This is a genomic window from Vibrio azureus (assembly GCF_002849855.1).
In the GTDB taxonomy this organism is placed as follows: Bacteria; Pseudomonadota; Gammaproteobacteria; order Enterobacterales; family Vibrionaceae; genus Vibrio; species Vibrio azureus.
This window is the reverse complement of sequence record NZ_CP018616.1, coordinates 1,498,068-1,555,436: the sequence shown is the minus strand read 5'-3', so window position 1 is coordinate 1,555,436 and position 57,369 is coordinate 1,498,068. Positions and strand designations below refer to the sequence as shown.

The following is a 57,369-nucleotide window of genomic DNA, read 5'->3' as shown; positions in this document are numbered from 1 at the left end:
TATTTTTTCATAAAAAGAGGAAGAGTATTTCCTCTTTTTTTTGTCATTGCACTTGTAAAATTGTCACATCGGCGTGGAAATTCTATCTATCACCAACTACTGACGTCTGAGTCAATGACAAGAGAAGGCAATCATGCTTAAACCGAGCGACAAATGGAACTGGTATTATGATGAGCACAAAGCTTGTCTGATGCTTGATTTGGGAGAGGATATGATCTTCCAAACCAATTTGTGCTGCAAGCTTCTTGTTAATTGTGCTTTTTCAAATAACAATTTTACCGTCGATGATGCTAGTGCCTTTCAAACTTATAATGAAAGAATACGATGCCTCGACATTAATGAGTATAGACAAGCAGAACTGACTCTATATTGCGTAGCATCGAGGCGTTTTCATAAGCCTGTACAGCCTAAGAGCTGGTTCTTTGATGCGAAAAGTGGTCAATATACCCCAGCAGAAGGGGATATGGTGTCCTTATCAAACCAGTATTCTGAGGGGCTATTCATCGTGCTTGAGTCTGGTGATACTTCCAGTCTTTGTGCTTACGTCGGCCAAGAAGATTTTATCCTTGATGGTCGTAAACTACTCCAGTTTGGTCAGCCGATTAAAGTCATGCACGATAGAATGGAATCAGCGAATCACCTGTTTATGAAGTCTCATATTGCTATGGTAGGTTAGCTTTAACCATTCAATCTAACTAATTAACCAGCTTGTTAATTGTTTATTCTCCCTTTTCACTTCTCAACTGATAAAACGAACCACTCTAAGAGTTGATGCTCTCACGCTATCCATCTCTTAATTTTATAACTTCCATCTTCCAAATTTACCACTTGAGGCCATTGGCAGATCCTTAATCACAGGGACATTTACTAGTTTTCCCCCACCTTAAGTTTGGTAAAAGCTTTCCTTACAACCCAATTTGCTGTCTGAATTTAGCCTGATATGAACATTTATGTATGTAATCTGTGCTGAACTAGCTGTCTCAAAAATGAACGAGTACATCTTTATTTCATTTTGATAACCCTCCCAACAGTATCTCTTAAAAGGCTTCAAGCTATTAATATACGGCGTATTTTCCTCTTTTAATGCATTTTTGTAAATAAGTTACGACATCAAATTCAATCTGGTATAGTCCAATTTTGTGGTGAATAGTGATTCATTCTGGCTGTTTTTTAGTGTTTGTAGGCTGGTGATTAACGAGGAAGGAATAGTGAGGATTGTGTCTTACTTGATGAAGAAAATGGCTTACGCTGCTGCTTGTTTGAACTATCGAAGATAAAAGACCTTTAAATACGAGGCATTACTTTTAAAGTCAGGTATAATTAGAACCATTTTCTATTAACGAAAGAACACTATGAATCAATATCTCGCGGTAACTTCAAATGGCATGGAAAACCTGCTTGTTGAAGAGCTGACCAAACTCGGCATTGAAAATGCGAAGCCAGTACAGGCAGGCGTTAAATTTAAAGCGTCCAATGAGCAAATCTATCGTTGTTGCTTATGGAGCAGACTGGCGTCGCGATTTGTCCGTGTTTTATCTGAATTCACCTGTAACGATGATATGGATCTTTATCTTTCAACGTCGGCGATCAACTGGGTCAACCAGTTCCACAGCTCCAAGCGTTTTGTGGTTGATTTTAATGGTACCAACCGCGAGATTCGCAACAGCCAGTATGGTGCAATGAAGGTTAAAGATGGCATCGTAGACTGTTTTGAAAAGAAAGGGTTGCCTCGTCCAAATATCAGCAAAGAAAGGCCAGATCTTCGTATTCATGTGCGTCTTCACAAAGACAAAGCCATTCTTGGTGTGGATATGGTCGGTAGTGGACTTCATCAACGTGGCTATCGTCCAGAGTCTGGTCGTGCGCCGCTGCGTGAAACACTAGCTGCAGCGATTATTATGCGTTGTGGTTGGGATGGCACCCAGCCGATGCTCGATCCTATGTGTGGCTCGGGGACGTTATTGATAGAAGCGGCGATGATGGCTGCGAATATGGCTCCTGGTGTGAAGCGTAAGCAATGGGGTTTTGAATCTTTAGAAGATTTTGAACCAGAGTTGTGGGCTGAGATTAAATCTGAGGCAAGTGTCCAAGCTCGTCGAGGAGTCAAAAATGTTGACGCCAAGTTCTATGGTTTTGATAACGACCCGAGAGTGTTAAAGGTTGCTCAAGACAATGCCCGCAGAGCCGGGGTTGAAAACCTTATTGAATTTGCTCAAGGGGATGCAGCAACCATTACTTGTCCGAAAGGTTTTGAAGCGGGTGTAATTGTATCAAACCCACCTTATGGTGAGCGTTTAGGTACAGAGCCCGGGCTCATCGCACTTTATACTGCTTTTGGTGGCCAGCTCAAAGCAGAGTTTGGTGGTTGTAAGGCGTCCATCTTCTCTAGTTCGGATGAGTTGCTCAGTTGTTTACGTATGCGCGCTGATAAACAGTTCAAACTGAACAATGGTGCGTTACAGTGTCACCAAAAAAACTATACCATTGCTCAGCGTAGTGCTGATGAAGTAAAAGGAGCAGACGCACAACAAGTCCAAATTGCTCCTGATTTCGCGAATCGTTTAAAGAAAAACATCGGCAAAATTGGTAAGTGGGCTCGTAAAGAGAAGCTCGATTGTTACCGTATTTACGATGCAGATTTACCGGAATACAACGTTGCTATCGATGTTTATGGTAACCAAATTGTGATTCAGGAATATGCTGCGCCTAAGAACATTCCTGAAGAGAAAGCAAAGCGTCGTTTGACTGATATCATCCGAGCAACGATTCAGGTAACAGGTGTAGAAGCAAACAAAGTGGTACTTAAGGTTCGTGAAAAGCAAAAAGGCCGCAACCAATATCAAAAATTAGGTCAAGTATCAGAAACTCTTGAAGTGAATGAGTATGGCGTAAAGCTTATCGTTAACCTTCATGATTATTTGGATACGGGTTTATTCCTTGATCATAAGCTGACGCGTCGTCGCTTGGGTGAAATGACTCAGGGTAAAGATTTCTTAAACCTATTTGCATATACAGGTAGTGCTACGGTTCATGCCGCAGTAGGTGGGGCCCGTTCAACTACTACGGTTGACATGTCGAACACTTACCTTAACTGGGCGAAAGACAACATGCAGTTAAATGGTTGCATTGGTCGCCAACATAAATTTGAACAAGCCGATTGTCTACAGTGGTTAGAGGATGCGAAAGGGGAATATGATCTTATTTTTATTGATCCTCCAACATTTTCAAACTCGAAACGTATGGATACTTCTTTTGATGTCCAACGTGATCACATCAAGTTGATGACTGAGCTCAAACGATTGTTACGCCCTGGAGGTACCATTGTATTCTCCAACAACAAGCGTCACTTTAAAATGGATGAAACAGGCCTTGCGACGCTTGGTTTAACAGCGAAAAACATTTCGTCTCAAACACTGCCGTTAGACTTTTCACGCAATAAGCATATTCACAATTGCTGGCTTATTACGCATACAGGATAAATGCGCGCAATTAAAAGGACAGAGTATACGTGCTTACACTATACAGCACAGAAGGGTGCCATCTTTGTGAGATGGCCTTTTCTCTTGTAGATCAACTGGGTCTCAGCGAGAAAACACAGATCATTGATATCGCTTTTGATGATGACTTATTTTCTCGTTACGGTGTCACTATACCGGTTTTAAAATATCAAGATTCAGAATTAAACTGGCCGTTTGATTCTGAGCAACTTACACATTGGTTGGACAATAATGGCATTACTTACCATTCATAACGCACAACTCGCCTTTGGCGATCACCCACTGCTCGATAAAGCAGAATTCGCGTTACAAGAAAACGAGCGCGTCTGTTTAGTGGGGCGCAATGGTGCGGGTAAATCAACACTCATGAAAGTGCTCGCCGGCGAGATCGTTCTGGATGATGGCAAAATTCAAGTCACCCAGGATGTCGTCGTTTCACGACTAGAACAAGATCCGCCACGTAACCAAGAGGGAACGGTGTATGAATACGTTTCTGGTGGTCTGGCTGAGACTGGTGAACAACTGAAGATCTACCATGATCTGTTGGATCTTGTTGCTCATGACCCAAGTGAAAAAAACATCAATCGACTGTCTAAAGTGCAAGAGCAACTTGATCACTTGAATGCATGGCGCTTCGACGATCGAGTTAAGAATGTGCTTGGGGCATTAAAACTGACACCGGAAACCAAACTGACCGATTTATCCGGCGGTTGGCAACGTAAAGCAGCGCTTGCTCGCGCTTTAGTGTGCGACCCTGATGTGTTGTTGCTTGATGAGCCGACCAACCATCTCGATGTCACCACTATTGAATGGCTAGAGACATTCCTGAAGGATTTCAAAGGCTCGATCATCTTTATTTCTCACGACCGTACGTTCATTAAATCAATGGCAACGCGAATCGTTGATCTCGATAGAGGGCAGTTAGCTTCTTTCCCAGGTAATTACGATCAATACCTTGTAGATAAAGAAGAAATGCTTCGTGTCGAAGAAATGCAAAATGCAGAGTTTGACAAGAAACTTGCTCAAGAAGAAGTGTGGATTCGCCAAGGAATAAAAGCTCGCCGTACTCGTAACGAAGGCCGTGTTCGTGCTTTGAAAAAGCTTCGTGAAGAGCGCAGCGATCGCCGAGAAGTTCAAGGTAAAGTTAACCTCAGTGTCGATGATGCTTCTCGTTCAGGAAAAATTGTTTTCGAAGCCGAAAATGTTTCCTTTGCGTTTGAAGGCAAGCCGATTGTTTCTGATTTCAGCTTCAATATCATGCGCGGTGACCGAATCGCACTGATAGGGCCAAATGGATGCGGTAAAAGTACCGTACTCAAATTGCTACTGGGTAAACTCGAAGCCCAGCAAGGCCGTTTACATTGTGGTACTAAACTTGAAGTGGCGTATTTCGACCAATATCGTGAAATGTTGGATCCTGAGAAAACCGTAATTGACAATTTAGCCGATGGTAAACAAGAAGTTATGGTAGGTGGCCGTCAGCGCCATGCATTAAGTTACCTACAGGATTTCTTATTTGCTCCCAAGCGTGCCAGAACCCCGGTTAAGGCACTTTCTGGAGGTGAAAAAAATCGCCTACTGCTTGCTCGTATCCTATTGAAACCTAACAATTTACTTATTCTAGACGAACCAACTAACGATTTAGACATCGAAACATTGGAACTTTTAGAAGAAATGCTTGCCAATTATCAGGGTACGTTACTTCTTGTAAGTCACGACCGCGAGTTTGTTGATAACACTGTGACCACAAGTTGGATCTTCGAAGGTAACGGTATTATTGAAGAGTTTGTTGGCGGTTATCACGATGCCAAGCAGCAGCGTGAGCAAGTTATCTCATCACGAAGTGTAAGCCAGCCCGCGAGCAAAAAAGAAAAAGTGGTTGAGGAAACTCCCAAAACAACATCGACTAAGAATAATTCGAAGAAGTTATCATATAAGCTTCAACGAGAGTTAGAGTCTTTACCAGCTTTATTAGAGACACTAGAGTCGGATATTGAAACACTGCAAGTTCAAGTGAATGATCCAGAATTCTTCACTAAGCCTGCAGACCAAACTCAACAAATATTAGAACAGCTTGCTGCTAAAGAGCAGGAGCTGGAAATTGCGTTCGAGCGATGGGAAGAACTCGAAGCCATGCAACAGGACAGTTAATCATTCTATGAATAGTCGTAATATACTCAAACTAACCACCATCGCCATTTGCGTGGGTTCTGCATTTCATGTCAATGCTGCACTTTATAACGTTATTGAAAAAACATCACCTGAAGGCAGTAAAGATAACGAATATGGTGTTGCCGTCTCTAAATCACCCGCTGGAGCAGAGCCCTGTTGGGGCTCCGATTGTACTCAAAACTCGTCTTTTTTTGGTTTAGAAGTAAAAAGACATGGTGAAGAAGGGTTCAGCTATCGCAGTGAAGTCCCTTTTGATATCGGTAGAGGTTTTGAATACTTATCCGATGGCCACGATGGTTTTGTAGATTACTGCAAGGATTATTTAGGTTATACCGATGGTAACTGTAGCGATTTCTTTGCGGTTCTACAGTACGACGAAGGTTACAAGCATGAGGTAGATGGTGATCATGACAACTCTATTGCTTACCTTTTTAAAGAAGACGGCTCTAACGAACTTGTTCCAAAGATAAACGTATCCGGATATAACACTGTCATTAATCAAATTTCTGCTGATGGTAAGGTAACTGGTAGCCAAAGAGAACAATCAACACGAAATGTTGGTTTTTCTGGTGACGTATTCCTGCCGACTGAAGATAACCAGCGTACTCAAGCCTTTGCTCGTTTAGAACACAATGGTGAAACTTATATTTCGGGTAGTATTGCTCAATCAAACAACGGTTCTAAATATTGGTCCTCTAAAGCTTCATTCTGGAAGGTAGACTCAGATAAAGCTGTTTTAGTTAAAAGCTTTAATTGGGTTGGTGGCGCCGATTTGGAAGACAAAAGTACATCTAACGGCAGTATCCGTGACTTAGTCGCTATCGGTGATGCTGTTTACGGTGTCGGTTATAACTCGAATGATAATGAAGAGCTGGTTGCTACTGTCTTCAAGAATTTACAAAATTCTGACGAGGCGACAGCATCAACGGTACTAGATCAAGAAAACTACCCAAGCAGCATTCTCCACACGGTCAATAAGAACGGCCTTGCAGTCGGAACCGCTAAGTATCGCCCCAAAAATGGCAGCTCTGGTTTTGGCCGTGCTTTCCCGAACCGTTTGTTCTACGTTGATAATATTAATGAAAGCTTAAGCTATCATTATTTCAGTGATAATAATGTTCTATTTGATGGTGCAAACACAAAAGTAGGCGCGATCAATAACTTCAATGAACTCGTTGGCGCGGTCGACTTTGAAAGACATGCCGAAATTGATGGTAAACCAAGGTCACAAAGGGCTTTTATTACCACTTTGCTTCCTGATGAAATTGAAGGTAGCCGTTATAAAGATATCTATCGCGGTCGATCGTGGTTTTTAGATGATTTGGCCAATAATGGTCTGAACTCAGAAAACAACCAGTTCCGTGTTATCGATGCAACAGATATTAACGATCAAGGTATCATTTCTGCAACAGCAATGAAATGTGAAGGTGGTTATCAATCAACAGCTCATAACTCTCTGTGTGCTACGAAAGAGAAGATAGTCGCTGTTCAGCTTGTCCCGATTCAAGGTGCGAATCAAGAGGATATCACTGTTCGAAGCATTGAGGATAAGACTTCTGAGCGAAAAGGCGCGGGCTTAGGTTGGTTGGCTTTGACCATGCTTGCCTTGTTTGGGTTCCGTCGGAAATAATACTCTTTTGTCGAAATCAAGCAGAGTCTCACAGAAATGAGACTCTGCTTTTTTTTGCCTTGTGAAAACATCAAAACTGGACGATTATTTTAATTGGAGTCATCAAAGCTCCATAAAAGGTTCACATTTACAGCTGTACGTTAGTTAATAGATCTGTATGAGGAATTCACTATGAAGAGACAAAAACGTGATCGCCTAGAACGAGCTCAATCACAAGGCTTTAAAGCTGGACTGAATGGAAGATCTCAAGAAGCGTGTCCATACCAACAAGTTGACGCTCGTTCGTATTGGCTCGGCGGTTGGCGTGATGCCAGAGATGAAAAACACTCTGGACTCTATAAATAAAATTAACCCTCCACATACTATTTGGCTTTATATCCGTTTAGGCTCTCCTCGTTGAGAGCCTTTTCATTAAATGAAAAAGACTCCAACAAAGGAGCCTCTTTAAGTTAACGGTTTTAGTGAGCGGCTTAGACTCAAAACTTAAAATTAGAAGCTTGAAGTATCTTGGAATAAGCCAACTTTAAGGTCTTTTGCCACATAAATTTCTTTACCGTCAACACACACGCGTCCATCAGCCAGGCCCATAACGAGTTTACGGTTCACAACGCGTTTCATGTGGATCTCGTAGGTGACTTTTTTGGCTGTTGGCAGAATTTGACCTGTGAATTTCACTTCACCAACACCAAGAGCACGGCCTTTACCTTTGCCTCCAACCCAGCCAAGAAAGAACCCAACCAGTTGCCACATTGCATCCAGTCCTAGGCAGCCAGGCATCACTGGATCACCAGGGAAGTGACAATCAAAGAACCAAAGGTCAGGAGTAATATCCAATTCTGCGAGAATAAGGCCTTTACCGAAATCGCCCTCTGTTTCAGACATTTTGGTTACTCGGTCCATCATTAGCATGTTTGGTGCAGGCAACTGTGGGTAACCCGGACCAAATAACTCTCCTTGGCTTGATGCGAGAAGGTCTTCACGATTATAAGAATCACGTTTGTTTTGCATTATCAATTACTCCAATTTTTGATACCTGCATCTTAAGTGAACACGTGTACGCTAAACAACTCCGATCAGTACTTGACGAACCAGTTCTTGATGCGATCCACTAGTCCTTCTGGATGCTCATGTCTTTCAAAATTTTCAATACGTTCAGCGATTTTGCCGATGATACTGTCTTCTTCGCCACGGAACGGTTGTGACATTAGAAGAGGGATTGCCTCATCTACGGTGGACACCGACCAGATGTGAAATTCATCATTTTTGATGCTCTCTATCACTTCTTTATGCAGTGCAAGATGTTTTAGATTGGATTTCGGCATGATGACACCTTGTTGACCAGTAAAGCCTTGGTGTTTACATACTCGGTAGAAACCCTCAATTTTCTCATTGAGCCCGCCTACTGCTTGAACTCGGCCAAATTGGTCAACAGCACCTGTTACGGCAATTTGTTGATTGACCGGAGATTCAGACAGCGCACTCACCAAGCAACACAGCTCTGCAAGTGAGGCACTGTCGCCATCGACTTCGCTGTAAGACTGTTCAAACACAATCGAAGCGGAATACGGCAAAGGCTCATCCAGATTAAGGGCCGAGCTGACAAACGCTTGCATGATCATCATACCTTTAGCATGAAGGTTGCCTCCAAGTTCTGCCTTACGTTCCACATCAGAAACGTCACCATCGCCAAAATGAATCACACAAGAGATTCGAGCCGGTTCTCCATAGGAAATAGGGTGTCCCGCCATATCAATCACAGTTAGGCCATTGATCTGGCCAACTTGCTCGCCAGTCGTCTCGATAATGACTTGACCGTCGAGGATATCGTCGACCGCACGTTGAGGAAGGTATGATTCACGGTAGTATTTATCCTCAATGGCTTCATCAACAGCAGAAAACGAAATAGTCTCTGTTTCACTGTACTGTGAAGCTAGGTCAAGGAGTTGGTTATGCCACATCAGGTTAAGAGGCAAATAATGTTGATCTTCAGTGTATCGCATGCCTGCTAAAATCAATCTTTCGAAAGCGTCATTGTGCAGTTTTGGCATAGAATATTTCGAACAGATCCAATGAACCAGGCCGATGTAACGTGCTAGGTTTTCTTGAGAAAGGTGAATATCTTCTTCTACTTCAGCATACATGGCCATGCCCGCAGAGAGATCACCGTCTAAGTATTCAATGTCAGCAAGCTGGTTACGGTCACCACTGATCACAAGCTTTACTTGATATTGCTTTGTCTCGATAGGCGATAAAGCCAAACGCTCAGAAGTGATATTCACCGGAGTTAGAGCTGAACCACCAACGCACGATTTAATGTTTGGCCACAAAGCAGGGTTAGCAAGGATTAAATTCGCTGGGATCACCAAGTATCCATTGTGCGCTTGAGCAATCAGGCCGTCTTCTCGCGTAACTTGGCCTTGTTTATCCACACGGTAACGGTCAAACAAAGCTTTTGCATCGAGTGACTCAATACGAATAACAGGAGCAGAGGTTTTTTGTTCTAATGCGCTGCAGAGCAAATCACGGTAAATAGAATTATCTGGGCCATTGACCAGTAAAGTTCGAGTGAGGCCTTTAAGATTAATGAAACGATCAATCGTTGCGGCGAGTCGAGGCTGAAGATCTAGAAAAGTGTGTTCAGGGAGCGTAGACGCTTGATTTAAAATTGCTGCGTATTGTTCAAAGCTAGGGGTGACATCTTGCCAATGTAGTTGGTTCATTCAAATTCATCATCATTCAATATTGCCGCCATTATAGCGAATTGGGCAATAACTCCCTAGTAGCAATTTATCCAATCATAAGATCGAATCACAATAAATTGATGTGTTCGTCTGTAAGTGAGTAAATTCATCAGAGATCCATCCAATTACAAAAGAAAAGTGACTCATTTTAAGCAAGTGAGAGATTTCGAAAGGCGTAAAAAGCAGAAGGAAACTAATAAACTAATAGGGACAGACATAAATAACGAGAAGTAAATAAAAGTAACTAACGAGGACAGGCACAAGATTAGCCTTCAAAGTAGTCTTCAGGAGGCGGTGTTTGAGTGAGAATAAACAGGGACAGGCATATTTGTACAAAAGAGATATCGTTATCGTATTCGATAAGAAAGAGCACTCGTTTTGTTTAATTGATCAACGATTAGACCATTTAGATTGATAGTTTTATGAGTTTTTATTGCTGGTTTTGTCTTAGTGAGTTACGCTGTAACTAGACGTTTAAAAAAGGCCTAACAGATGAAATATCAGCAGCTTGATAATCTAGAATGTGGTTGGAAGTGGAACTACCTCATCAAAAAATGGAAAGAAGGTGAAGCGGTCACCCGATACATTGACACCAGTGAAGTTGATGCGGCAGTCACAGAATTGCGTAGCATCGAGCATGAGCCAACAAAAGTGCTACAATGGATAGATAACCATATGTCTCAAGAGCTTGATAATAAACTTAAACAAGCAATAAGAGCCAAACGCAAACGTCACTTTAATGCTGAACAAGTTCACACAAAGAAAAAGTCTATCGACCTTGATTACAGAGTGTGGGAAAAATTGGCTTCAAGAGCGAATGAATTAGGTTGTACACTTTCTGACGCGATTGAGTATCTTGTTTCAGAAGCATCCAGAAGTGAACAGGCGAGTTTAAAAGTGTCATCCTTAAAAGAAGACCTCAGTAAATTACTATCGAGTTAACTGAATTAGTCCAAGCCAACTAAGTTTTGTTCACTCGATTTTGTTAATCAGGGAGTGTTACTAATGCTTTATGTTATCTTAATTGCCGCAGTTGTTATTTTCTTACTCATTTTTGTTGATCGACCTGTGCTGAAAGCCCGCTTTAAAGATGGTCACCTTACGTCAGTGAAAGGGCACATGCCGCCTTCTTTGAAACACAACTTGCAAGAGATCGGTGAGCGTGAACCCTTTGACGGCATATTAAGAGCTTACAATGCAACTCCCAGCATGCGTTTAGTCTTTTCAAAAGATATTCCTAAAAAAACTCAGCAGCATATCCGCAATGTTTTCCCACACCAATGCTTTCCTCAAAAAGGCAAGAGACGCGCTTAATTTTCGTACGCATTGTGCTTTCCTGCGGGTCAGGTTCGTTTTAATAAATACTGTATTTTAAAATGGCTTGGTAAAAAATTAATGACACTGTAGAAGATACGGTGTCATTAATGAGTAAGTGGGGCTAGCGAGCAACGGACTGCGATAGTGCGAACCTTAACTTCTCTTGTAGCTCACGTCTTTTCTCTTCATGCGTTTGTATTCTCAGTAGTCTTTTCATCCATTCCATAATGTTTCCTCCTTGAAACAATGTTACATATTAGAGATTAAAGACATTATTGATTAACTATATAGTAGCTTGTAGATGACTCCACTATCACTATTGACCTGTATTTTTAGACTAATATCACGTTTTTATGTAAATAAATGTCACATTAAACAAAAAAGTTCCCAAGCTACGGTTAGTATCTTCTTAGGCGAGAATCAATCTATTTTTCACCATACATATCTAAAATAAATGCCTCGCCGATAAATCATTGATGAAATTCATCGAATTAAATAAAATCAAAGTCTTAATAATTTTACAAACGATGTAAATATCAATGAAACAACGTCTCACTCAACTGGCTTTAAAACATCACTCTTCTAGCTGTGCTCCTTTTACAACTCTTGCTGTTGCCACTTTATCCACTCTACTTAGTCACAACGCAATCGGTGAAATGCTCCACGAGGCTATGCCAAGTATTCTTGGGGGGAAAGAAGTCGTTACGGCACCGAGTTCTTTCATGGTGTCATTAGGCATGGGAAACTCAAATGATGCTCATGAGCGACACTTTTGTGGCGGAACATACCTTGGCGGGCGTTATATACTGACCGCAGCGCATTGCTTATTTACTGATGGAGAGCCTGATGAAGCCAGTGATATCGATGTGACCGTCGCCGCAAAAGATCTTCACAGTCCGGCAGCACAAACATTCCCAGTGATTCAATATTATCTGCATAGCGATTATGACGATCGCTCTGCAGTCAATGATATCGCTATTATTGAACTCGAAGAGGATATTCAAGATGAAGTGTCGATTTCCGCCGTTCAACTCGCGTCTGAAGAATCGGTAAAACAGTTGGTTGCCAATACCAGCCAATTGACCGTGTTAGGTTGGGGAAAAGATGAAACAGGCCAAATACCAACTCAACTCAAACAAGTCGAGCTATCATTTATCGACCAAGGGGTGGCATGTCAAAACATAGGGTTTCCTGAATCAATTGAATCTGTGATTTGTGTCGGTGATCCTCTGAGTGGTAAAGACTCGTGCAAAGGCGATAGTGGTGGCCCCATTGGTTATTACGAGGAGGGGCAGTTTATGCAAGTAGGGATCGTCAGCATTGGCTCTTCGTGTGAAGATAATGGAGGAATTGGTCTCTATACCAGAGTCAATGATTTTAATAAATCAGGCTGGATCAAAGCATTAAGTTCCAATGTCCGATACTGGAAAGACATTTATTTGCCTTTTGATGACGACAGTTATGGATTTACTGTTCCTGTACAGAACTTAAGTTCTCATTCATTCAAAATTGATATTAGTAACGCTGTGTTACCGGAGGGGGTTGAAATCGAAGCTCATGACTGTCAATCATCATTAGCGGCCTATCGTGGTGACTGTTTCATCGATATGCTGGTGGATACGACGGTGATTAATCAATTGTCACGTCACACGGTATTTCACATTCCGACGGATCATCCTGACATCCCTAAGCTTGAATTTAACGTTGTCCATCATTTTTCATCCCTTGAACCTTAACGGCGACAAGATTATCGCTGCTAAACACGCATAAATTACTCCCTGAATTTGAACGAAAATTGTTTATGATCTCAAGTTTGAAACAGGGAGAAATCACACACCTCAGATATGCTACAATGCACCTATTGATTTGAGAGGTTTAACCTTTATAGATTTAACTTTATAACAGAAACGTTTAAGGAGTGAATTGTGGCAATCATGATTATGGCGATATCACTTGTATGCATTATCTATTTGTTTACAAGGATAGAAAGCAAACGGTTCAGTAAGCAGGTACCACTGAACCTAAAGCAAGAAACGGATTACAACGCTCCAACCATCAATCACGGACCTGCCATTAATCATAGTCTCCAAGAAGAACAGGAACTGAATGTCCACAAATATCACGATTTTTTAGAGAACTCTCATCAACAGCGATTTCATCAACTTTTACGAGAGCTGTTACCTGAGAGATATGATATCCATTGTCAGGTTTCAATTTTATCACTCATTCAGCCAGTTAAAATAAAAGACTGCTCATGGGCTAGGGCAGTCGATTTTGTTATTACAGATGAGTTTTCTAAAATCATTCTTTTAATTGAGTTAGATGATTCTAAAATGATTATTACTGAAAATCAAACTCTGCTCTCTCCAGAAGTAAGTAATGCATTAAAGAGTAGGTTCACTCTCTTGAAGTTTGAAGTTAAAAATACTTATGATAAAGAACTTGTTCAAAAAATAATTGATAATAGAATCTAAATAAAAGCCTAATATTAAATTTTACCTTGTTAAAGCCCAAGTGGAAAAATATATAAACACTGAAACGTTAACTATATTTTTACTACTTGGGCAAGTATATTACAACGCTATGTAACTGACTGCAGCTTCAGTGTAAGATTTTGTTTGATTATCAAAGTTAATATCTAGTTTAATATACCCCGATAAGTCTCTATCTGGCGTATGAACAGGGCAGGTCGCGAGGTTTGATAAATACACATCTTCAGTAGGCTTCATAAAGTAGTAAACTTGTTGTAGATCACAATTACCAACGGTCATACCTGCAGACTGAAGAGCGGCTCGTTGCTTGTATAGGTGTGGGGCTGAGTCTAATAGGTATTCAGGCCTGATAGTGCGAACTTTACCTTCATAATAGTGAACAAACTCTTTATCCGCTTTATATAATTGATCGGAAGTATCGTAAGATATTTGTAGATTCCAATAGGCCAATTCTGAATTATCTGATGGAAGCTCACCTGGCTTTGAGTAAAAACATTGTATTTGGCTGTGTGGGATTGTAACTTCGTCACCAGCACTACCATATTTCTGCACCATAGTGTGAATACCACAGCGATGAAGTGTAAACCCTTTTTCAGCCATTGCTTCCTGTACTTGATGTTCAGATTCGTATTTAGTATGAACTCCTTCAGGTGAAGTGCTTGAAATAACTTCAGGCGTATTCTCTTGAGCTTGAACAGAGGCTTGATTAGTGGCCATAATAATTAATGCTGCTGTGATTTTTTTCATGATTTATTAATTCTCCTATGTAAGATTCATAAGAAAATTAACCCAGCCCTTTACTATAACAAAAATCTTAATATCTTAATCTGTGATATTTACCCATATATAACCTTCTGAAGAGTAAGTTTGTTATCTTTATTAACTGTAAGATTTTTAATTAAATATATCATTAGGGGTGACGAACGGATCTTAGAGCCAAAGTAACATCGTATCATCGGGTTCATATTTCAGGACTGGTGTTTATGCCCCCATTTTTAATGAAAAAATAGATGAAAACATCACTTTGATTGCATTAATGGCAGGTAAAAGCGAACAGGCAACAAAGCTTTGATTGCATTGTTGCCTTGTGAATCAAGGGAAAGGCTGGTGGATATCATGTTTTCAGCCTAGATAATGTGCATTTTATACTAGAAATAAGTTGGGGTTAAAATTACCTGGCTTAATATCTTGTACATCTGAGTTTTCTGGTCTTGAAAGGGCCAATTTACTTTGTATTTGGTCGTAGTATTGGCTCAATAGCTCAAGCTGCTGATACAAAGTGTGTCGTTCTGCTTGAACCAGCGGTTGTTGATTCCAAAGAATCGCGAGATTACTCTCAGAATCAAGCCCGACCATAGGCTTTTTCTCTTCTTGGCTAAACATGCTCACCTCAAGAAAAATTTGGGCATTTTCTTGAGTAATTTCACTCAGACGACTGAACATCAGCAATCTTCCTGCCGGGTGTTCAGTAATGTGGCATTCCTGTTCGCCAACTTTAATGCTTGTAATCTCGTTGATATCTTTAGGGACTTCGAGGCCAAGTTCTAGACAGAGCATCTCGACGGCTTTTACATATTGTTGATTCATATTGTTTGCTCTTTTTATACTTGTATAAAACAGAGGACATTGAAATCAAAATAAAGTGGTTCATCTATCAATATTGGTGGTAATTTTTTAGACCAAACTAGATAGAATCGAAGGTAAAATTAATGAAATGTTGGGTATAAACATTTACGACCAATCTCGATAGTCTATGCTTTTCAACCGCAATAGACTTCAGGGCAATGATTGAACAATAAGAGGTCAATAAAATGTTAGAAAGATCGATGTCTATGCCGAATATGCATGTGAATGTGCCCAACAATACCGTAGATTCATTAAATAATTCTGGCCATTTAGGTGCAAAGCAAGCTGAAATTATTCCTACAAACGAACTGGCGAATGCGGTTGCTTCTCGTACGGAAAATGCCCCAGAATCAACGTTTAAAGATAAGGCAATTAGCTTGATGGCAGGCACTTTGAACGTCATTAGAGAGATCACAGCATTTATCAGGGCGCTCTTCGAAACCCCTAATATAGGTACAACGTTGAATTCTCTTTCAGAGAGTAACCCTAATATTAGTACAACGTTGAATTCTCTTTCAGAGAGTAACCCTAATATTGGTACAACGTTGAATTCTCTTTCAGAGAGTAACCCTAATATTGGTACAACGTTGAATTCTCTTTCAGAGAGTAACCCAAATATAGGCAAAGTGGTTCAAGGCTTGGCAGGTTTCATTGGTACATCAGCGATTCAATGGCATGAAAAGAATGTAGGAAATCCAGAAAACGAAATGGATGCAGGTGCTCAATCTCGTTTTTATGAAAGCTTAATTCGAAATAAATTGAACGAAATGAACGATGCCGATGTGGCAGTGATGTTAGAACAATTAGAAGGGGATTATGGTCAGCGTTTGCGTAGCGTATTAACGTTTGCTGCTGAAAAAGTGCCAATGGCTAGAGCTGCACAGAAGGATGAGCTCTTAATTTCGAAGTCGAACGCTTTACCTCGGGTAACTGAAAGTTTGATAACCGAATTAAGAGAAAGGCTAGGGCTACCTTCAGAGCAAATAAAAGATATTAAGTTTATCGATAGTGTTACCGAACTAGAGCAACCTGAATTAGCCGCCTTGAAGCAAGTGGGTTTTACTGAAAATATGTTGATTGATCAATGGTGATTTAATTACTGCTGTCAAAACTGTGCCCTTTACTGAAAGGGCACAAATATCGCATCACACCCAGTTATTGATAAATATTATCTTTTAAAAACTCGATTGAGATTATCCAAAGAGTCCAAGAACGAATTAACGGCCTCATTTTTATTAAGCAACTGTTCACGCAAAGCTTGGGTCTTCTTTTTTTCTTCCAAATACAACTCTTTGTACTTCAGAGCATCATAACCACCTTGGATAAGAGCCTTACTCATTGTGTTGGTGCCAGTCTGTTCCTTAAGCTCCGCAAGCATGTATTCATGTTTATGCGTGTCTCTGATCGTAAGTGCCATCCATATTCCTGAATTTGAAGACTAACAGGCTGACAATGATAGCATAATTGGAGGAGGTAAATCCCAGACATTTCCTGTCACTTTATTACTGTGTTTTACCTAGGAGGTTGATGGCACCAAGCTTTCTGAGGTAACGACGAATAGACTTCGAGGGATTTGGCATAGAACTTGAAATGGTTTTAATGATTAGGCTGCCAGCTTGAAGAGAAAAAAGAAGTTTGATTGCCTAAGGAGCTTACGGAAAAAACACCAGATAGGCGAGAGTGAGCTGAACTCTTTTCCCTAAAGTAAAGACCCATTTAGTGACAACGTAACAAGATTAACTAAAATAATGGTAATAATATTCTGATTGACGTTGTCAATTGAGACCAAATTATGGGTATCTTGGGGCAAACGACCAAATTAAAGTGATCAGATTAATGAATCGTGAACCCGTAAAATACAAACTTTCTTTTTGTTCATATAAATACTTGTTTTTATAAATTAAAGGCCATATATAGAGCAGTAACCCTAAAAAATAAAAGGAGTCTTTATGTCTGATTATTTACCTTCTGGTCTTCCACCATTTAAAGATATTCTTCAGTCTTATCATTGCAGTGAAGAGCCGGATAAACGCGAAATGGCTGTAATTTGTGCTCTGGAACTTATTCGCGTTAACACTTTGGGCCAGTCTGCTATCAAGCTTCGAGAGGGCATATCTATGTTGGATGGGTTAGCCGATACGATTCAAGAAGCCTTGAATAAAGATTAATTGCTTTTAGATTACCTATGTAGCGACAGTCCATCTGTCGCTTTTTTACGAAGGAACGTGAAAGCAAAAGGCCATCCGCAATCATCCACTGTCTGAGAGTTTCTAAACCGACAGGCAAGTTATGTTGTTCAAGCAGCTTTTCATGTGCAAACGTAGGTGGGAAGTCAGAATAGAATTCATGAATTATCTGTAATACCAAAGCTCGATAATCTGGTAAGTAGCAACGATTACTAGGTTTTCCTCCTAATTGGTGGACTAATCCTTCGGGGCCAAATTGCTCTAATCGTTTTAGTTGTCGTCGGACTTGGCATGAAGTTAAGTTGAGAAGTTTGGCCGCATCACATTGTCGTAATCGGCGTTCAAGAACGTCTTGTTATTTAGCTAAGAATTCAGGAATTGACCCAGAGATAGCTTTACTTGGTTGTCATGCTGACCGCAACGAAAATCCACAGATTAAAGCCGTATGGGAAAACATAGCAAAAAAATTTAATGGGCTTGGTTTATCAGGCATATCAACGGTTTGCGCCGTTTTTGTGTCTACGGAAGCAAGCCCAGCTGGATCCACGATTCTGTTTATCCCATTTTAAAATGACTCATTTCTTACCAAGTTAAAATGTCCTAAAACTCAGAAGAAAAAGAGTAGGGAAGCTATGTTTTTCTGCCTGAAGTTTTGAATTGCTCGGGGTTGGCCAGTACTGGATTAATCGTTCGCAACTGTTCTTGCAATGCTCGTTGTTGAGCTCGACGTTTTGGCGCATTTTTGCTCCGAGCCCGTTTTTGTTGTTGCTCGAATTCTTCTTGTTTTTGCTGAGCAAACTTCAGTACTTGACCCAGACGTTTGTTGTCGACAACTTGAGCTTGGTGAACTTCCTCGAGCTTGTCGAAGGTTTTGAAACTAAGTTTTCGATGACCATAAACAATCGCAATCTCTCCATTTGGATAATCGAGTACTTTCACACTTTCATGGACTAATCGGCTATTTTCATCCGAAGGTTCAATAAGATAAATGACTTTGTCGTATTGGATAGTCAGTGCTTTAGACAACTTGCGAACTTCTTGCCAGCTAAAGATATCGTGGAGATCCTGGTCCGATTCTCTTACTTTTCGATGTAAATCTTTTGGGTATTTAGCAGGTTTTGCAAAACGACGATTGAAATCATGAATGAAATCAGGGAGCCACGCATTCGCATCTTCAATAGTGTTAATGCCTTGCAATCGCATCTCTTTCACTAAGCGATCCTGTAACGTTTTGTTCGCTCGTTCAACGCGTCCTTTAGCTTGGGAGCTATTGGCGCAGATAAGCTCAATACCGAGTTCATTCAAGATACGCGCATATTGCGTTTGTCCTACCAGTTTGTGCTTTTCTTGGTTAACTCTAAATATGGAATGCTTATCGCTGTAAAATGCGACCGGTTTGCCGTGCTCATTGAGATATTCTCGGGTTGCCAACATATAATCGAAAGCGGATTCAGTCTCACTGAACCTTAAATTCATTAATCGACCCGTGGCGTCATCTATGAAGACCAGTAGGCAACACTTATCGCTGCGTCCTTCGAACCAATCATGGTGTGAACCATCAATCTGAATGAGTTCACCTAGACAATCGCGTCGATAACGAGGTTGATATACTCGAGGTTTGCGCTTGTTATGAGGAACCCATAAACCGTCAGCAATCATCCATTGTCGTAGAGTCTCAAGAGATACCGAGACGCCATGGATTTCCTGAATTTTTTCGTGGGCTAGCGTTGGTCCAAAATCAGAATAGTGCTGATGAATGAGTTCTAATGCCTGCAGCTTGACGCTTTCTTTGACACGATTTGAGGAAGGTTTGCCTCGATTACCATGCGCAAGAGAAGCTGCGCCTTGTTGAATGAAGCGAGTAATGAGCCGCTGGAGTTGCCTATAACTTAAACCCAATAACTTTAAGGCATCACGTCGGCTTAGGTTATGGTGTAAGACATCTTGGATTATCGTCAGTCTTTGTAATTCACGATCATTCATAGTGATTAGCATCCTCAAACCTCCAAGGAAATGTAGGACATTTTCACTTGGTAATATTAGGACATTTTCGCTTTGTTATAACAATTCGGTGCGTATTATGGCGCCTTATGTTAAATCTTGTTGCATATGTTAATAAATTGAAAAGCTGCTCTTATTACAATAATGATAATGGGGCGTGTTGGAATGGGTAAAAGCATATTTTTAAGTAAAGGAGCTTACTGTTTAAGGTTCAAAAATGCAGTAAAACTTTGTTACAAAAGTGTGATTTTAGTCAAACTTTTAGAGAGGAAAAAGCCATCTATCAAAGTGCGAATTGGTAATAAGTCAAACATACATGATCAATTTGGGCCAAAAACGACCCCACTCGGTTTACCTTGTTGCATATCACAGTTTTATGTTATGTTATTGATATGGCTAGCAAACCTGAGAGGTATCACGCAATGAGTAATAACTTGTTTTTTCGTGAATTGGTATGCGGTTTAAGCATCGAAGAGACAGCAGAGCTTTGTTTCAAGAGTGTAAGAACAGTCAAGCTTTGGGATAAGGGAAAACCGATCCCCCCAGAGTGTAAACGCCTAATGAGAATGAAGAGGTCAAAAGAGTTAGGCATCAGTAATGAATGGCAACAGTTCACAATGAGGAACGACCGCCTAGAACTTCCAACAGGCCAATTGGTCACACCGCATCAAATATTATTGGGTGTGGCACTGCTAGAACTTGGAGCCGAGAATGACAGAAGGGTAAGTCACAAGGTGATCAAGTATGCTAGGGCACTAAAAGAGTTGATTTAGACTTGAATAAGGCTCCTATATGGAGCCTTACTTTTATAATGTAATATAATATTTAAAATTGAAATAATTCATTTCAATCATTGTGTTTTTTTAGTAATAATTTTAAAGAATACAATAAATCATTTTTATTCCTTTCGGAAAGAGATGAAAAATTAATATTTTTATGATTATTTAAATACATTCTAAGCATTCTAATTTTCCTTTCATTTATTTTATTTGAAATATCCTCTTGGTTTATGAATATATTATCTTCAAGTGGGTCATAATCAAAAGCACCATTCACAGTTTCATCGATTTCACCTAAAGATTTAAGTGAACGGTTAGAGTGAACGGATGAAAAAGGATTGTATTCATCAGAATTATCTAAATTGTTTTTTATAAGTTCTTCAACTTCCTTAAGATAATCAGGTTTATCATAAGACATAAAAGCATGAGAATGTAAACTATCGCTAAAGTTATTTTTTAAAACTGTTCTATTGTTTTTATTGTGATCGTTGATATCATCGATTGAACTATCTTCGACATTTATATTTAAGTTTTGTTTTCCATCTTGTAAGAAAGATGAGGAATTATACATGTGAAAATTTTCAATTTCACTTTCTCTATATATTTCAGCTTGGAGTTCAGCTAATGGACCAACTTCTTTAAGGCCATTAGAATTAATAGAAAACCACCAATCTGATTTTTTATCATCTGTAATAAATATTACGTTTTTGATACTAGGATCTTTGGATCTTTCAAGTAACTGCTTCCAAAGGATTAAATCTCCATACTTGCTTTGGTATAGCAGACCATTATAGGTAAATGACTCTGTGTTTTTATTATCTGCTTTCTTAAGATCACAGAAGCCCGGTGGGATTTTTAAACTATAACGTGTATTTCCTTCATTATATAAATTATCCAACCAAGTTTGATCCAATGGAGCATTACCGACTCTATCATGAAATAAATCATTTAATTTAGACCTGATTTTATCATGTGATCTAACACAGGCTTGATTAGAGTTTAATTCAGATACAATGGTTTTATATCTAGATATTGATTGCTCTATTTCTGACTTCAATAAGTCTGTATCTTTAGATAGAGATGGAAATCGGCTATGTAGAGCCAAGCTCTCAAAGTCATTCTTGAAGACCTTGATAATCTTATCTAAGTAGGAGTTAATGTTTTTAAAAGTTTCTTTTTGAGACTTTATAACTTCTAATCTACGCCTTTGATATTCTAAACCAACATGAAATGGAATCCATATTTTGTCGTCTATAGCATTAAGAATCTTGAAAAAATCGCTCTGAGTTTGATCAGCATAACTATATATGTTGAGTAATACATTTGTATCGAAGACAAATAATGTATGTTCACTTTTCCATAAGTCTATTAGAACACTGTCTTCAACATTATAAAAACCTTTAAAAGAATTTTTCATATCAGAAATTTAATTTAATAATTGCATTTAATTTAATAATTGCATTTAATTGTATGATTATCAAACAAAATAAATTGTCAAAACAACAAATAAATATTATCAATAGATTTTTTCAATCATAACAATAAAAATTTTTAATATAAGAATGAACCGTTCATGATTTAAAGCATTTTAGAATAAAGAGCAGAAAGAGATAGATATTTGACTTTAAAATACTAGTAGTAAAAACCAGAATCACTGAAGAATGGTGGAATTTACCCCCGTAATACAGGACGGGGGTTGGCTTCGCCTCCTGCGCTCGCTGCTCAGTCTCGCGACTCGCTCAGTCGTTGAAGCCATCAAAAGAACTCTAAAGCAAGTGCCATCTATATCCCTTAAATTTGATTTGTCCTGGACAGACTGTGATAGCAAAACCTCAAGTTCTGGATGAATACCGGTTCGATTTTTGATTGCAGTTGTGGAAAGTTCAGTGGGTTGCTGTTGCTTTTAGCCCCTTTGGTGTTGTGAGTCTCTGCAAGGGTTATTCTATAGGATGCGAGGGAGGTTAGGCGCTTGCTGGTTATGTGTCGCACGCAATTTGAGGATAGGCATTCGCTTGAAGTTCGGCAACGCTTGGTCACTGGATGTTACGTTCTCTGGTGTGCAGTAGCTTTAAAGCCTGTCAGCGTTTTGAGTTCTGGCGTGTCTCGCTTCGCTTATCCCTGTCGGGCCTGTGTGGTGAGTTGGGTGCACAAGTTTAGGTTAGGTGGTTGCTGGTATGCTTGGTAGGGTTCGGCTTTACAATCGGCTACGGCCTTGGCCGTGCCGATTGATGAATGGCCGCTTATCTTTCGCGCTTGTATCGCTCACTGCGTAGGCTAACGAACCCGCCAACCAGTACCACCAAATAACAACCAAGTATGATTTCATAAGCTGTACTTACCCATTCAAGATCATCCATCAATTTATTTCCTCCATTACAACAAATAAGAATTATCAGTCATCGACTGAGTACGCTGTTTTTCGATTTGCGCAAAGTCAGCCTCAACTGCCTCAGTTTGGCCGTCAGGTCGGGAAGGCTCACAAGTAAGTAAGCTTTTCCGGTCGTCCTGTTTTAAGATCATCAAACATTCATGAATCACTTCAAACTTGACTCCAATAGCCTCCAAATACTTTTGGTTGACCGAGTATAGGCCATTGATTGCATAAATATTAATCACAATATCCAACTCATGACTTGTATAACGTTTTCCCTTGATTACCTTGTGCTTTTTAGCACTATGAAACCCTGACAAGTAAGCCGACTCTAAGCCCTCAAAGTAAAGGATCTCTTTCACAGGAACATAAGCAGGGCGGCTTTGCTGATGAGCCGAATGACTATCCCCACGGCCAGATAAATCATGATCGCCTTGATGATCTTCTTTAGAGCTGGAAACCGGAACAGCTTGAACAGCTTGGCTATCATCCGACGTTTGAGGTTCATTTGTTGAAAGCGAACTTTCATTTTCAGTAAGAAGATTAAAAGCGGCATAGCAAAAGTACCCCACACAGGCAATGATGGTTAACAGAGTGAATAAGAACTTGGGAGAGCTAAACAGAGGATTCAAGCCGCCTGATTTGGTGATGGCTCCCGTTCCGGTTGATTTGTAAAGCAGGTGTGCTTCAAGCGGTATTTTCTGAGTGAAGAGGCCAGCATCTTTTTTAGCAGGTATCACTGGCTTAGTGACGTTAACAGGGTGCTGATAGATATAAGGCTTACGCTTGGCAAAGAACATTTTGTCACGGTTCTTATGGAAGAAAGCTTGCTCAGCACAGGCTTTGATTGAGCTGTCTATCTGCTGCCAATCTGGAGAGAGCAATTCGATATCCCAATTGTACTTACGATGACGCATAAAGCCTTCATTGTAAGTGAGCGGATAGATGATCTTTCCTTGGCCGTCATACTCCGCACATCCTAAATCATCCACTTCAGATTCTTTCAATGTGGTCATATCGACGGGAACGTGTCGAGAATGGAAGAACTCGGAATACCAATCTGGCAAATGTGGTAAGAACTCCTCTAAAGGTCGGTGTTTTATCTTGCGGCCATCAAAGCCAATGTTTTTAGAAAAGATATCCTGACACTCATCAACCACAATCAAGGCATTTAAAGGGCACCAACAAAAGAAATGTTGCCATAGGTCAATGCCAACCTCAGAGCGTGAGAAGATGCGTATAAGCTTAGTCGAGGAGGGGAACTGGATATTTAAACGCTCCTCAATGAGGTGCAAAGGCTCCATACCTTCAATATTAGTGACAACCACACGACCCGCTTTTAATGCCGGAAGAATAGAAAACCAAGCCGTGTAAGCACTTTTGTAGGAGCCATTGCCGCCCGTTCTAATTGTAATCGCCATTATCGAGACATCCTTATCACTATTGCAGTAGTGAAACAGTTCACATAGAGAGAGATACCTTCAGGAACCTTGAATAAGTGCGCCCAATACTTGACCTCTAAAGGCAGTTGGTTGAAGAGTTCAGTAAACAAGGTGGCGAAACCAATATCTTCTAGAAGAGTTTTTGCTACAAGAAAGGACGTACGCAGCATGTAAAGCTGAGCGGTCAATTTCATCTTAATCCACAACGCTTCGACCCAAATAAAGAACTGTGCAGCAAAGTAGCCTATGTTCTCAAAGTAGTTAATAATGGTTGCCCAAACGTTAGCTATGTATTCGAAAAATTCCATCATTAGAAAGCCCTCAAAATTTCACGTATGCCAGCAAGACCAAACATAAACAGCACTACAGCCGCGATGATGTGCGCGTTATCTCGCAAAGTCCTAAACACCATATTTTCTGCTTTGACGTAGTAGGTTTGCCAAACAAGGGTAAGGTCATGCGGATTAAAGGCACCATCTTCTAAGTCTTTGTAAAAGGTGAAGTAGTCTTTTATCGCTTGAAGCTCAGAACGTATATCACCCTTTAAGTTTGTGATTTCTTGGTTTAAATCGTTGTAAGTGGAGTCATCGAGAAGATTCACAGGTTGATCACCTTCAGGCAGAAATATTTCACCTTCGCCAAGTTCTTTTATTGCGTCAATCACATCAGAAAAGCCTTGCTCATTGGTTCCTTCAAGGCTGGTAATAGCATCACCGACTTGCTGGCCCAATTCGCCAAGGCCGTCTTTAACACTGGTTAACCCACCTTCGATTTTGCCTGTTTGGTTATTAATCGCATTAGTTGTGCCATTGATAGCGCTGGTTGAGCCGTTAATGGCGTTCCTGATACTCGATGCATTAGCGTTAAGTGCATTGGTGACTTGATTGCCGTTCGCGTTGATGGCGTTGGTCACATCTGTCGTATATTTATCGATGGCTTGTTTATTGGAGTTTTTAAGTTCTTCAAGGGCTGTGAGTGACTCACCATGATTGCGATTCATATCGTTGTTGATGCTGGTTAGCTGTCGGTTCATATCTGCGTTAAGAGCCTTAACCGAGTTATTCACATCTTGGTTATCTTCTACTGGCGGAGGCGTTGAACTACCACCGCCAGAACTGCCATTACCTGAGCCGTTATTGCCAGAGCCAGAATTACCACCGCCAGAGCCGTCATTATTATCGCTATTGCCATCATCAGGATTAGGCGTTTCGTTACCGTCGTCATTGTTGTCTGAGTCGTCAGGGTTAGGCGGTTCATCGCCATCACATTCAGGCCAATCAGGGCTTGTAATGGTGCAGGGTGTTGGGGGCGCTTCATCACAAAAGTTATTGGATGCATTACAGCACTTACCTAAACGATCATTCCAATCGTCCGAAGATGAGTCACATGGCTGGCCGTCATCACCACGGCAAGCTGGCCAATTTGGAGTACCCGGTAAACATGCATCCGGTGGAGGGGCGCAATAGGTTGTCAGGCTACTGGTTGCATCGCTGCAAGAGATTTCCGCCGTGTAGCCGTTACCTTTGGCCGCGCACGAATCTCTGAAGCGTTGCATTTCTTCCAGAACTTCGGGCCGCTCACAGTAAGATTCCGGTAGTTCTTCACATTGGCCCGATTCAGGATTGCGTTTAGTACCAGAGGGGCAAGGTTCTAACTTTGTTGTATACAACTTGCCTACATAATCCTTACCACGGTGATTCAGAAAACGAACGGTGACTTCTCCCATGTTCAAAGTGGCGCTTTTACAAGTTCTCCTACCAACTTGCTTATTACCCAAGTCAACAGAATAGGTACTAGGAATAATAGAACCAACGCGCAAACCACTGCATTCAAAAGCCGCTGGGCCATTATAGCCACCTGATTTGATTCTATAATAGTCTTCAGCCTCAACGCTGAAAATACACAACATAGACAAAGAAAGTGTGAGGATGTGTTTGATACTCATAAGAAATCAACCCAATAAAAAACGCCTCACTAGGAGGCGTTGATTCCAGATTTGATACCGCTGATGAATGCCCCGACATGAGCAAGAGCAAACAGCAGTGTCAGAATGGCGGTCAGTGTCTCCTGCATTATGAACGCATAGAAGTCATGATCATGCGCAGACCGAAGCCGATAGCAGCCATACCCAGCAGACCAACCACAACTAAGGTGTAGTTGCCTTGACCTGAAGACACCGCGCCATTGATAGCATTGGATACATTACCAGAGTCATCGGCAAGGGCCGCGCCAGAGATAAGCGCACCTGTTAGCGCCACTGCTTTAGTACCCAATTTTTTAAAGCCGAATTGTTTAACTGTGTTGTTAGTATTCATAGGATTGTTCTCCATTTATATTTAAGGTTTAGGCTTTACCAAGCCCTTTAAGGATTCGGCCTAGCACATGGCCAGACACGAAAGAGAGCAGCACATAACCTGTGATTTCAGCGAAAAATGCTGCGTCAATATCAAAGCTTAAGTTTGCGTTATGGTTCATTTGTTCCAGTTCATCACGGCTGACTAGAACAAAAGAGCAGTTATCAAGAGGCTCATAGGGCAAGGCTGTGACCGTGCCATTGGTGAGAACTTGAGCGCAAACTGAAACGGTCATTATTTACCCTTCATTGATACTTCGAAGTGCTTTTTGATTTCAGCATCGACTGGGATTAACTCAGTCACTACTGCACCCGACAAAGGATCTTCTGGGTTTATCTCTAAGCGCAATTCATACTCACGACGAGGAACTAAAGCGCCCGTACGTTCAAGAAGTAGTGCATATTCATGGTCAATCATTAATGGTTGGTCCCACTGTGGATTGACATCGCCAGATTCTCCAATGGTGCGGCGCTTAAATTTCTCTGCATTAATTTCACGCAGAGGACGCGATATATTAAGTTGTGCGCTGTCGCCTCGCGCTGAGTTCCATGTAATATCCATACCTAGAACGAAAACAGATTTAGCCATGTGTTAAGTCTCCAATATGTGAGTCACCAACTTTCCATAGGTATTAGGGAAGGTGAATTTTGTTCCATCGCGAATGAGAGAACCGATTACTGTTTCAATGTCACCCTCATAGAATTCGATGAGGGAATTAAGTGTTTTTCCATACTGTCGGCGCATCCAATGCGCAGAGGCCAACAGGTCTAAAGCAACGCGTTTGGTTGGCTTTGGTTTGGTGTCTACCTTACGAGCTGAAGAGATAGAGGCAGCAAAGTCATTGATGGCCGCAAAAGCCCCATCAGGATTCAAAAGAACATCAATGTTCCATTTTTTAAGTTCAACTTCAGAGCGATACCAAGTGAGGCCCGTTTGTGCCAAGTTCTGTTCTAATGCCTTGTTGTAGATGCGCCAATAGACGCGAGAAGTACGAGAACCAACAGAATATTGCTCACGTGTATATTCCGGCTGACCTTTGACAATCTTGGATATCGTTACCTGTTCATGCAGTACTGGAGGACGGCCACGGGCAGAGGTTCGAAAGGCACCATCAAGCCAAGCTTTTTTGGCATAGTTACAATCAAACAACCCGTCATAATCGTCATAGGCCAAATCAACCCGCGCCAGTGTTTGAACACCGAGAACATTACTAAGCCAATCGTGAATGACATAGCGAGAGTTACGAGCAAACATGTGCTTACAGCCAGTACCATTAATTTGAAAATGTACTGTGTCGTTATTGCCACCAATGCCAACATAACCGCAGAAATCTTCACCTGTATCAGAAGTCAATTTCATGGACTCGGTATAGAACTGAAAGCCAAGGCCACGAGGAGCAGACAAAGACAAACCCAATACCTGATTGGTGAAAATGCGCAAAGTCTCTTCTAAGTAGTTGCGGTAACAAAACTCGTAGGCCGTGTTGTACTGTTCAATCTCTTCAGCCGTCTTCGCAACTGTCGAATCAAAGCGAGGTGGAGGAGGGAACTTAGGCGAACGTACCGCACGCTTAAGCAAGCTTTTCTTTGGTAGCCCTTTAACGACCTCATTCTTGTGACGCTTAGCCAAGCCGTGATAACAGTGGCGAAGGTCTTTGACTGAGAACGTAAAGCATAAGTAGTCAATGTGGATTAACTCAGGTACTGAGGTGATCACTTTAGTTGTTGTAGTCATCGAAAACCCCCAAAGCCAAACGTTCTTGATGAGTGGTATTGGTGATAGACACCAATGTGAAATGGTCAAAATGCGTTAACGCCCAAAACTCTAAGTGAGACATGGATTTGAACAAGTCCCAGTCATTGCAGCCCTTAACCAACACGGATACCGTATAGTCAGGTAACAAATCAAAATAGATGGTTTGCGTATTCATAGTTAGGCCGCCAAAGGTTGAAAAATTAGCGAAGTGTTCGAGCACTGAGGTTCGACATAATGAGCCACTGGTAACAAGTGAATATCCGTACTCGTTGGGACGGTTTCATTAGTGGCTTGCTTTTCCTTTAGAACGTCAAGAATGTTATTCACGGCCTCATTAGTGAACTCAACATAAGTGACACCGTCACGTTCTTGCTGTGTTTTACCTAGATGATTGACGCCAAGCTTTTTGAGGTAACGACGAATCGATTTCGCGGGATTTGGCATAGAACGTGAGAGAGTTTTGATTATTAGGTTGCCAGCTTGAAGAGAAAAACGAAGCGACCCAATAAAACGAGCGTTAGCTTGATTGGCCGATTTGATAACAAATTGGTTCACGCGCTTGGCTGAAGCTTGTAAGCGTTCGTGTTCCTGCTTTTGTTTTTGCAAGCTGGCTCTATGCGCTTTTTGTTTTAAGTCGTTCTTAAGCTGGTTGAAATATTCGAAACAAGAGACGGCCAAATCAGTTAGTAAACCATCTTCAGAGCACATTGATTGCCCAAGATGCTTACGGAAAAAGACACCAGTTAGGCGAGGGTTGAGCTGAGCTTCTTTCTCTATGAGGGCTTTAATTTTTTCCGTAAGCATAACTCTTTTTCCTAAAGTAAAGATTAACTTGGTGACAACGTAACAAAATTAGCTAAACTAATGATAATGATGTTACTTAAAGGTTGTCGTTGTCAGTTGAGACCAAATCATGGGTATCTAGTGCAAAGACCAAGTTAAAGTGGTCAGATTAATCTCGCCAGTAACCAGATTTGGTTATCAGAATAGTCACCAATATTGGTTAGCACAAGGCACCAAAAATGGTGACTAATAAGCTAAACTGGCAGTTATGGAGGATTTGGTATGTATCAAAATCAACTGTTAGATGCCTATAAAAAGGCTCAAAGTTACGTACAAGACAAGCAAATAGCGGCCGATATGAAGATACCGCCGCAAAGAATCAGTGATTTTCGCAAAGGAAAGCGCTATATGACTGATATACAAGCAATTTTCCTCGCCAAAAGATCAGGTTTAGACCCAGAGATCGCTTTGCTGGGTTGTCACGCTGACCGCAACGAAAATCCACAGATTAAAGCCGTATGGGAAAACATCGCAAAAAAATTTAATGGGCTTGGTTTATCAGGCATTTCAACGGTTTGCGCCGTTTTTGTGTCTACAGAAGCAAGCCCAGCTGGATCCACGATTCGGTGCGTATTATGTATGTTATGTTAAATAGGGTTTAGATATAGGCCAAATCTTCTATGGGTTTGGCCTACTCTTCTTTTTGAGCTTGCTTTGTTGGATACTGTATTGAACATAATCGTATTTAACATAAAATATGTAATATAGACTTAAACAATCATGATTGTTTAAGTCTATATTACTGGTCATTCATTTGGATAAGCTCTCAATGGCTTTTATGATTTCTTGCTTACGAACTGGTTTAGAAACAAAACCATCCATACCGGCAGTTAAACAATTTTTCTTATCTCCATCCAATGCGTGAGCCGTCAAAGCAATGATTGGGATTTTAATGCCGTTTTTTCTCAATATTTGTGTGGCCGTAATTCCATCCATCACAGGCATTGAGACATCCATTAAAATCATATCTATCTTTTTATCTGATTGATTTTCAATTAGTTTAATGGCATCTCTGCCATTGCTGGCGATAAATACACTGTGCCCGAGTTGGTTAAGGATAAGTTTAATCACCATTTGGTTGGATTTTGTATCTTCTACCACCAAAAAATTCATTTTCTTGTCTGGTAAACGAGCCTCAACTGTACTGGCAAGACTCAATTGATAGTCTCTTGTTCTGACTGGGATTGTAATTTTAAACTCCGAACCTACGTATTCAGTGCTTTCAACTGTGATTGAGCCTCTCATCATTTCAACCAAATACTTAGTGATTGCAAGGCCAAGTCCCGTCCCACCAAAGCGACGTGTTATGGAGCTATCGCCTTGATGAAATGCAGTAAATAGATGATCAAGCTTTGATTCCGGGATTCCAATTCCTGAATCTACAATGGAAAAAGTAATTTCGCCTTTAGATTCTAAAACACTGACATCAACACGTCCTGAGTCGGTAAACTTGATTGCGTTTCCAATGATATTAAATAGCACTTGTGAAAGACGCGTGTCATCAATCCAATATTGCTTGTTTTTATCGAGGTTACTGATATGAGAAAAAGTTAAGTTTTTGCTTAATGCTACCTGTTTTTGCTGAGAGATTACAAATGTGACCTTGTCACTTAAATTGGTCCATTGTTCATGTAATAAGAAACTACCCGACTCTATTTTAGAAAGATCCAAAATGTCACTGATGATGGCAAGTAGCAATTCAGCTGAGCTTTCCATTTGATAAAGTACATCAGACTGCTGATGATCGAGTGTCGATTGCCTTAAAATATCAAGCAAGCCTAAAACAGAATTGAGAGGCGTTCTTATTTCGTGGCTCATCATTGCCAGGAACTCTGACTTAGACTGGTTGGCTTTTTCTGCCTCTTCACGTGCTTTGGCTAGCTCAAAAGTCCGCAAATCAACGATACGTTGTAACTTTTCTTTATTTTCAATATCTATGATTGCCCTTTCAATCAATGGTCGAAAACGTTTTAATGTTTCACGGCTCTGAATGCTGAAATGCCCTTTTTTAGCTCCAACCAATAAAATGATATTTTGTGTCACTTCAGTATGCACGCCAGTCATAATTATCGAGTTCACTTGGCTATGAATAAAAGAATTTAACTGACTGAATTCATTTAATAACATTGGCTCAAAAAGCAAAATGCACTCACCATTAAGTGCCCTATCCGATGCATTACCCTGTAACCAATTGGCATACTCAAAGACACCGTTTGTTGCAATTAATGTACTAAATGCTTGAGAGTTATCATCTCGGGTAATCACGATAAAGTCATCATAGTTGATGTACTTTTTTAACGCGTTATTAAGACACGAAAATATTTCCTGCTTGTTCTTGGCTTCACTCATACTCGAGATCGCAGAAAGAATGGCTTTATTTTCGTCGGCTAAGATCTTTTCTCGCTGTTTTGACTCTCTAAGGTCAACAAGCAATTCTTGTAAAATTTCCATCTTTCGATCTCTAGAGACTTATTCATCATTAGGCTTATGGAAAATAGCTGATGAAATCATTAAATTAGCATGCCCGTTTTCACCACCAATAAAGCGCCCCTGTTCACCGAATGTGAACGGGCAAATAAAGGGCTTGTTATTGAGCTCTCGGGTCACCTGCTCATAAACATTGGTGATGTCTTGTTTAAGATTCAGCATAGAACCGGCGCAGAAAATATTAATTACGCCTATCTTTTGTGAATTTTCGAACTTTTGGTTGAAAGCTGTGTTCACCACACGTGTTACTCTTGAAAGTAGGCATTCTTTATTGCCTTTCATCAGGGTGACAATGTCCCCCATATTGATGTCAGTGAACAATTCTATCCCGCCTTCAGGTGTGCCTCTTACTGGATGGGAGAGCTTATAATATGGGCGATGAGAGACTAGCCCCGCGAGACGCCCTAGAGGGTAAGCAGTTGATTTATCGAATAGAAAAAAAGTATCGTCACCTGAATCCTCTTGAGTTTCAGTCCAAAATCGATAAACGTCCAGGGCGGGTTCGCCATCGATTTCGAGGACACACCGGCCGCATGCATCGGTAACGACTCCTGAGTGTATTGTCGGTGTATGCCCTGCACTAAATGAAACATCAACCGATTGAGAAGAATAAAATAACGTGATGCTCAGTCCCGACTGCTCGCTGCCTTGAGTGGTGATAATGGACCAATTTCCTTTAATATCATTGTCCGCTGATGATCCACCAATGATCGGAACCAATGTGCCAAATCGATCATCAATACATTTTATTATGGCTTCCTCGCGTCCTGGTGTGGCATGCAATAAAATTAAATTCGGAACTTCCCCTACTCGGTCTGCATGATGTAAAGCCATATCTAATGCTTCGTTAACACTTTTTTTGGTGCTGATTTGATACTTTGCTAACCCTGTTCCGTACGCATGAGAGCCAGATTCGTATACTGCCATTGCTGCGATAACTGGCCCTTGATGATGACCTTGGTCTGTCATGATTGCTCGACAGGAACTTGTGCCATGAAAAGGAGTATGTGGGAAGAATTCAGATAAGCACTGCGCTATTTCTTGAAAGTCGTAGTCAGCCGTATAGTAGCAAAGTAGATAAGCGAGCTTATTGCCATTTAGCTCAGAAGCCAGTTTTTGTATGGCTGAGCGTTCATCTTGAATATGGGTAAAGGCAGTTTGGCAGTACATAATAAATCATTGTTGATATTAATGTTACTTTATACCACTACTGTATAATTTCGCCAGATGAACACTCTTTATATGTTGAAAAAAAGAACAGAAATCTTCTATTAGTTTACAAAATAACATTTACAGAAACGTCATCAACGCTAATGGTGACTATTTTGTCGCTATTTATATCCTCCCATGGAATTAAAGTATGAGTTTTTTTTGTGTCAATATGTGAACTACCACGGTTCAGGTTTATTCTAATTTTTTGTTTTTCTGGGTTTTGAACTGAAATACCAGTTACACTTTTAATTAGCGTCACATTTGATTTTAAACTTTTGATTTTACATACCTTTTCAGATTGACAAATCACTTGTTCATTGGCCTCATAGGTCAGTGTACGCCAAAAAAAAGCCACAACTAAGATGCTTAACATGATTATTATTTGTGCAAGTCGCGCTTTGGTTAATTTTTGTGCTGGCATGATTCTTAATGTCCTTGTAACAAGCTTCAAATTTTTAAAATAAAAACAGATTTCCGGAGACTTAGAAAGGTTAGCTCTCTGTCATTGGAATGTTAATTCAAGTATAGTGACTTATTGAAAATGCCACTTTTCATAAAGTCAGCAATAGAAACAAAGTGATGTTTACCCTTAGATTCTTGAGTTTACTTGGGTGGCGTTACGACGCAAGTCGTGTTGGAAGAAAAGTATAGTTAATTAGAAATTGGAAGCATGGAAATGAGCCAAGTAAATCAGCTCGAGCACAACTACAACTATACCGTCGTTCGTCAGTTTACCATAGTGACAATACTGTGGGGAATTGTCGGCATGGCCGTTGGTGTTTTTATAGCCGCTCAGTTAGTTTGGCCACAGTTAAACTTTGATACGCCGTGGTTGACCTTCAGTCGTTTACGTCCCCTGCATACAAATGCGGTTATTTTTGCGTTTGGTACCAGTGCTCTGTTTGCAACATCCTATTATGTTGTGCAGCGTACCTGTCAAACACGTCTTTTTGGTGGGCCTTTGGTCACCTTTACTTTTTGGGGTTGGCAAGCAATTATTCTTGCTGCTGCAATTACCCTTCCTATGGGTTATACCACTTCGAAAGAATATGCTGAGCTTGAGTGGCCAATTGATATCGCCATTGCGATTGTTTGGGTTTCTTATGCGGTGGTGTTCTTTGGAACGCTAGTGAAGCGTAAAACCTCCCATATTTATGTGGCCAACTGGTTTTTCGGCGCATTCATTATTACTGTTGCTGTCTTACACATTGTAAATAGCATGGCCATTCCAGTATCAGGGCTAAAATCTTACTCTATCTACTCTGGTGCCATTGATGCAATGGTGCAGTGGTGGTACGGACATAACGCGGTTGGTTTCCTTCTTACGGCTGGCTTTCTAGGTATGATGTACTATTTCGTTCCTAAGCAAGCTGAGCGCCCAGTCTATTCATACCGCCTATCTATCGTTCACTTTTGGGCACTAATATCACTCTATATTTGGGCTGGTCCACACCACTTACATTATACTGCCCTACCTGACTGGACTCAGTCTCTAGGTATGGTCATGTCACTCGTTCTCTTTGCTCCATCATGGGGCGGAATGATTAACGGTATCATGACGCTTTCCGGAGCTTGGCATAAGCTTCGATATGACCCTATTCTGCGCTTTTTGATCGTCTCCCTTTCGTTTTACGGCATGTCGACATTCGAAGGCCCAATGATGGCAATTAAAACCGTTAATGCGCTCTCTCATTATACCGACTGGACAATAGGACATGTTCATTCAGGTGCTTTGGGGTGGGTAGCGATGGTCTCTATTGGCTCTGTCTATCACCTTGTTCCGAAGTTATTTGGTCAAGAACGTATGTACTCGATCAAGCTGATCAACGTTCACTTTTGGCTAGCAACCATAGGTACTGTTCTGTATATCGTTGCAATGTGGATCTCTGGAGTGATGCAAGGGCTTATGTGGCGTGCGGTAAACTCGGACGGCACATTGACTTATAGCTTTGTCGAATCGGTTGCAGCCTCTCATCCTTTCTACTTTATTCGCTTTGTTGGTGGGTTAATCTTCTTGTCTGGTATGTTCTTAATGGCGTACAACACTTACAAGACAGTGAATGCACCGAAAGAAAGCCTAAAAGCAATCCCACTACCGGCCTAAGGAGATTAGAGAATGAGTAATAATTCGAGTAATCGCCATGAAATTCTAGAACGCAATGTCGGTTTGCTGGCTATCTTCATCGTTATTGCGATTAGTTGGGGAGCCTTGGTTGAAATTACACCACTGATCTTCCAAAAGCAAACGAATGAACCCGTCAAAAACCTCAAACCATACACTGCACTGCAAATGGAAGGTCGTGATGTGTATATTCGCGAAGGTTGTAGTGTTTGTCACAGTCAGATGATTCGCCCATTTCGTGCGGAAACTGAACGTTACGGACACTACTCCGTGGCTGGCGAAAGTGTTTGGGAACACCCTTTCCTTTGGGGTTCTAAGCGTACTGGCCCTGACCTAGCCCGTGTCGGAGGCCGTTATTCCGATGAGTGGCACCGTGTTCACCTAATGGACCCACGTGAGCTGGTTCCTGAATCAATTATGCCTGGCTACCCTTGGTTAGCTGACAATATTCTTGATGGTAAATTAACACCGAAAAAACTAGCGCTATTCCGAGATGATTTTGGTGTGCCATACACGGATGAACAAATCGCAAATGCAACAAAAGACGTTCAAGGTAAATCAGAGATGGATGCTCTGATCGCTTACCTTCAGTCTCTTGGTCTTGCAATGAAATAAGGGGAAAGACATGGATTTCGGTACAATTCATAGCATTTATACCGTTGTACTTTTCGCGACATTCATTGGCATTGTTTGGTGGGCATTTGGTAAAAAGCGTAAAGCACGCTTTGAAGAAGATGCTAACCTAGTTTTTGCTGATGAAGAGAAAGAACCCCAAAATAACCAAGGAGTTAAGAAGTAATGAATACATTCTGGAGTCTCTGGATTATCGTCATAACCATCGGTACTCTAGTGGGCTGTGCCATTCTCCTAGCTTGGTGTGCCAAGGATAAAATGGGCGTGGATGAAGGTGCAGATATGGGGCATGAGTACGATGGTATTCGTGAACTCAACAACCCGCTGCCTAAGTGGTGGACTTATTTATTTATTGGTACTTTTGTTTTCTCAGCGATTTATTTTGCTTTATACCCAGGCCTTGGCAGCTTTAAAGGCTTATTAAATTGGCAAAGCTCCGATCAAACGGTTGGCACATTAGAGGCATCTCAAGCTTCTATCGCGGATGCTCAGTTGAACAAGCGTCTAGATCAATATGCAAAAGAGCTTGATGATGCGAATGCATATTTTGGTGAAACGTTTAAGAAGCTCACGCATAACTCAGAAGGACTTCGTCCTATCCCTGAGATTGCGCAAGATCCAGAAGCATTAAAAGTTGGTCAGCGCCTCTTTTTACAAAACTGTTCTCAATGTCATGGTTCCGATGCCAGAGGCCAAAAAGGCTTTCCTAACCTCACTGACGACGCTTGGCTTTATGGTGGAGAACCTAGTGCTATTGTTACAACCCTAAAACATGGCCGTATTGGGCAAATGCCCTCTTGGCAAGCTGCTCTCGGTGATGAAGGCATAAAAGAAGTGGTCAGCTATACATTGAGTTTATCTGGTCGTAAAGTGAATGCCAGAGAAGCGGCTGCCGGTAAAAAGCGTTTTGTTGTTTGTGCTGCTTGTCATGGAACAGACGGTAAAGGCAACCCTGCCGTCGGAGCACCTGATTTAACGGACCAATATTGGTTATTTGGTGGTTCACGAGCTGATGTAACAGAGACCTTAGCGTACGGTCGTTCTGGTGTGATGCCTGCCTGGGACAATATCCTTGGTGAAGACAAAATACAGCTAGTTGCCGCATATGTTTGGAGTCTGAGCAATTCAGATAATAAGTAACAGTTCAATAACAGCCTCTTCTATAGAGGCTGCCTTCCCTTAGATTTAATGTCTTATAATGTCATTCAGCGATTGAGAACATCACTATGGTAAAACCTTGGTATAAACAATTCTGGCCGTGGTTTCTGATTATCTTGCCACTCACTGTAGTTGTCTGGACGATAATTACCGTTATTGTCTTTGCGAATAATTCCGTGTCTTTGGTGGCTGAGGATTATTATAAGAAGGGAAAAGGCATAAACATTGATATCACAAAGATGAATGTGGCAAGAGAGCTTGGTTTGAATGCGGTGATTGCATCAGATAACGAGACTGTAATCGTCTCTTTTACAAAAGGTAAGCTGCCCTACTTTCCGGCTTTAACTGCCACTTTTACTCACCGTACTTTACCAGACCGTGACTTTAGTCGAGTACTCACTGCCGATGTAAACGGCAATTATCGGTTTACAAGAGAAGAACCCATAAATGGCCCATGGTTTATTGAACTTCAACCCCACAATAAAGAATGGATGATTCAAGGGCGAGTCGAATTTCCTGCTTCTTCAACAACCTTGATGAATTAAACCTATGAGCGAACCATGCTATCACTGTGGTGAAGAAATTCCATCTAACACAGATTACAATGTTGATATTCTAGGTGAAACAAGAAAAATGTGCTGTCCAGGATGCGAATCCGTAGCACAGACCATCGTTGATAGTGGCCTTGTTAGCTATTACCAGTACCGTACAGCCCCTGCCGAAAAAACGGATCTAGTACCCGAACAGTTACAATCGTTGATTCACTATGATCATGCGGATGTTCAATCAGAGTTTGTTCGCCAGCATGAGAATCAATCTGAAGTCACATTATCACTCGAGGGTATCTCATGTGCGGCCTGTGCGTGGCTGATTGAAAAACAGCTCTCATCGGTTGAAGGGGTCAGCTCTATTCGAGTAAATACCACCACAAATCGTGCTTTGCTTGTCTGGGATAATCACAAAGTTCGTTTGAGTGACTTACTTTCAACGATCCACAGATTAGGTTATAAAGCCGCACCTTTTGAGGCAGATACTCAAGAAGCCTTATATCACCAAACAATGAAGCAGTACTTATACCGTTTGGGGATTGCAGGTTTAGCGACCATGCAGATTATGATGCTTGCGGTGGCCTTGTATCTTGAGGTGTTTGGCGATCTCGAACCTGAGTTTAAACACTATTTTCGCTGGGTGAGTTTGATCTTTGCAACCCCCGTTTTACTTTATTCCGCTTTACCCTTTTACATCAATGCTTGGAGAAGCCTAAAAGGTAAAACTCTGGGTATGGATGTCCCCGTCTCTATTGCACTAATCTTTGCTTATGTTGCCAGCCTTATTGCCACTGTAACGGAACAGGGAGAAGTCTTTTTTGAATCCATCTCTATGTTTACTTTCTTCCTTTTGGTGGGACGCTTTTTGGAGATGCGAGCACGAAGGAAAGCGGCGGCTGCCAGTGGCAACTTACTCAAATTAATCCCTGCTATCGCGACTACGCTAGAAGGTGAGCAAATACCAGTCAAAACCCTCAAAGTCGGTGACAAAATACGTGTTTTACCCGGTGAGCATATTCCTGCTGATGGGCGAGTACTCTCTGGACGAGTTTATATTGATGAATCGATGCTGACGGGTGAGTCGGTGCATGTTGTTAAAACATCTGGCGATCCTGTTTATGCCGGTACACTAAATGGTGAAGAGTCTTTTGATCTTGAAGTCATGAACACAAAAGCCGATTCGATGATATCAAACATCATTCGTCTTCAAGATGAAGCTCAATATACAAAGCCCCAAATTGCCCAAATTGCAGATATCGTTGCTCGCTATTTTGTGGGTGCCATTCTGATGATTTCTGCCCTCACTTGGTTTTATTGGCATCAAACAAAGCCTGATGACGCATTTTGGATCATGCTTTCTGTCCTCGTGGCCACCTGCCCTTGTGCTCTATCGCTGGCAACGCCGACTGCTTTAACGTGTGCGACTTCACGTATGGGACATTATGGTCTGCTCCTTCGAAACAGTCATGTATTCGAAACGCTTTGTCAAATCAACCATCTGGTCATCGATAAAACAGGAACACTCACCAAAGGCGATATCGAAATTCGTGAGATAAAAACGTTTTCTGATATCAGTCCATCCGATTGTTTAGCTATTGCCGCAGGGTTGGAAGCGCATGCAAATCACCCAATTGCACGCGCATTTGCTTATTATGAGCAGGATGACGTTCGAATTAAAGATGTAAGGAACGTGATTGGCTCAGGTTTAGAAGGCCGTTGGCATCAAGCAGAAGTGAAAATCGGAAGTGCTTCTTTTGTCCTTGATATCAATCAGGGTAATATTGACAAAGGCGGCGTTGGACAAAATGAAAGCCATGCCATTTATCTCGCAGTGAATGGCCTCCATGTTGCCACTTTTTATTATCACGACCCGATTCGTAAGGAGAGTAAAGAATTTATTCAACGACTCGAACAAGCCGGTATTAAAACCACGCTACTGACCGGTGATTCTATCAACAATGCTCGCCCTGTCGCACAAGAAGTAGGTATTCAAAATGTTATTGCTTCGGCGAAACCTGAAGAGAAGTTAACCTATCTAAAAAACTTGGATAAGTCGGATATTACACTAATGGTTGGTGATGGAATTAATGATGCCCCTACCTTAGCTGGTGCTCATTTATCTGTGGCTATGGGGGGCGGAACGGACGTTGCTAAAGCTTCTGCAGATATGATTTTACTTGGCGATCGCTTAGATAAATTGTTAGAAGCTCGTTTACTTGCTATTCGTACCAGAAATATTATCAGGGAAAATTTAGCTTGGTCTTTAGGGTATAATTTATGCATATTACCTCTTGCTGTGGCGGGGCTTGTGGCTCCCTATATTGCAGTTGTAGGAATGTCGGCAAGTTCCATTATTGTCGTCAGTAACTCTTTAAGATTACTGAAAGATAAATAGAGGCTGATTGTGGAAAGTTTATATATTTTAATTCCCATTGCGATCGTCTTAGTGTGTGTCGCAATCGCTATTTTTTTATGGGCGGTAAAGAGTGATCAATTTGAAGACCTTGAACGTCAGGGACACAACATCTTATTAGATGACGAAGAGCATTTGGACACGTCTAAAAAATCCCGCCCATCTGATAAGAGTTCTACCCCATGACTCCAGATTTTATTGGTGCATTTCTGATTGGTTTAGCTGGTGCCGGCCATTGTATGGGAATGTGCGGTGGCATCGCGTCGATGCTTTCACTCGGTCCTAATGATAACAAGTCATCCTTAGCGATCCCGCTATTTTACAATATTGGTCGTCTCTCCAGCTATGTTTTCATCGGAGCTCTCATTGGTGGAAGTCTATCGACTCTTGTCCAACTTGGAGGACTGACTCATCCACTTGCCTGGCTCAGACTGATCGCCTCAGTTTTTATGATTCTGGTTGCTCTGTACATTGCAAAATGGTGGCACGGCCTGATCATTGTAGAAAAAATAGGTCAGCATGTTTGGAAATATTTATCGCCTATAGGACGGCATTTTCTCCCTTTACGTCATGCTTTTCACGCAATACCGTTTGGTTTTGTTTGGGGCTGGTTACCATGCGGCTTAGTCTATTCAGCCCTTACATGGTCAGCGGTTTCTGGCAGTGCTTTTAATGGTGGTCTTATCATGCTTGCATTTGGTGCGGGTACTTTGCCAGCGATGTTAACCGTTGGCTATGGTGCTTCTTATTTCCTCAAACTTCAGCGCTCAGTAATATTTAGAAACATCTCTGCATTAATATTAATAAGCTATGCCCTGTATACTGCCGCGGGAGCGATGAGGATGCTCAATATGATGCCTATAATCAAGTAACCTTAAAAGGTCACTTAGGTATCTATAAAACTTATGTCATTTTCATTATCTTTTTTGCTATCCTTAAAGTATACCCAATGATAAAATGTTGATGTATATCAAACAGTGAAAGGTTGTTATGATTTCTGAAAAGCCAGCAGCAAAACGTGTTCAATCTGGTAGTTGTGCAATTCATTGCCAAGATTGTAGCATTAGCCAACTTTGCATCCCGTTTACACTCAACGAGTCTGAGCTTGACCAGCTAGACCAAATTATTGAGCGTAAAAAGCCCATTCAAAAAGGCCAAGAGCTTTTCAAAGCAGGAGACGAACTGAAGTCCTTGTATGCAATCCGTTCGGGTACGATCAAAAGTTATACAATAACGGAACAAGGTGATGAACAAATCACGGCTTTTCACTTAGCTGGCGACCTTGTTGGGTTCGATGCTATTACGGGTGATGAGCATCCGAGTTTTGCACAAGCCCTCGAAACCTCAATGGTCTGCGAAATTCCATATGAAATCTTAGACGATTTATCCGGAAAAATGCCTAAACTTCGCCAACAAATCATGCGCTTAATGAGTAATGAAATTAAAGGCGATCAAGAAATGATCTTACTGCTTTCGAAAAAGAACGCAGAAGAACGACTAGGTGCATTTTTATATAATCTATCCACACGCTTTTCTCAGCGCGGCTTCAGCCCACGAGAATTTCGTTTAACTATGACTCGTGGTGATATCGGTAATTATCTAGGGCTCACTGTTGAAACCATCAGTCGCTTACTTGGGCGTTTTCAAAAGTCAGGTATTCTGAGTGTTAAGGGCAAGTATATTACGATATTAGATCATGATGCTTTGATGGATCTCGCGGGTGTGAGCAAATCATAGTTTCCCCTTTCTCTGCTTATAAGTTCCTGTAAAATGATGTAGCTCTAGATGAGCTACATCATGTTTCTCCCCAAATCTTGCTAAGATTACTCAAATTATTCAGTAAATTAGGCTAAAGTAAAACATATCTTACGCATTCCAATGTATTGATTTACTTTATTTTCATTGTTTGGTTCTACATACATAAGTGGGCTTAGTTATGAGTATATACAGTAATATTCTTGTTGTTGCAGACATCAATAATGGTGAGCAACCTGCACTGGCTAGAGCTGTTCAATTAGCACAAAAAAGTGTTTCAAGAAGCAAAATTACCTTTTTTCTCGCTATCTATGACTTCTCATACGATATGACATCAATGCTCTCCATTGATGAAAGAGATGCAATGCGCCGTGGCGTGATCCACCAGCGTGAGCAATGGATGAAAACTATCGCACAACCTTACCTAGAGAACGATAGCTTTGACTTTGAAGTCTGCGTTGTTTGGCATAACAGACCCTACGAAGCCATCATTGCAGAAGTGTTTGGAGGGAAACATGACATTGTCATTAAAGGAACTCGCAAGCATGCCGTTTTAGAATCTGTGATCTTTACACCGACAGATTGGCATTTATTGCGAAAATGCCCTGTTCCGGTCTTACTGATTAAAAATGCTGATTGGCCACAGCATGCAAATATCTTAGCTTCCGTTCATGTGGGATCAGAAAACCCAACGCATATTGACCTCAATGACAAAATGGTCGACAGACTTCTGGAGATCACTAAACGATTAGACGCTCAAGCCTACCTCGTCAATGCATACCCGGTTACGCCTGCAAATATTACGATTGAGCTACCAGAATTTGATCCAACGACCTACAGTGATGCGGTTCGAGGTCACCATTTAACATCGATGAAGGCGCTAAGGCAGAAACACTGCATTGATGAGGAACATACCATTGTAGAAGAAGGCTTGCCGGAAGACGTCATTCCAAGTGCGGCTAAGAAATTGGACGCAGCAATGGTTATTCTCGGAACCACTGGACGAACAGGTTTGTCCGCTGTCTTTATTGGTAATACTGCGGAGCACGTTATCGATAAAATCAACTGTGATGTTTTGGCCTTAAAACCAGAAGGTTATATCAGCCCATTAGACCCAGTGACGGCAACATGACGTTAAATGCCACATACTGTTAAAGCTGAATAATAGCAATTAATATTCAAAATGAGCATGCAAAAAGGAGGCTTTCAGATGCCTCCTTTTTATTTTTGTGCTTTCATTCAACTGATGCTTTTTCAGTTGGTAAACGACTTTAAACTGTCTTAGATGTTTGTGACGTCGATAAACATTGATTCATCAATATTGGTCGAAGAAACAACAGCTTCAGTGAACTCATATTCGTCTCTGCTTCCATCACGATCAAGCGGTAAATTCTCGAAATCAAACAATTCTCGGTCTGCCAATTGGCTTGGACTGACATTTTGAATCGACTTAAAAATCGCTTCCACACGACCTGGCGTTTTTTTGTCCCAGTCAATTAACATCGCTTTTATTGATTGACGTTGTAAGTTTTCTTGAGACCCACAAAGATTACAAGGGATGATCGGGAATGCTTTATGCTCTGCATACTTAATCAGGTCTTTTTCACGACAATAAGTTAATGGACGGATAACAACATTGCGGCCATCGTCTGAACGTAGCTTAGGTGGCATAGCCTTGAGTCGTGAGCCGTGGAACATATTGAGGAACATCGTTTCTACAATGTCATCCATATGGTGGCCAAGTGCCAGCTTTGTCGCACCAATTTTCTCTGCAAACGAATATAAAGTACCACGGCGCAAACGAGAACACAGACCACAGGTCGTTTTACCTTCTGGGATTTTTTCTTTAACCACTGAGTAGGTATCTTTATCAACGATGTAATAAGGAATATCTAGAGTCTCGAAATAATCAGGCAAAATATGCTCTGGAAATCCTGGCTGCTTTTGGTCAAGGTTAACCGCAACAACGTCAAACTTGATCGGTGCCGCTTTTTGGAGGTTCAGTAGGATATCGAGCATCGCAAATGAGTCTTTACCACCACTAATACACGCCATTACTACATCACCTTCTTCGATCATGTTGTAATCGGTAATGGCATTTCCAACATGTCTTCGTAGACGTTTTTGAAGCTTGTTGAATTCTAGGGTTTCTTTTCTTGTATCTGTTTGATTCATTTGGGCTCTCACATTGTCGAATATACGACAGTAGGACTTCCTAAAAGGGGTTACTTTGGGCCGGGGATTATACGGACTTTTTGAGCAGGATTAAATGATTGTCTTTGCCTTAGGGAAAGAAATGACGTTTATGTGGGCAATTAAAGCGATTTATAGGCCACACTGCGGTATTAACAATTGCAGCATTAACAATTGCGGCATTAACAATGTAAGAACTACGATTTTTTAGCATTGGGGAGATATGGCAAAACACGAGTTGTCGCCTGAGGTAAAGTAATCGACTCTCCCTCGCCTATTTCATCAAGTGAAATTTGAACCTTACCATTTGTAATCGATTTTGTTGTTCCATTAGAAAATATCAAATGACTATTCAGGCCTTGCGCAAACTCAAGGGTTACGCCCTCAACAGTTGGTGTGAACCAGCTAGCAAATGTTCCCCCTAAATCTTCTAAAAGAGATTGCATTTGTGGAAGCAAATAGGAGATTTCCTCATAAGCAACGTTACCCTGTAACTTATCTTTAGTCATAACAACTAACGAATAATCACAACGCTCACTTTCAGGCGTCTGAACAAAAACCAAAGGATTCGCAGATTTTAGGTTTTCATCGAGTGGGACAGGTAGTTCTTTCGATGCTGGAATGACAAACTCTTCGTAATGTTCCTCCTTTTCCATCCACGCTTTTTCGATGTCACACAATTGCTTGGTTTGACCATTAACAAAGAAAATACCGACTCTGACGTCATGGTGCCCGTCTGTTAAGTTATTTTTTAATTGAGAATAAAGTTTAGAGTACGTGAACATGTATTCCTGTGACCACGTCATTGGTGAGGCGAGCAACAGACAGGCGCTGCTCACTGCCAGAAAAATCTTTTTCATGGATATCCATTCCTATAATTTTTTAGATAGTTACTTTTTCCAATATGTCTGGTTATGGTGAATCATCGAACGTAGATCATTTACATAGTCCTCACCACGTTCAGAATAGGCACTCAGCCCCTCGGCCAATGCAAGTGCTGATTCGGTTGAAAGTAAATCTTGCTCCTGAGCATCAAGCAGAAAACGCACGTCACGTAAAGGGGCATAAGCTTTGTTGCGATTCACATTCATAAAGTAACGATTGACGGCATCATCAACCGAGGGAAACTTTTCAACTTCATGTGTTTTCCCTGCCCCACGTTGTTTTGGAACGATGCCACAACCTTTGGTATAGCACCAGTGTCCAAATAGGTTATTCGCTTCAACAGCAAAACGAGACGTTCCCCAAGCTGATTCATTCGCGGCCTGAGTTAACACAAGGGCTTCGGGTAATACATTGACTCGTTTTAGCATTTCATTAAGCCATTCTGATGAAACGGTGTCTTCCTTCAATGGCAAAAGGTAAGACTCTGCTAGGACTTGTGCCTTTTCGATTTGAGTTGATGAAATTTGAGTCACATCAATACTGATTAAAAACGCACGCTCTTTGAGAATGCGCTGATTTTCCTGTTCAACTTTAGGTCTAAGGAAGTCAAAGAACGCGGCTTTCTTCAACCCGGTGTTTTCTATTGCTGCGAAATCAGGCAAATGATGACTTGAAGGTGGAGCCTCCTGAGAAAAATCAAACAAGGACGGATCTTCTCGATGATAAAATTGATAAGGCCCTACCGAAATAAAGATAAGAACAGCGACAAATGCCGCTATCCTAAGAGCTAACCATTTTAATTTATAAGTCAATGAATTCAACATGGCGGTGTTAAGCATCAAATACCTGAGTTTTGTTGTCTTTGTCTCCGTCATTATCATCGCTATCGTCATTATCCGTGCCGTCTGTTGCAATAATTTGGACTTGGATCCCAAACATTTCGCGATAAAGGATACCTTTTAAATGGAAGAAGAATGGCAAGACTAAGATTAAACCGATTCCATAGAAAATCGTTGCAATGAAAAACATGAATATCACCAAAAGGTATAGCCCTGAAATGACGAATATCTTCTTATTTACGGCTAAAAAGGAGACTAATAAAGAACGCATTGGCGGAATACGTTTGTCACATATCAGAAGAATACTTTGACTGAATGCCATACCTAGATAGAGAGAGATGAAGGGTATAATAAGACCTGCGACATATTGTATTGCAATGCCAAATGCAGTCGCAATAATCACTGGTACTGTAAACTGTAAACCTTTGCCAATGTGCTGGAGCTTTGTATTAAAACCAACCGCATGGCTCATCGCCATAAGGCTAATACCTGCAGCAATTGGAGCACCAATCACTTCATAACTAAAAGAGGCAATATAGAACGCTTGAATCACTCTTGTGTCAAAGAATCCGTTATCTTCTAGTGAAAGCATAAGTGTTTCTAGATCACCGAGCTGCAGTTGTAAAGCTATGAAGAAAATACCCATCTGAACGACCAATAAAATAATCATCGCCGGAGTAAAAGACCAAAACTGCTTCATTGTTAGACGCCAAGCTTCACTAAGGATCTCTGCTGCTTTTAATTCATAGTTACCAGAAAGCGCTCGTTCGACACTTCCTCCAACATTCACTTTTTTTTCAAAATTGTTGTTCATACTTAATCCAAGTTTAACTTGCTCAGTGACACGATCATCTTGTGAAATCACAAAGGCACCATTATAAATCAAATCTTTGCTATGTCTAAAACCTTACTCAAACTACGACTTGCAATATCTGTCTTTTGGTTGATAATTAATCATTTCAAAGTCTATGTAATTGAAAGATTTATAATATCTCACTCAGTTGTCATGATGCAGTGTAAACGGTAAATACGCCGGAAAAACAACATAGTAAGAAAACTTTACTTGATGCTGCAAAAATTTTTCTGTTTCAAGATAAGAAAATGCTTTGAATTCACCATTTTGGTGATTATGATGCGCGCCTCAAACTGACTGACATTTGTCATCTCATTTGGTGCAAACCCAATAAAGATCTGGGAGAAATACAGACGTTGAACGCTAAACAGCAAGCAGGAAAGCCAGTAGTTCGTCTATCTGGTATAAGTAAGAGTTTCGATGGTAAAGAAATCATCGGTAATTTAAATCTGGATGTTAATCATGGTGAGTTTCTGACCATTCTTGGTCCATCAGGGTGTGGTAAGACGACAGTGTTACGCATGATTGCGGGCTTTGAAACTGCAGACCTTGGCCAAATCACTATCGGTGAACAAGATGTAACCCAGGTTCCTGCTGAGCAGAGGCACGTCAATACTGTTTTCCAGAGTTATGCGCTTTTTCCGCATATGACCGTTTTTGATAACGTGGCTTTTGGTCTGCGCATGCAAAAAACGCCCGCTTCTGAAATCGAGCCAAGAGTGATGGAATCACTGCGAATGGTTCGTCTTGAGAAAATGGCTCACCGTAAACCACACCAGCTTTCAGGTGGTCAACAGCAGCGTATTGCGATTGCACGAGCTGTCGTGAATAAGCCAAAAGTATTACTGCTCGATGAATCTCTCTCTGCACTTGACTATAAGTTACGTAAGCAAATGCAAATTGAGCTCAAACAATTACAGCGTCAACTTGGCATCACTTTTATCTTTGTCACACATGATCAAGAAGAAGCGCTCTCGATGTCTGACCGTATTATCGTGATGCGTGATGGCGTTATTGAGCAAGATGGTTCACCTCGTGAAATCTATGAAGAGCCGAAGAACTTGTTTGTTGCTCGTTTCATCGGTGAAATTAACGTATTTAATGCCACAATGATCGAGCGCATTGACGAAAATCGTATTCGAGCAGAAATTGAAGGCGTTGACTCTGTTGTCTACTACAACAAGCCAGCACAAGCCGGTGATAAGTTCCAAGTACTCCTTCGTCCAGAAGATTTGAGAATCGAAGAAATTAAAGAATCTGAAGAAAAAGGCATTGTCGGACACGTTACAGAACGAACCTATAAAGGTATGACGCTGGACTCCGTCATTGAGTTAGATTCTGGTATGCGAGTTATGGTCAGTGAGTTTTTCAACGAAGATGATCCAGATGTCGACCATTCACTCGGCCAAAAAGTTGCCATTACTTGGGTTGAGAGCTGGGAGGTGGTATTAAATGATACGCAAGAAGCTTAATCTTCAGAATGCGATCATCGCTCTAATTGTAGGTTGGTTAACGTTATTTGTTCTCGTTCCCAACGTAATGATTATAATTACGAGCTTTTTAACGCGTGATGAAGCAAACCTGATTGATTTAACCTTTACCTCAAGCAACTACCTACGTCTTCTCGATCCGCTATATGCAAAAGTGTTGATTCACTCTTTCTATATGGCGATCATTGCAACAGTATGTTGTCTGATCATTGGGTATCCATTTGCCTACTTTGTTGCCAAGATGCCAGAAAAATGGCGTCCGTTTATGCTGTTTTTGGTTATTGTTCCTTTTTGGACCAACTCCTTAATTCGTACTTATGGTTTGAAAATAGTGCTAGGTACTCAAGGCGTGTTGAATAAATCTCTTATGGCTATGGAGATAATTGATAAGCCGTTACGCTTGATGTACACAGAAACAGCTGTGATGATTGGTCTTGTCTATATCCTACTTCCATTTATGATTTTGCCACTTTATTCGGCGATCGAGAAGTTGGATCACACATATATAGAAGCAGCAAAAGATTTAGGGGCAAGCAAGTTCCAAACAATACTTAAGGTCATTCTTCCGCTTACGATGCCTGGCATCATCGGTGGCTGTTTATTAGTCTTGCTTCCAGCTCTAGGTATGTTCTATATATCAGACCTTCTAGGGGGAGCAAAGAACCTATTGATTGGGAATGTGATTAAAAGCCAAGTACTCAATGCACGAGATTGGCCTTTTGGTGCCGCCACCAGTATCGCCCTAACCTTCGCAATGGCAGTGATGCTATACGCTTACTACCGAGCTGGAAAACTGTTGAATAAAAAAGTGGAGCTAGACTAATGGGACGTATGTTTAGATTTAGCTTTATGGCGCTAGTGTATGCTTTTCTATACCTGCCCATTGTCGTTTTGATCGTAAACTCTTTTAACTCCAATAAATTTGGCATGAAATGGGGCGGTTTCACTACTAAGTGGTATGAGACCCTTGTTCATAACGATAGCTTGATGCAAGCTGCATGGCATTCACTGAATGTTGCCGTTTTTTCTGCAACGGCTGCAACTATTATTGGTAGCCTGACCGCTGTTGCCTTATTTCGATACTCCTTTAAAGGCAAAAGCGCTGTCAATGGCATGCTGTTTGTTGTGATGATGTCTCCTGATATCGTCATGGCAATTTCTTTACTGGCACTATTTTTAGTTTTAGGCGCACAACTTGGGTTCTTTACCTTGCTGATTGCTCATATTACTTTTTGTCTGCCATTTGTTGTGATTACTGTTTACAGCCGCCTAAATGGTTTTGATGTCAAAATGCTGGAAGCCGCGAAAGATTTAGGAGCGAGTGAATGGGTAATCTTAAAGCAAATCATACTGCCATTAGCAAAACCTGCGGTTGCTGCTGGATGGTTACTCAGTTTCACTTTGTCATTAGATGATGTGATCATTAGTTCGTTTGTAACTGGCCCTACGTACGAAATTTTACCTTTGAAGATTTACTCAATGGTAAAAGTCGGTATTTCACCAGAAGTCAATGCACTCGCGACGCTGATGTTGATTGTATCCTTGGTTCTTGTGATCTTATCGCAACTACTCGCTAAAGAAAAAGTTAAGTAATACATTGTTTTATTTTTATTCACTGCTGTAGAATCTTCTACTTATCATCTATCGTCCAACCACAGTTGGACCACACTTGGTTTGGAGCTAAGTCAAAATGAAAAATTGGGCTACTTTACTGGCTAGTGGTGCATTTGCGCTTTCAGTGTTCTCTGGAACAGCGACCGCAAATGACAAAGAATTGGTATTTATGAACTGGGGGCCTTACATCAATAGTAATATCCTAGAACGATTTACAAAAGAAACTGGTATTAAAGTAATCTATTCAACTTACGAGTCTAATGAAACGTTGTATGCAAAACTCAAAACACATAACAAAGGCTATGATTTAGTCGTCCCTTCGACATACTTTGTTGCCAAGATGCGTGATGAAGGCATGCTACAAAAGATCGATAAATCTAAGTTGAAAAACTTTGCTAACTTAGATAAAAACTATCTGAATAAATCCTATGATCCGAACAACGACTACTCTATCCCACACGTTGTCGCGATTACAGGTTTAGCGGTCAACGCAGATATGTACGATCCTAATGATTTTCAAAGTTGGGCAGATCTATGGAAGCCTGAGCTTGAGGGACAGGTTATGCTGATGGACGATACTCGTGAGGTATTCCATATCGCATTACGCAAGCTGGGCTATTCAGGTAATTCAGCTAACCCCAAAGAAATTAATGAAGCATATAAAGAACTACAAAAGTTAATGCCAAATGTTCTGGTCTTTAACTCTGACAATCCAGGTGCGCCATATATGTCTGGTGAGGTTGGCGTTGGTATGCTTTGGAATGGTAGTGCTGCTGCCGCTCAGAATGAAGATATGAACTTAAAGCTTATTTTCCCTAAAGAAGGGGGAATTGGATGGGTTGATAATTTTGCGATTTCTTCTGGCGCAAAAAATGTCGAAGCAGCACATAAAATGATCGACTTTTTACTTCGCCCAGAAATCGCAGTGCAGATTTCTCAAGATACGGGTTACCTGACTGCTGTTGAATCCTCTAATGAAAAATTCAAAGACATCGCCCCACTGTTCCCATCCCAAGAAGACTTGGATCGAGTGGAATGGCAAGATGCGGTTGGTGATATGACAGAGAAATATGAGGAATATTTCTTACGACTCAAAGCGGGTCAATAGGATCATTAACACGATGAATCAGGATCTTTATCATTAAGTACAAAATAGGCAGAGTAAATTCTGCCTATTTTTTTTATTGACTGATATAATTCGGCATCGTCTGCTGCTTACCGATAGATCCCAGCAACTTGAGACTTCTTGGGTATAGGATTCATCCTGTGAACGTTGAAAAAACAGTATTAAGTAAACAGTATGACGCTGATTGCAACTTGGAACATGTCCTTATCAACGACTAATATTGACGTGTATTTTGTTAGACAAAACGGAAAGAAAATGAAAAGTAAATTCTACGCAAGCGCACTGTGTGCAGCGACGCTTATCGCTACCCCTGCAATGGCTGCCGATCAAGAACTGTATTTTTACAACTGGTCAGAATACATTCCCAACGAGGTTCTTGAGGATTTTACGAAGGAAACTGGGATCAAAGTTATCTACTCTACTTATGAGTCCAATGAGAGTATGTACGCAAAATTGAAAACTCAGGGCAGTGGTTATGATTTGGTAGTACCGTCTACCTATTTTGTATCCAAAATGCGTAAAGAAGGCATGTTGCAAGAAATCGACAAAGAGAAGCTACCCCATTTTTCTGAGTTGGATACAAACTATCTGAATAAACCTTTTGATCCAAATAACAGCTACTCTATTCCTTATATCTGGGGCGCGACAGGCATTGGTATCAATTCAGACATGCTAGACAAATCGTCCATTTCTAAATGGGATGATTTCTGGGACAGTAAGTGGGAAGGTCAACTAATGCTAATGGATGACTCTCGTGAGGTCTTCCATATGGCGTTGACAAAGCTTGGCTATTCACCAAATACCACGAACCCAGATGAGATTAAAGCGGCTTACGAAGAACTAAAGAAGCTGATGCCAAATGTTTTGGTGTTTAATTCAGACTTCCCAGCTAACCCTTATTTAGCAGGAGAAGTCTCTCTTGGTATGCTTTGGAATGGGTCTGCTTACATGGCGCGTCAAGAAGGTGCAAATATTGACGTAATTTGGCCAGAAAAAGGCACAATCTTTTGGATGGACAGCTTAGCAATTCCTGCAGGGGCGAAGAACAAAGAAGCTGCACATAAGATGATCGACTTTTTATTGCGCCCAGAGAACGCGGCTAAAATTGCTCTTGAAATCGGTTACCCTACTCCAGTTAAAGGTGCACTCAAGCTATTACCAAAAGAGTTTGCTAACGATGAGCGTATCTTTCCTCCTCAAAAAGTCATGGACAGCGGTACGTGGCAAGACGAAGTCGGTGAGGCAAGCGTTCTCTATGATGAGTACTTCCAAAAGCTGAAAGTTGATAACTGATCGTCCATAATCATCTGATTTCTAGTGATTAACTATAGTTCAGAATAAGTTATAAAACTTAATGGTTATAAATTTAATCGCTATAAAACTGAGTGGTTATGAAGCTGGACAGTTAAAAAGAAATCCGATTATTCAAAAAAGGCATTGAACGTTCAATGCCTTTTTTAATGTGTTTTTATCGTCGATGGGGTTAACCCTGCCCGAGTAACTCTTTGACCAGCTTAGGTACTTCGATACTTGCTTTACCGTAGCGTTTTTCCTCAAACTCACTTTCAACGGCACTAGGTTCTAAATTAATTTCTATCGTATGCGCACCGTGCATTTTCGCATCATGGACAAACCCCGCAGCGGGATAGACAAGCCCTGATGTACCGATAGAAATAAAAAGATCGGCCTCTTCGAGTAAGCCGTATATCTCTCCCATCTGAAGCGGCATTTCACCAAACCAAACAATATGGGGCCTCAGTGGCGAAGGAATTTGGCAACAATGGCAAAGTGACTCAGGAGCAAGGTCTTCATTACATTCGAATACTTGACCAGACTCACAGCAACGCGCTTTTAACAGTTCCCCATGCATATGAATAATGTGATGACTGCCTCCACGCTCATGAAGGTTATCGATGTTTTGAGTGATAATGGTTACTTTTCCATCTAATTGTGATTCTAATTGACCGAGGTATAAATGCGCTTGATTGGGTTTTATCGCGTCCTCAAGAAGTTTAGCACGTCGCTGATCATAAAAACGCTGTACCATTTGTGGATCACGAGCAAACCCTTCAGGAGTGGCAACATCTTCGATGTGATGATTTTCCCACAGACCATCCTGTGCTCGGAAGGTTTGGATTCCTGATTCTGCAGATATACCGGCCCCTGTCAGTACTACAATATTTCTATATGGAAAATTCATAAGCCATCCTTAGTTTTTGGTAAATTTTAACATTGAACAGATGACAGAAGTAGTAATATACATTAGACCATAGTCTAAGTTTGATTTTTATATTGCAAGATATCCCGTGACTAATCAATGAAACATCTAAGCTGGCAAGTTTCCTGCACTGCTTTTTATTGCTTTTTAGATAAAGCATTTTATTCTCATTTTGAAATTCAATTTGATATTTAATCTCAATTTGAAGCTCAAATTAAGAATAGCTGCTGTTATTAGGAGATGGAATATGAAGCGTTTACCCATTTGGTTTAAGTACTTGGCCAGTGTATTAGCATTAACCGTCAGTTTGAGCTTCGTTGTTGGTGAAGTCGTACGAACCTTTGAAACCAAGTATTTATCAGATCGAATGGATGCACAAATCAAAGCGAACTTTCAAGCGATCACTGCCGCTCTCTCCCCTGATGTTGCCTCTCACCGCTCACAACCGTTAAATGAGAAGCTCGCCTTAATGGCCAAGCACTACCCAGATTTATGTTATGTGTCGATTCTTGATAACTATGGAGAACAAGTCGGTAAATGGGGTGATAAGCCTCATGATAACAATCCAATGGCACTCAATTTTTCTAATTCTATTGACTCTGGTGTGTCGTCTATAGGCAGTATGCAGATTTCCATGAGTAAAAAACAAATGATGGCAGACATTAATATGCATGTTGAACAGATGCGTTTCTATACTGCTCTTACCCTGCTCTCGCTGAGTTTTCTTATTTATTTAATCTCTCAATGGATGATTTTTTCCCCCCTTTCAAGAATTAACCAAAAACTTATACATATCTACTCTAGGAAAGGCGATAAAAGCACCATCAATGTTGATGAGGTAACCCGCTTAGAATACGGCGTTGAACAATTAGAAGAGCACCTGTATAAACTCAAAACTCGTGAGCAGCAATTAGAAAATGCAAAGAGAGAAGCAGATGCAGCTAATATTGCAAAGTCTCAGTTTATCGCCACGATGAGCCATGAAATTCGTACGCCCATGAATGCCATTATCGGTGCCATTGATCTGATTAAAGAAGAACCTCTTCCAGCTCACTGCAAAGAAATTAATAATATGGCAGATGAAGCAGCACATTTACTTTTGAAGCAACTGAATGATATTTTGGACTTTTCTAAAATGGATCTTGGGAAGTTAGTCATCGATAAAAAAGATTTTGATGTTGCCGAGCTTGGTCATCAGACTTTTTCCATGCTTAAAGAGTGCTGTAAGAAAGATCTCACCTTGAACTTTAACAATCAGTTAGGGCAGCTGTCTGTCGCCCATACTGACGAAGGTAAATTATCTCAAATCATTACAAATTTACTGGATAATGCGATTAAGTTTACTCACACGGGTGAAGTGTCACTGACTTTAAATCATCATTTCCCAAATGGTCTGTGTATTCAAGTAACTGACACAGGTATCGGCTTAGAATCTGCTGATACAGAGCTAATTTTTCAACCCTTTAAGCAAAAAGATGCCACCTTTACACGACACTATTCTGGCGTCGGTATGGGATTGACGATCACAAAACGACTGGTTGAACTACTGGAAGGTACTATCGCAATCGATAGTGAACTGAATAAAGGGAGCGAGTTTACGGTTATCATCCCATGTCAAATGAAAGAAAAAGTGGTTCATAAAGACAGCAAACTGCCTTTAAGCGAAAGAATTGACAGTAACAATATACATATCTTGTTAGTGGAAGATAATATGGCTAATCAACTCGTTGCTCGAACCATTCTGGAGCATGCTGGTTTTAAAGTCACCACTGCTGATAATGGCATCGAAGCAATTGCAGCGATGAAGCGTAACCCATTTCACCTTATTCTTATGGATCTACAAATGCCCGAGATGGATGGTTTTTCTGCTTGTGAAGCAATTCGTGACTTAAATGAACATGGTCGAACTCTGCCTATTTTAGCCATGACTGCTAATGTAAGTTTTGAGGACCGACAAAAATGTCATGAAGTCGGCATGGATGATTTTCTTGCCAAGCCAGCCAATAAGCAAACAATGCTGGATGCAATAACTAGTTGGTTAGGTAAAAAGCCTATCCACTTCAACAATTCATAACAATAATTTGATGCATACCCAATTAATCAGTAAGGCAGATGAATCTTTGCTTACAAAGTTGCAAAAACTGACTAAATTGACAATAGTTTATGTGCTATTAAATTGCTTGTGAGCGGCGATGTATCGCTCCCAGCTTATTTGTGTTGCGAACACTTAATTGTTCTCGTAGTGCAAACACATTAAACGTCATTAGTTAGGAGTATGTCTATGTTAGGGTCTCCGAGTCCAAGCCACATTTTTAACCAATTTAGTATCCGTACTAAATTCATATTAATCAATGCTATATTAATTGTCGGAATATTGTTTTATGGTGCCTTTGAACAAATAAGCCTGAATAATTTACATGAACTTGAGGTTGCTTCCGTTCAAAATACCGCAGCCGAAGTTGATCTTCTTAACCTTCGTCGATTTGAAAAAGATTTTATCTCACGCCATAACTTAAAATACAAAACGCGCTTTGATGAGACATTCGCAGTCCTTTCGAACAGGCTTACCGCACTGGACAAACGCTTACACGAGCATGGGCTTCAATTTGACGGGCAGATCGACCTTATCAGTTCAACTCTCAATCAATATAGAGTGATGTTTACCGATTTGGTTGCTCAAATACAGTTGCTTGACTCACCCACATCGAGTGACTCATTAATTCAGCAATTAACTCAAGCTCGCCAACAACTTAAGCAAGACATTATTCAGCTTAATGAGTTGCAAGCGAAGGTCGATTTTTCATCGTTAATGGAACATGATTTAACCTACCAAGCCATTCCAACTCAACATCATCAACAAGCTTTATTGAACGAACTCGCTAAATTTCAAACAACCTATCCCCAGCAAACACAGTTAAAAGCGTCTATTCAGCAATATCAGGATGATTTAGCGCAAGTATTTCAAGCTTATCAGGTGTTAGGAATGACGCCTGATGAAGGGTTGAGAGGTAAACTTCGCCAAACGGTTCATCAAACAGAACAAGAGATTCTTTCGTTACAAGATGAAATTGAAACCGCAATATTAGACGCTTCAAATAATGTGAAAAACCAGCTCCATTTATTTGGTGCCTTAATTGCAATTACTATATCCGTGCTTCTCGCTTTCATTGGACGCAGTATCATACTCAGAATTAGAGCGATTAATACCATGATGCAAGAAATCGCTAATGGCAATGGTGACCTTACTCTGCGGATGAATCCTAAAGGCAATGATGAACTGGCTCAATTAGGGCGTTCCTTCGATCAATTCATTGATAAAGTTCATGGTCTAATAAAAGAAGCGGCGTCGGTCAAAGAAGTACTGTTAAACAGCTCGTCGGAAAGTGAACACGCAGCCGAAAACAGCATTAAAAATGCAGAGCAACAGAAAATAGAGTCAGAATCAGTGGCAACAGCAATTAATGAGTTGGTTGAAACAAGTAATGAGATAACACGCAATATTGAATATGCTGCCTCACATACTTCTGAAATTAAAGAAGCTTCCCATTGCGCATTAAAAATCACACATCAAGCGAGTGATAGCATGCACTCTCTTGCCTCAAATATTATAAACTCACAGGAGCTTATCCAACAGCTTGAGGAACAAAGTCGAGAGATAAACTCCGTTATTTCGACCATTCAAACTATAGCAGAGCAAACAAATTTACTCGCGCTTAATGCGGCTATCGAAGCAGCACGAGCAGGAGAATATGGCCGAGGCTTTGCGGTCGTTGCTGATGAAGTTCGGGATCTATCCATGAAAACAGATCAGTCTACTCGACAGATTGAAACAACCATCAGTAACCTCACTGATCAGGTTCATCGAACAGTCAGCTTGATGTCGGAGAGTCAGTCACAAGCAGAAGCTACGCAGCAAGAGACAAAACAAGTGGTAAGTGCAATTGACAGCATGAACCAACAAATTGAGGATTTATTTGACCTTAATGCACAAATCGCAACAGCATCAGAACAACAGTCTGTGGTGTCTGGAGATATTGACCGGAATGTTACACAAATATCATCTCTTGCCAACGATACCCATCGAGAGATCCAAAGCTCTGTCACTTGTACAAAACAAGTCAGCCAGGTTAGTCTCAAATTGGATGCTATTGTGACTCAATTTCGTTATTAGGCTTGTGAGACCCGTCTTCACTTGAGTACGATGTTATCAAAAAATACGATGTCGTAAAAAGGGAAGCAACATGCTTCCCTTTATACTTAACTAGGCATCTCTTGTCTTCAAAAACTCGTCGTAAGTGCCTTTGAAATCGGTAATTTTACCATCACGAATTTCGATAATTCGAGTCGCCAAAGAGTCAACAAAAACACGGTCATGAGAAACAAAGAATAAGGTCCCTTTGTATTGTTCAAGCGCCGTATTCAATGCCTCAATCGACTCCATATCCATGTGGTTAGTCGGTTCATCCATTAACAACATGTTAGGTTTGTGCATCATCAGCTTACCAAGCAGCATTCTACCCTGCTCTCCACCAGACAATACTTTGACCGATTTTTTAATATCGTCTTGACCAAATAACATGCGACCTAAAAATCCACGGACAGCTTGCTCATCATCGC

57 protein-coding genes and 2 pseudogenes (1 of these 59 cut by a window edge) are annotated in these 57,369 nt (G+C 40.9%); 32 read left to right on the top strand and 27 right to left on the bottom strand.

Going from position 1 to position 57,369, the window contains the following annotated elements:
* The first annotated feature begins 133 nt into the window (after window positions 1–133).
* The 6 genes from BS333_RS07115 to rmf all read left to right on the top strand — a co-directional run bounded on the left by BS333_RS07115 (window position 134) and on the right by rmf (window position 7,644).
* Window positions 134–676, top strand: coding sequence for a cell division protein ZapC (locus tag BS333_RS07115; RefSeq protein ID WP_021710452.1), 543 nt, complete (start codon window positions 134–136; stop codon window positions 674–676).
* Window positions 677–1,352: 676 nt separating this feature from the next.
* Window positions 1,353–3,479, top strand: coding sequence for a bifunctional 23S rRNA (guanine(2069)-N(7))-methyltransferase RlmK/23S rRNA (guanine(2445)-N(2))-methyltransferase RlmL (gene rlmKL / locus BS333_RS07110; RefSeq protein ID WP_021710451.1), 2,127 nt, complete (start codon window positions 1,353–1,355; stop codon window positions 3,477–3,479).
* A 29-nt stretch (window positions 3,480–3,508) separates the two neighbouring features.
* Window positions 3,509–3,751, top strand: coding sequence for a glutaredoxin family protein (locus BS333_RS07105; RefSeq protein WP_021710450.1), 243 nt, complete (start codon window positions 3,509–3,511; stop codon window positions 3,749–3,751).
* On the top strand, window positions 3,729–5,648 hold the full coding sequence (locus BS333_RS07100) for an ABC transporter ATP-binding protein (protein WP_021710449.1): 1,920 nt from the start codon (window positions 3,729–3,731) through the stop codon (window positions 5,646–5,648). The genes BS333_RS07105 and BS333_RS07100 overlap by 23 nt, the downstream gene beginning before the upstream one ends.
* A 7-nt stretch (window positions 5,649–5,655) precedes the next feature.
* Window positions 5,656–7,299, top strand: a complete 1,644-nt coding sequence (locus tag BS333_RS07095) for a DUF3466 family protein (protein WP_021710448.1) — start codon at window positions 5,656–5,658, stop codon at window positions 7,297–7,299.
* Between the two features lie 171 nt (window positions 7,300–7,470).
* A complete protein-coding gene (rmf, locus tag BS333_RS07090) occupies window positions 7,471–7,644 on the top strand; it encodes a ribosome modulation factor (RefSeq protein ID WP_021710447.1) in 174 nt (57 codons plus the stop codon).
* Window positions 7,645–7,788: 144 nt separating this feature from the next.
* Here the strand turns inward: rmf and fabA are convergent, their stop codons facing one another.
* Complete coding sequence (gene fabA / locus BS333_RS07085; RefSeq protein WP_021710446.1) at window positions 7,789–8,307, bottom strand: bifunctional 3-hydroxydecanoyl-ACP dehydratase/trans-2-decenoyl-ACP isomerase; 519 nt, start codon at window positions 8,305–8,307, stop codon at window positions 7,789–7,791.
* 65 nt (window positions 8,308–8,372) lie between these two features.
* Complete coding sequence (locus BS333_RS07080) at window positions 8,373–10,019, bottom strand: S16 family serine protease (RefSeq protein ID WP_021710445.1); 1,647 nt, start codon at window positions 10,017–10,019, stop codon at window positions 8,373–8,375.
* A 513-nt stretch (window positions 10,020–10,532) separates the two neighbouring features.
* Between BS333_RS07080 and matP the strand changes: the two genes are divergently transcribed.
* The 4 genes from matP to BS333_RS07060 all read left to right on the top strand — a co-directional run bounded on the left by matP (window position 10,533) and on the right by BS333_RS07060 (window position 13,831).
* Window positions 10,533–10,982: a macrodomain Ter protein MatP gene (gene matP, locus BS333_RS07075; protein WP_021710444.1), complete on the top strand. Its 450-nt coding sequence runs from the start codon at window positions 10,533–10,535 to the stop codon at window positions 10,980–10,982.
* A 63-nt stretch (window positions 10,983–11,045) separates the two neighbouring features.
* A complete protein-coding gene (locus BS333_RS07070; RefSeq protein WP_021710443.1) occupies window positions 11,046–11,354 on the top strand; it encodes a DUF3634 family protein in 309 nt (102 codons plus the stop codon).
* A 542-nt stretch (window positions 11,355–11,896) separates the two neighbouring features.
* Entirely contained in the window at window positions 11,897–13,093 is a 1,197-nt protein-coding gene (locus BS333_RS07065; RefSeq protein ID WP_021710442.1) for a S1 family peptidase, read from the top strand.
* Between the two features lie 198 nt (window positions 13,094–13,291).
* Window positions 13,292–13,831 carry a DUF2726 domain-containing protein gene (locus tag BS333_RS07060; RefSeq protein ID WP_237359109.1) on the top strand — a complete coding sequence of 180 codons (540 nt, stop codon included), beginning with the start codon at window positions 13,292–13,294 and terminating at the stop codon, window positions 13,829–13,831.
* A gap of 99 nt (window positions 13,832–13,930) precedes the next feature.
* Here the strand turns inward: BS333_RS07060 and BS333_RS07055 are convergent, their stop codons facing one another.
* The gene (locus BS333_RS07055) at window positions 13,931–14,596 is read right to left on the bottom strand and encodes a hypothetical protein (protein WP_021710440.1); all 666 of its coding nucleotides are present in this window, start codon (window positions 14,594–14,596) and stop codon (window positions 13,931–13,933) included.
* Window positions 14,597–14,992: 396 nt separating this feature from the next.
* Window positions 14,993–15,436 (bottom strand): CesT family type III secretion system chaperone, encoded by a 444-nt coding sequence (locus BS333_RS07050; RefSeq protein ID WP_021710439.1) that lies wholly within the window; start codon window positions 15,434–15,436, stop codon window positions 14,993–14,995.
* 224 nt (window positions 15,437–15,660) lie between these two features.
* Here BS333_RS07050 and BS333_RS07045 point away from each other — a divergent pair, with 224 nt between their 5' ends.
* Complete coding sequence (locus tag BS333_RS07045; RefSeq protein ID WP_021710438.1) at window positions 15,661–16,566, top strand: hypothetical protein; 906 nt, start codon at window positions 15,661–15,663, stop codon at window positions 16,564–16,566.
* Window positions 16,567–16,643: 77 nt separating this feature from the next.
* Here BS333_RS07045 and BS333_RS07040 read toward each other — a convergent pair whose 3' ends face one another.
* Window positions 16,644–16,892 (bottom strand): hypothetical protein, encoded by a 249-nt coding sequence (locus BS333_RS07040; RefSeq protein ID WP_021710437.1) that lies wholly within the window; start codon window positions 16,890–16,892, stop codon window positions 16,644–16,646.
* Window positions 16,893–17,424: 532 nt separating this feature from the next.
* Here BS333_RS07040 and BS333_RS07035 point away from each other — a divergent pair.
* Window positions 17,425–17,643: a hypothetical protein gene (locus BS333_RS07035; protein WP_021710436.1), complete on the top strand. Its 219-nt coding sequence runs from the start codon at window positions 17,425–17,427 to the stop codon at window positions 17,641–17,643.
* Here BS333_RS07035 and BS333_RS22545 read toward each other — a convergent pair.
* A pseudogene (locus tag BS333_RS22545) lies at window positions 17,591–17,938 on the bottom strand (hypothetical protein); the annotation flags it as partial. The gene BS333_RS07035 and the pseudogene BS333_RS22545 overlap by 53 nt on opposite strands.
* Window positions 17,939–18,017: 79 nt before the next feature.
* On the opposite strand from BS333_RS22545, the pseudogene BS333_RS07030 reads away from it, so the two are divergent.
* Window positions 18,018–18,230, top strand: a pseudogene (locus tag BS333_RS07030) (DUF3693 domain-containing protein); the annotation flags it as partial.
* Window positions 18,231–18,291: 61 nt separating this feature from the next.
* Here the strand turns inward: BS333_RS07030 and BS333_RS07025 are convergent.
* A complete protein-coding gene (locus BS333_RS07025; RefSeq protein WP_101903913.1) occupies window positions 18,292–19,644 on the bottom strand; it encodes an ISNCY family transposase in 1,353 nt (450 codons plus the stop codon).
* A gap of 440 nt (window positions 19,645–20,084) precedes the next feature.
* Between BS333_RS07025 and BS333_RS07020 the strand changes: the two genes are divergently transcribed.
* Complete coding sequence (locus tag BS333_RS07020) at window positions 20,085–20,435, top strand: phage protein (protein ID WP_021708374.1); 351 nt, start codon at window positions 20,085–20,087, stop codon at window positions 20,433–20,435.
* Window positions 20,436–20,508: 73 nt separating this feature from the next.
* On the opposite strand, the gene BS333_RS07015 is transcribed toward BS333_RS07020, so the two are convergent.
* From BS333_RS07015 to BS333_RS06970, 11 genes are all read right to left on the bottom strand, one after another.
* Complete coding sequence (locus BS333_RS07015) at window positions 20,509–21,858, bottom strand: PIN-like domain-containing protein (protein WP_021708375.1); 1,350 nt, start codon at window positions 21,856–21,858, stop codon at window positions 20,509–20,511.
* Window positions 21,859–22,635: 777 nt separating this feature from the next.
* Window positions 22,636–22,767, bottom strand: a complete 132-nt coding sequence (locus BS333_RS22490; protein ID WP_255209428.1) for a hypothetical protein — start codon at window positions 22,765–22,767, stop codon at window positions 22,636–22,638.
* A gap of 47 nt (window positions 22,768–22,814) precedes the next feature.
* Window positions 22,815–24,233: a zonular occludens toxin domain-containing protein gene (locus tag BS333_RS07010; RefSeq protein ID WP_021708376.1), complete on the bottom strand. Its 1,419-nt coding sequence runs from the start codon at window positions 24,231–24,233 to the stop codon at window positions 22,815–22,817.
* Window positions 24,233–24,565: a DUF2523 family protein gene (locus BS333_RS07005; protein ID WP_021708377.1), complete on the bottom strand. Its 333-nt coding sequence runs from the start codon at window positions 24,563–24,565 to the stop codon at window positions 24,233–24,235. Before BS333_RS07005 ends, BS333_RS07010 begins: the two co-directional genes overlap by 1 nt.
* Complete coding sequence (locus BS333_RS07000) at window positions 24,565–26,199, bottom strand: YhgE/Pip domain-containing protein (RefSeq protein WP_021708378.1); 1,635 nt, start codon at window positions 26,197–26,199, stop codon at window positions 24,565–24,567. The genes BS333_RS07005 and BS333_RS07000 overlap by 1 nt, the downstream gene beginning before the upstream one ends.
* A 127-nt stretch (window positions 26,200–26,326) precedes the next feature.
* Window positions 26,327–26,569 (bottom strand): hypothetical protein, encoded by a 243-nt coding sequence (locus BS333_RS06995; protein WP_021708379.1) that lies wholly within the window; start codon window positions 26,567–26,569, stop codon window positions 26,327–26,329.
* 28 nt (window positions 26,570–26,597) lie between these two features.
* Window positions 26,598–26,843: a hypothetical protein gene (locus BS333_RS06990; protein ID WP_021708380.1), complete on the bottom strand. Its 246-nt coding sequence runs from the start codon at window positions 26,841–26,843 to the stop codon at window positions 26,598–26,600.
* Entirely contained in the window at window positions 26,843–27,196 is a 354-nt protein-coding gene (locus BS333_RS06985; RefSeq protein ID WP_021708381.1) for a DUF1293 family protein, read from the bottom strand. The genes BS333_RS06990 and BS333_RS06985 overlap by 1 nt, the downstream gene beginning before the upstream one ends.
* Before the next feature lie 3 nt (window positions 27,197–27,199).
* Window positions 27,200–28,342 carry a replication initiation factor domain-containing protein gene (locus tag BS333_RS06980; RefSeq protein WP_021708382.1) on the bottom strand — a complete coding sequence of 381 codons (1,143 nt, stop codon included), beginning with the start codon at window positions 28,340–28,342 and terminating at the stop codon, window positions 27,200–27,202.
* A complete protein-coding gene (locus BS333_RS06975; RefSeq protein WP_021708383.1) occupies window positions 28,326–28,538 on the bottom strand; it encodes a hypothetical protein in 213 nt (70 codons plus the stop codon). Before BS333_RS06975 ends, BS333_RS06980 begins: the two co-directional genes overlap by 17 nt.
* A 2-nt stretch (window positions 28,539–28,540) precedes the next feature.
* Entirely contained in the window at window positions 28,541–29,167 is a 627-nt protein-coding gene (locus BS333_RS06970; protein WP_021708384.1) for a hypothetical protein, read from the bottom strand.
* 261 nt (window positions 29,168–29,428) lie between these two features.
* On the opposite strand from BS333_RS06970, the gene BS333_RS06965 reads away from it, so the two are divergent.
* On the top strand, window positions 29,429–29,797 hold the full coding sequence (locus BS333_RS06965; RefSeq protein WP_021708385.1) for a DUF3693 domain-containing protein: 369 nt from the start codon (window positions 29,429–29,431) through the stop codon (window positions 29,795–29,797).
* Window positions 29,798–29,956: 159 nt separating this feature from the next.
* Here BS333_RS06965 and BS333_RS06960 read toward each other — a convergent pair whose 3' ends face one another.
* From BS333_RS06960 to BS333_RS06950, 3 genes are all read right to left on the bottom strand, one after another.
* Window positions 29,957–31,657, bottom strand: coding sequence for an ATP-binding protein (locus tag BS333_RS06960; RefSeq protein WP_021708386.1), 1,701 nt, complete (start codon window positions 31,655–31,657; stop codon window positions 29,957–29,959).
* A gap of 18 nt (window positions 31,658–31,675) precedes the next feature.
* Window positions 31,676–32,863, bottom strand: coding sequence for an FIST signal transduction protein (locus BS333_RS06955; RefSeq protein ID WP_021708387.1), 1,188 nt, complete (start codon window positions 32,861–32,863; stop codon window positions 31,676–31,678).
* 106 nt (window positions 32,864–32,969) lie between these two features.
* On the bottom strand, window positions 32,970–33,326 hold the full coding sequence (locus BS333_RS06950; RefSeq protein WP_021708388.1) for a hypothetical protein: 357 nt from the start codon (window positions 33,324–33,326) through the stop codon (window positions 32,970–32,972).
* 255 nt (window positions 33,327–33,581) lie between these two features.
* Between BS333_RS06950 and ccoN the strand changes: the two genes are divergently transcribed.
* From ccoN to uspE, 10 genes are all read left to right on the top strand, one after another.
* Window positions 33,582–35,009 (top strand): cytochrome-c oxidase, cbb3-type subunit I, encoded by a 1,428-nt coding sequence (ccoN, locus tag BS333_RS06945; RefSeq protein ID WP_033003283.1) that lies wholly within the window; start codon window positions 33,582–33,584, stop codon window positions 35,007–35,009.
* A 12-nt stretch (window positions 35,010–35,021) separates the two neighbouring features.
* The gene (gene ccoO, locus BS333_RS06940; protein WP_021708390.1) at window positions 35,022–35,642 is read left to right on the top strand and encodes a cytochrome-c oxidase, cbb3-type subunit II; all 621 of its coding nucleotides are present in this window, start codon (window positions 35,022–35,024) and stop codon (window positions 35,640–35,642) included.
* A 10-nt stretch (window positions 35,643–35,652) separates the two neighbouring features.
* A complete protein-coding gene (locus tag BS333_RS06935; protein ID WP_021708391.1) occupies window positions 35,653–35,826 on the top strand; it encodes a CcoQ/FixQ family Cbb3-type cytochrome c oxidase assembly chaperone in 174 nt (57 codons plus the stop codon).
* On the top strand, window positions 35,826–36,800 hold the full coding sequence (gene ccoP / locus BS333_RS06930) for a cytochrome-c oxidase, cbb3-type subunit III (protein ID WP_021708392.1): 975 nt from the start codon (window positions 35,826–35,828) through the stop codon (window positions 36,798–36,800). Before BS333_RS06935 ends, ccoP begins: the two co-directional genes overlap by 1 nt.
* Window positions 36,801–36,886: 86 nt before the next feature.
* Window positions 36,887–37,363 (top strand): FixH family protein, encoded by a 477-nt coding sequence (locus BS333_RS06925; RefSeq protein WP_021708393.1) that lies wholly within the window; start codon window positions 36,887–36,889, stop codon window positions 37,361–37,363.
* Between the two features lie 4 nt (window positions 37,364–37,367).
* The gene (locus tag BS333_RS06920) at window positions 37,368–39,761 is read left to right on the top strand and encodes a heavy metal translocating P-type ATPase (RefSeq protein ID WP_021708394.1); all 2,394 of its coding nucleotides are present in this window, start codon (window positions 37,368–37,370) and stop codon (window positions 39,759–39,761) included.
* 9 nt (window positions 39,762–39,770) lie between these two features.
* On the top strand, window positions 39,771–39,965 hold the full coding sequence (gene ccoS, locus BS333_RS06915) for a cbb3-type cytochrome oxidase assembly protein CcoS (RefSeq protein WP_021708395.1): 195 nt from the start codon (window positions 39,771–39,773) through the stop codon (window positions 39,963–39,965).
* Window positions 39,962–40,651: a sulfite exporter TauE/SafE family protein gene (locus tag BS333_RS06910; protein ID WP_021708396.1), complete on the top strand. Its 690-nt coding sequence runs from the start codon at window positions 39,962–39,964 to the stop codon at window positions 40,649–40,651. The genes ccoS and BS333_RS06910 overlap by 4 nt, the downstream gene beginning before the upstream one ends.
* A 118-nt stretch (window positions 40,652–40,769) precedes the next feature.
* On the top strand, window positions 40,770–41,516 hold the full coding sequence (locus tag BS333_RS06905) for an FNR family transcription factor (protein ID WP_021708397.1): 747 nt from the start codon (window positions 40,770–40,772) through the stop codon (window positions 41,514–41,516).
* A gap of 199 nt (window positions 41,517–41,715) precedes the next feature.
* Window positions 41,716–42,666 carry a universal stress protein UspE gene (gene uspE / locus BS333_RS06900; protein ID WP_021708398.1) on the top strand — a complete coding sequence of 317 codons (951 nt, stop codon included), beginning with the start codon at window positions 41,716–41,718 and terminating at the stop codon, window positions 42,664–42,666.
* A gap of 149 nt (window positions 42,667–42,815) precedes the next feature.
* Here the strand turns inward: uspE and ttcA are convergent, their stop codons facing one another.
* The 4 genes from ttcA to BS333_RS06880 form a co-directional block, all read right to left on the bottom strand.
* Complete coding sequence (gene ttcA / locus BS333_RS06895) at window positions 42,816–43,709, bottom strand: tRNA 2-thiocytidine(32) synthetase TtcA (protein WP_021708399.1); 894 nt, start codon at window positions 43,707–43,709, stop codon at window positions 42,816–42,818.
* A gap of 215 nt (window positions 43,710–43,924) precedes the next feature.
* Entirely contained in the window at window positions 43,925–44,587 is a 663-nt protein-coding gene (locus BS333_RS06890; RefSeq protein WP_033003289.1) for a DUF2987 domain-containing protein, read from the bottom strand.
* A 30-nt stretch (window positions 44,588–44,617) separates the two neighbouring features.
* On the bottom strand, window positions 44,618–45,451 hold the full coding sequence (locus BS333_RS06885; RefSeq protein ID WP_021708401.1) for a glucosaminidase domain-containing protein: 834 nt from the start codon (window positions 45,449–45,451) through the stop codon (window positions 44,618–44,620).
* Window positions 45,444–46,265, bottom strand: coding sequence for a DUF2189 domain-containing protein (locus tag BS333_RS06880; protein WP_033003307.1), 822 nt, complete (start codon window positions 46,263–46,265; stop codon window positions 45,444–45,446). Before BS333_RS06880 ends, BS333_RS06885 begins: the two co-directional genes overlap by 8 nt.
* A gap of 377 nt (window positions 46,266–46,642) precedes the next feature.
* Between BS333_RS06880 and potA the strand changes: the two genes are divergently transcribed.
* From potA to BS333_RS06855, 5 genes are all read left to right on the top strand, one after another.
* The gene (gene potA / locus BS333_RS06875; protein WP_033003292.1) at window positions 46,643–47,776 is read left to right on the top strand and encodes a spermidine/putrescine ABC transporter ATP-binding protein PotA; all 1,134 of its coding nucleotides are present in this window, start codon (window positions 46,643–46,645) and stop codon (window positions 47,774–47,776) included.
* On the top strand, window positions 47,757–48,617 hold the full coding sequence (gene potB, locus BS333_RS06870; RefSeq protein ID WP_021708404.1) for a spermidine/putrescine ABC transporter permease PotB: 861 nt from the start codon (window positions 47,757–47,759) through the stop codon (window positions 48,615–48,617). Before potA ends, potB begins: the two co-directional genes overlap by 20 nt.
* Window positions 48,617–49,387 carry a spermidine/putrescine ABC transporter permease PotC gene (gene potC, locus BS333_RS06865; protein ID WP_021708405.1) on the top strand — a complete coding sequence of 257 codons (771 nt, stop codon included), beginning with the start codon at window positions 48,617–48,619 and terminating at the stop codon, window positions 49,385–49,387. Before potB ends, potC begins: the two co-directional genes overlap by 1 nt.
* 97 nt (window positions 49,388–49,484) lie before the next feature.
* Window positions 49,485–50,516: an extracellular solute-binding protein gene (locus BS333_RS06860; protein ID WP_021708406.1), complete on the top strand. Its 1,032-nt coding sequence runs from the start codon at window positions 49,485–49,487 to the stop codon at window positions 50,514–50,516.
* A gap of 273 nt (window positions 50,517–50,789) precedes the next feature.
* Window positions 50,790–51,827 carry an extracellular solute-binding protein gene (locus BS333_RS06855; protein WP_021708407.1) on the top strand — a complete coding sequence of 346 codons (1,038 nt, stop codon included), beginning with the start codon at window positions 50,790–50,792 and terminating at the stop codon, window positions 51,825–51,827.
* A 190-nt stretch (window positions 51,828–52,017) separates the two neighbouring features.
* Here BS333_RS06855 and cobB read toward each other — a convergent pair whose 3' ends face one another.
* On the bottom strand, window positions 52,018–52,734 hold the full coding sequence (gene cobB, locus BS333_RS06850; RefSeq protein WP_021708408.1) for a Sir2 family NAD+-dependent deacetylase: 717 nt from the start codon (window positions 52,732–52,734) through the stop codon (window positions 52,018–52,020).
* A 265-nt stretch (window positions 52,735–52,999) separates the two neighbouring features.
* Here cobB and BS333_RS06845 point away from each other — a divergent pair, with 265 nt between their 5' ends.
* Both BS333_RS06845 and BS333_RS06840 read left to right on the top strand, forming a co-directional pair.
* Window positions 53,000–54,826 carry a response regulator gene (locus tag BS333_RS06845; RefSeq protein WP_021708410.1) on the top strand — a complete coding sequence of 609 codons (1,827 nt, stop codon included), beginning with the start codon at window positions 53,000–53,002 and terminating at the stop codon, window positions 54,824–54,826.
* A 207-nt stretch (window positions 54,827–55,033) separates the two neighbouring features.
* Window positions 55,034–56,923: a methyl-accepting chemotaxis protein gene (locus BS333_RS06840; RefSeq protein ID WP_021708411.1), complete on the top strand. Its 1,890-nt coding sequence runs from the start codon at window positions 55,034–55,036 to the stop codon at window positions 56,921–56,923.
* Window positions 56,924–57,013: 90 nt separating this feature from the next.
* Here BS333_RS06840 and BS333_RS06835 read toward each other — a convergent pair whose 3' ends face one another.
* Window positions 57,014–57,369: the 3' portion of an ABC-F family ATPase gene (locus tag BS333_RS06835; protein ID WP_021708412.1), read on the bottom strand. 1,231 nt of this gene lie beyond the right edge of the window; the window shows 356 of its 1,587 coding nt (coding positions 1,232–1,587); its start codon lies beyond the right edge, outside the window; the stop codon is at window positions 57,014–57,016.

Excerpts from the sequence above, each read along its gene's own strand:
- BS333_RS07025 (WP_101903913.1), bottom strand. The coding sequence starts at position 19,644 with ATGAATGATCGTGAATTACAAAGACTGACGATAATCCAAGATGTCTTA.
- BS333_RS07005 (WP_021708377.1), bottom strand. The coding sequence starts at position 24,565 with ATGATGGAATTTTTCGAATACATAGCTAACGTTTGGGCAACCATTATT.
- BS333_RS06890 (WP_033003289.1), bottom strand. The coding sequence starts at position 44,587 with ATGAAAAAGATTTTTCTGGCAGTGAGCAGCGCCTGTCTGTTGCTCGCC.
- BS333_RS07055 (WP_021710440.1), bottom strand. The coding sequence starts at position 14,596 with ATGAAAAAAATCACAGCAGCATTAATTATTATGGCCACTAATCAAGCC.
- BS333_RS07035 (WP_021710436.1), top strand. The coding sequence starts at position 17,425 with ATGTCTGATTATTTACCTTCTGGTCTTCCACCATTTAAAGATATTCTT.
- BS333_RS22490 (WP_255209428.1), bottom strand. The coding sequence starts at position 22,767 with ATGAAATCATACTTGGTTGTTATTTGGTGGTACTGGTTGGCGGGTTCG.
- BS333_RS06885 (WP_021708401.1), bottom strand. The coding sequence starts at position 45,451 with ATGCTTAACACCGCCATGTTGAATTCATTGACTTATAAATTAAAATGG.
- BS333_RS06845 (WP_021708410.1), top strand. The coding sequence starts at position 53,000 with ATGAAGCGTTTACCCATTTGGTTTAAGTACTTGGCCAGTGTATTAGCA.
- BS333_RS07000 (WP_021708378.1), bottom strand. The coding sequence starts at position 26,199 with ATGAGTATCAAACACATCCTCACACTTTCTTTGTCTATGTTGTGTATT.
- BS333_RS07115 (WP_021710452.1), top strand. The coding sequence starts at position 134 with ATGCTTAAACCGAGCGACAAATGGAACTGGTATTATGATGAGCACAAA.
- BS333_RS07100 (WP_021710449.1), top strand. The coding sequence starts at position 3,729 with ATGGCATTACTTACCATTCATAACGCACAACTCGCCTTTGGCGATCAC.
- uspE (WP_021708398.1), top strand. The coding sequence starts at position 41,716 with ATGAGTATATACAGTAATATTCTTGTTGTTGCAGACATCAATAATGGT.
- potC (WP_021708405.1), top strand. The coding sequence starts at position 48,617 with ATGGGACGTATGTTTAGATTTAGCTTTATGGCGCTAGTGTATGCTTTT.
- BS333_RS06855 (WP_021708407.1), top strand. The coding sequence starts at position 50,790 with ATGAAAAGTAAATTCTACGCAAGCGCACTGTGTGCAGCGACGCTTATC.
- BS333_RS07065 (WP_021710442.1), top strand. The coding sequence starts at position 11,897 with ATGAAACAACGTCTCACTCAACTGGCTTTAAAACATCACTCTTCTAGC.
- cobB (WP_021708408.1), bottom strand. The coding sequence starts at position 52,734 with ATGAATTTTCCATATAGAAATATTGTAGTACTGACAGGGGCCGGTATA.
- BS333_RS06980 (WP_021708382.1), bottom strand. The coding sequence starts at position 28,342 with ATGACTACAACAACTAAAGTGATCACCTCAGTACCTGAGTTAATCCAC.
- BS333_RS06910 (WP_021708396.1), top strand. The coding sequence starts at position 39,962 with ATGACTCCAGATTTTATTGGTGCATTTCTGATTGGTTTAGCTGGTGCC.
- rmf (WP_021710447.1), top strand. The coding sequence starts at position 7,471 with ATGAAGAGACAAAAACGTGATCGCCTAGAACGAGCTCAATCACAAGGC.
- BS333_RS06925 (WP_021708393.1), top strand. The coding sequence starts at position 36,887 with ATGGTAAAACCTTGGTATAAACAATTCTGGCCGTGGTTTCTGATTATC.
- BS333_RS06905 (WP_021708397.1), top strand. The coding sequence starts at position 40,770 with ATGATTTCTGAAAAGCCAGCAGCAAAACGTGTTCAATCTGGTAGTTGT.
- BS333_RS07020 (WP_021708374.1), top strand. The coding sequence starts at position 20,085 with ATGAGTAATAACTTGTTTTTTCGTGAATTGGTATGCGGTTTAAGCATC.
- potB (WP_021708404.1), top strand. The coding sequence starts at position 47,757 with ATGATACGCAAGAAGCTTAATCTTCAGAATGCGATCATCGCTCTAATT.
- BS333_RS06950 (WP_021708388.1), bottom strand. The coding sequence starts at position 33,326 with ATGCCAGCACAAAAATTAACCAAAGCGCGACTTGCACAAATAATAATC.
- matP (WP_021710444.1), top strand. The coding sequence starts at position 10,533 with ATGAAATATCAGCAGCTTGATAATCTAGAATGTGGTTGGAAGTGGAAC.
- ccoN (WP_033003283.1), top strand. The coding sequence starts at position 33,582 with ATGAGCCAAGTAAATCAGCTCGAGCACAACTACAACTATACCGTCGTT.
- rlmKL (WP_021710451.1), top strand. The coding sequence starts at position 1,353 with ATGAATCAATATCTCGCGGTAACTTCAAATGGCATGGAAAACCTGCTT.
- ccoO (WP_021708390.1), top strand. The coding sequence starts at position 35,022 with ATGAGTAATAATTCGAGTAATCGCCATGAAATTCTAGAACGCAATGTC.
- BS333_RS07080 (WP_021710445.1), bottom strand. The coding sequence starts at position 10,019 with ATGAACCAACTACATTGGCAAGATGTCACCCCTAGCTTTGAACAATAC.
- BS333_RS06935 (WP_021708391.1), top strand. The coding sequence starts at position 35,653 with ATGGATTTCGGTACAATTCATAGCATTTATACCGTTGTACTTTTCGCG.
- BS333_RS06960 (WP_021708386.1), bottom strand. The coding sequence starts at position 31,657 with ATGGAAATTTTACAAGAATTGCTTGTTGACCTTAGAGAGTCAAAACAG.
- BS333_RS06840 (WP_021708411.1), top strand. The coding sequence starts at position 55,034 with ATGTTAGGGTCTCCGAGTCCAAGCCACATTTTTAACCAATTTAGTATC.
- BS333_RS06965 (WP_021708385.1), top strand. The coding sequence starts at position 29,429 with ATGTATCAAAATCAACTGTTAGATGCCTATAAAAAGGCTCAAAGTTAC.
- BS333_RS07060 (WP_237359109.1), top strand. The coding sequence starts at position 13,292 with ATGATTATGGCGATATCACTTGTATGCATTATCTATTTGTTTACAAGG.
- BS333_RS06975 (WP_021708383.1), bottom strand. The coding sequence starts at position 28,538 with ATGAATACGCAAACCATCTATTTTGATTTGTTACCTGACTATACGGTA.
- BS333_RS06995 (WP_021708379.1), bottom strand. The coding sequence starts at position 26,569 with ATGAATACTAACAACACAGTTAAACAATTCGGCTTTAAAAAATTGGGT.
- BS333_RS06920 (WP_021708394.1), top strand. The coding sequence starts at position 37,368 with ATGAGCGAACCATGCTATCACTGTGGTGAAGAAATTCCATCTAACACA.
- BS333_RS06880 (WP_033003307.1), bottom strand. The coding sequence starts at position 46,265 with ATGAACAACAATTTTGAAAAAAAAGTGAATGTTGGAGGAAGTGTCGAA.
- BS333_RS07040 (WP_021710437.1), bottom strand. The coding sequence starts at position 16,892 with ATGGCACTTACGATCAGAGACACGCATAAACATGAATACATGCTTGCG.
- BS333_RS06970 (WP_021708384.1), bottom strand. The coding sequence starts at position 29,167 with ATGCTTACGGAAAAAATTAAAGCCCTCATAGAGAAAGAAGCTCAGCTC.
- BS333_RS07050 (WP_021710439.1), bottom strand. The coding sequence starts at position 15,436 with ATGAATCAACAATATGTAAAAGCCGTCGAGATGCTCTGTCTAGAACTT.
- BS333_RS07015 (WP_021708375.1), bottom strand. The coding sequence starts at position 21,858 with ATGAAAAATTCTTTTAAAGGTTTTTATAATGTTGAAGACAGTGTTCTA.
- BS333_RS06955 (WP_021708387.1), bottom strand. The coding sequence starts at position 32,863 with ATGTACTGCCAAACTGCCTTTACCCATATTCAAGATGAACGCTCAGCC.
- ttcA (WP_021708399.1), bottom strand. The coding sequence starts at position 43,709 with ATGAATCAAACAGATACAAGAAAAGAAACCCTAGAATTCAACAAGCTT.
- ccoP (WP_021708392.1), top strand. The coding sequence starts at position 35,826 with ATGAATACATTCTGGAGTCTCTGGATTATCGTCATAACCATCGGTACT.
- BS333_RS06860 (WP_021708406.1), top strand. The coding sequence starts at position 49,485 with ATGAAAAATTGGGCTACTTTACTGGCTAGTGGTGCATTTGCGCTTTCA.
- BS333_RS06985 (WP_021708381.1), bottom strand. The coding sequence starts at position 27,196 with ATGGCTAAATCTGTTTTCGTTCTAGGTATGGATATTACATGGAACTCA.
- fabA (WP_021710446.1), bottom strand. The coding sequence starts at position 8,307 with ATGCAAAACAAACGTGATTCTTATAATCGTGAAGACCTTCTCGCATCA.
- BS333_RS07070 (WP_021710443.1), top strand. The coding sequence starts at position 11,046 with ATGCTTTATGTTATCTTAATTGCCGCAGTTGTTATTTTCTTACTCATT.
- BS333_RS07010 (WP_021708376.1), bottom strand. The coding sequence starts at position 24,233 with ATGGCGATTACAATTAGAACGGGCGGCAATGGCTCCTACAAAAGTGCT.
- BS333_RS06990 (WP_021708380.1), bottom strand. The coding sequence starts at position 26,843 with ATGACCGTTTCAGTTTGCGCTCAAGTTCTCACCAATGGCACGGTCACA.
- BS333_RS07045 (WP_021710438.1), top strand. The coding sequence starts at position 15,661 with ATGTTAGAAAGATCGATGTCTATGCCGAATATGCATGTGAATGTGCCC.
- BS333_RS07095 (WP_021710448.1), top strand. The coding sequence starts at position 5,656 with ATGAATAGTCGTAATATACTCAAACTAACCACCATCGCCATTTGCGTG.